31 protein-coding genes and 5 pseudogenes (1 of these 36 running past the window's edge) are annotated in these 57671 nt (G+C 69.9%); 10 read left to right on the forward strand and 26 right to left on the reverse strand.

Going from position 1 to position 57671, the window contains the following annotated elements; all coding sequences use genetic code 11:
* Nucleotides 1-1250 (forward strand): IS701 family transposase (locus tag ACZ7IB_RS21290; RefSeq protein ID WP_470914521.1); only part of this gene is annotated, 1250 nt, incomplete at its 5' end.
* A gap of 178 nt (nt 1251-1428) precedes the next feature.
* Here the strand turns inward: ACZ7IB_RS21290 and ACZ7IB_RS21295 are convergent.
* Nucleotides 1429-2825, reverse strand: a pseudogene (locus tag ACZ7IB_RS21295) (IS1380 family transposase).
* 109 nt (nt 2826-2934) lie between these two features.
* Here ACZ7IB_RS21295 and ACZ7IB_RS21300 point away from each other — a divergent pair.
* Nucleotides 2935-3351: pseudogene (locus tag ACZ7IB_RS21300) on the forward strand (hypothetical protein); the annotation flags it as partial.
* A gap of 150 nt (nt 3352-3501) precedes the next feature.
* On the opposite strand, the gene ACZ7IB_RS21305 reads toward ACZ7IB_RS21300, so the two are convergent.
* The 4 genes from ACZ7IB_RS21305 to ACZ7IB_RS21320 form a co-directional block, all read right to left on the reverse strand.
* On the reverse strand, nt 3502-3867 hold the full coding sequence (locus ACZ7IB_RS21305) for a hypothetical protein (RefSeq protein ID WP_470914523.1): 366 nt from the start codon (nt 3865-3867) through the stop codon (nt 3502-3504).
* A 113-nt stretch (nt 3868-3980) separates the two neighbouring features.
* Nucleotides 3981-5438: a helix-turn-helix domain-containing protein gene (locus ACZ7IB_RS21310; RefSeq protein ID WP_470914525.1), complete on the reverse strand. Its 1458-nt coding sequence runs from the start codon at nt 5436-5438 to the stop codon at nt 3981-3983.
* Between the two features lie 252 nt (nt 5439-5690).
* Nucleotides 5691-5900, reverse strand: a complete 210-nt coding sequence (locus tag ACZ7IB_RS21315; RefSeq protein WP_470914527.1) for a hypothetical protein — start codon at nt 5898-5900, stop codon at nt 5691-5693.
* 32 nt (nt 5901-5932) lie between these two features.
* On the reverse strand, nt 5933-7195 hold the full coding sequence (locus ACZ7IB_RS21320; protein ID WP_470914529.1) for a serine hydrolase domain-containing protein: 1263 nt from the start codon (nt 7193-7195) through the stop codon (nt 5933-5935).
* A 158-nt stretch (nt 7196-7353) separates the two neighbouring features.
* Here ACZ7IB_RS21320 and ACZ7IB_RS21325 point away from each other — a divergent pair, with 158 nt between their 5' ends.
* From ACZ7IB_RS21325 to ACZ7IB_RS21335, 3 genes and pseudogenes are all read left to right on the forward strand, one after another.
* Nucleotides 7354-8505, forward strand: coding sequence for a sensor histidine kinase (locus tag ACZ7IB_RS21325; RefSeq protein ID WP_470914531.1), 1152 nt, complete (start codon nt 7354-7356; stop codon nt 8503-8505).
* A complete protein-coding gene (locus tag ACZ7IB_RS21330; protein ID WP_470914533.1) occupies nt 8496-9179 on the forward strand; it encodes a response regulator in 684 nt (227 codons plus the stop codon). The genes ACZ7IB_RS21325 and ACZ7IB_RS21330 overlap by 10 nt, the downstream gene beginning before the upstream one ends.
* A 61-nt stretch (nt 9180-9240) precedes the next feature.
* Nucleotides 9241-10449, forward strand: a pseudogene (locus ACZ7IB_RS21335) (IS3 family transposase).
* A gap of 248 nt (nt 10450-10697) precedes the next feature.
* On the opposite strand, the gene ACZ7IB_RS21340 reads toward ACZ7IB_RS21335, so the two are convergent.
* Both ACZ7IB_RS21340 and ACZ7IB_RS21345 read right to left on the reverse strand, forming a co-directional pair.
* On the reverse strand, nt 10698-11336 hold the full coding sequence (locus ACZ7IB_RS21340; protein ID WP_470914536.1) for a hypothetical protein: 639 nt from the start codon (nt 11334-11336) through the stop codon (nt 10698-10700).
* A 1197-nt stretch (nt 11337-12533) separates the two neighbouring features.
* Nucleotides 12534-12893, reverse strand: coding sequence for a transposase (locus tag ACZ7IB_RS21345; RefSeq protein WP_470914538.1), 360 nt, complete (start codon nt 12891-12893; stop codon nt 12534-12536).
* 168 nt (nt 12894-13061) lie between these two features.
* Here ACZ7IB_RS21345 and ACZ7IB_RS21350 point away from each other — a divergent pair.
* Nucleotides 13062-14334, forward strand: a pseudogene (locus ACZ7IB_RS21350) (IS1380 family transposase); the annotation flags it as partial.
* 298 nt (nt 14335-14632) lie between these two features.
* Here ACZ7IB_RS21350 and ACZ7IB_RS21355 read toward each other — a convergent pair.
* The 8 genes and pseudogenes from ACZ7IB_RS21355 to ACZ7IB_RS21390 form a co-directional block, all read right to left on the reverse strand.
* Nucleotides 14633-15298, reverse strand: coding sequence for a nitroreductase (locus ACZ7IB_RS21355; RefSeq protein WP_470914540.1), 666 nt, complete (start codon nt 15296-15298; stop codon nt 14633-14635).
* A 63-nt stretch (nt 15299-15361) separates the two neighbouring features.
* Complete coding sequence (locus ACZ7IB_RS21360; protein WP_470914542.1) at nt 15362-15859, reverse strand: hypothetical protein; 498 nt, start codon at nt 15857-15859, stop codon at nt 15362-15364.
* Between the two features lie 260 nt (nt 15860-16119).
* Nucleotides 16120-16536: pseudogene (locus ACZ7IB_RS21365) on the reverse strand (DUF5655 domain-containing protein); the annotation flags it as partial.
* A gap of 43 nt (nt 16537-16579) precedes the next feature.
* Nucleotides 16580-17944, reverse strand: coding sequence for a hypothetical protein (locus ACZ7IB_RS21370; protein ID WP_470914544.1), 1365 nt, complete (start codon nt 17942-17944; stop codon nt 16580-16582).
* Nucleotides 17945-17946: 2 nt separating this feature from the next.
* Nucleotides 17947-18180: a hypothetical protein gene (locus ACZ7IB_RS21375; protein WP_470914546.1), complete on the reverse strand. Its 234-nt coding sequence runs from the start codon at nt 18178-18180 to the stop codon at nt 17947-17949.
* Nucleotides 18181-18194: 14 nt separating this feature from the next.
* Complete coding sequence (locus ACZ7IB_RS21380) at nt 18195-18368, reverse strand: hypothetical protein (protein WP_470914549.1); 174 nt, start codon at nt 18366-18368, stop codon at nt 18195-18197.
* A gap of 245 nt (nt 18369-18613) precedes the next feature.
* Nucleotides 18614-20314 carry a hypothetical protein gene (locus ACZ7IB_RS21385; RefSeq protein WP_470914551.1) on the reverse strand — a complete coding sequence of 567 codons (1701 nt, stop codon included), beginning with the start codon at nt 20312-20314 and terminating at the stop codon, nt 18614-18616.
* 98 nt (nt 20315-20412) lie between these two features.
* Nucleotides 20413-20631 (reverse strand): hypothetical protein, encoded by a 219-nt coding sequence (locus ACZ7IB_RS21390; protein WP_470914553.1) that lies wholly within the window; start codon nt 20629-20631, stop codon nt 20413-20415.
* Between the two features lie 170 nt (nt 20632-20801).
* Between ACZ7IB_RS21390 and ACZ7IB_RS21395 the strand changes: the two genes are divergently transcribed.
* The gene (locus tag ACZ7IB_RS21395) at nt 20802-20993 is read left to right on the forward strand and encodes a hypothetical protein (protein ID WP_266364634.1); all 192 of its coding nucleotides are present in this window, start codon (nt 20802-20804) and stop codon (nt 20991-20993) included.
* A gap of 28 nt (nt 20994-21021) precedes the next feature.
* Here ACZ7IB_RS21395 and ACZ7IB_RS21400 read toward each other — a convergent pair whose 3' ends face one another.
* The 10 genes from ACZ7IB_RS21400 to eccD all read right to left on the reverse strand — a co-directional run bounded on the left by ACZ7IB_RS21400 (nt 21022) and on the right by eccD (nt 47691).
* Nucleotides 21022-39750 (reverse strand): glycosyltransferase, encoded by an 18729-nt coding sequence (locus tag ACZ7IB_RS21400; protein ID WP_470914555.1) that lies wholly within the window; start codon nt 39748-39750, stop codon nt 21022-21024.
* Nucleotides 39751-39783: 33 nt separating this feature from the next.
* Nucleotides 39784-40095, reverse strand: coding sequence for a hypothetical protein (locus tag ACZ7IB_RS21405; RefSeq protein ID WP_266364630.1), 312 nt, complete (start codon nt 40093-40095; stop codon nt 39784-39786).
* Nucleotides 40088-40546: a YbaB/EbfC family nucleoid-associated protein gene (locus ACZ7IB_RS21410; protein ID WP_402004950.1), complete on the reverse strand. Its 459-nt coding sequence runs from the start codon at nt 40544-40546 to the stop codon at nt 40088-40090. The genes ACZ7IB_RS21405 and ACZ7IB_RS21410 overlap by 8 nt, the downstream gene beginning before the upstream one ends.
* Nucleotides 40546-41127 (reverse strand): type VII secretion system-associated protein, encoded by a 582-nt coding sequence (locus tag ACZ7IB_RS21415; protein ID WP_470914560.1) that lies wholly within the window; start codon nt 41125-41127, stop codon nt 40546-40548. Before ACZ7IB_RS21415 ends, ACZ7IB_RS21410 begins: the two co-directional genes overlap by 1 nt.
* Nucleotides 41128-41180: 53 nt before the next feature.
* The gene (locus tag ACZ7IB_RS21420) at nt 41181-43349 is read right to left on the reverse strand and encodes a hypothetical protein (RefSeq protein ID WP_470914562.1); all 2169 of its coding nucleotides are present in this window, start codon (nt 43347-43349) and stop codon (nt 41181-41183) included.
* A gap of 4 nt (nt 43350-43353) precedes the next feature.
* Entirely contained in the window at nt 43354-43731 is a 378-nt protein-coding gene (locus ACZ7IB_RS21425) for a hypothetical protein (protein ID WP_470914564.1), read from the reverse strand.
* A 39-nt stretch (nt 43732-43770) separates the two neighbouring features.
* Nucleotides 43771-44070 carry a hypothetical protein gene (locus ACZ7IB_RS21430; RefSeq protein ID WP_405682882.1) on the reverse strand — a complete coding sequence of 100 codons (300 nt, stop codon included), beginning with the start codon at nt 44068-44070 and terminating at the stop codon, nt 43771-43773.
* 66 nt (nt 44071-44136) lie between these two features.
* Nucleotides 44137-44484 carry a hypothetical protein gene (locus ACZ7IB_RS21435; protein ID WP_405682883.1) on the reverse strand — a complete coding sequence of 116 codons (348 nt, stop codon included), beginning with the start codon at nt 44482-44484 and terminating at the stop codon, nt 44137-44139.
* A gap of 261 nt (nt 44485-44745) precedes the next feature.
* Complete coding sequence (gene eccB, locus ACZ7IB_RS21440) at nt 44746-46191, reverse strand: type VII secretion protein EccB (RefSeq protein ID WP_470914566.1); 1446 nt, start codon at nt 46189-46191, stop codon at nt 44746-44748.
* A 117-nt stretch (nt 46192-46308) separates the two neighbouring features.
* Nucleotides 46309-47691 carry a type VII secretion integral membrane protein EccD gene (gene eccD / locus ACZ7IB_RS21445; RefSeq protein ID WP_470914568.1) on the reverse strand — a complete coding sequence of 461 codons (1383 nt, stop codon included), beginning with the start codon at nt 47689-47691 and terminating at the stop codon, nt 46309-46311.
* A 276-nt stretch (nt 47692-47967) separates the two neighbouring features.
* Between eccD and eccCa the strand changes: the two genes are divergently transcribed.
* Both eccCa and ACZ7IB_RS21455 read left to right on the forward strand, forming a co-directional pair.
* Nucleotides 47968-51894 (forward strand): type VII secretion protein EccCa, encoded by a 3927-nt coding sequence (gene eccCa, locus ACZ7IB_RS21450; protein WP_470914570.1) that lies wholly within the window; start codon nt 47968-47970, stop codon nt 51892-51894.
* Between the two features lie 180 nt (nt 51895-52074).
* A complete protein-coding gene (locus ACZ7IB_RS21455) occupies nt 52075-53094 on the forward strand; it encodes an alpha/beta hydrolase (protein WP_470914573.1) in 1020 nt (339 codons plus the stop codon).
* A 90-nt stretch (nt 53095-53184) separates the two neighbouring features.
* Here ACZ7IB_RS21455 and ACZ7IB_RS21460 read toward each other — a convergent pair whose 3' ends face one another.
* On the reverse strand, nt 53185-54471 hold the full coding sequence (locus ACZ7IB_RS21460; protein WP_470914575.1) for a S8 family serine peptidase: 1287 nt from the start codon (nt 54469-54471) through the stop codon (nt 53185-53187).
* A gap of 185 nt (nt 54472-54656) precedes the next feature.
* Between ACZ7IB_RS21460 and ACZ7IB_RS21465 the strand changes: the two genes are divergently transcribed.
* Nucleotides 54657-57671, forward strand: partial view of a right-handed parallel beta-helix repeat-containing protein gene (locus ACZ7IB_RS21465; RefSeq protein WP_470914981.1) — the 5' portion only. 285 nt of this gene lie beyond the right edge of the window; only the first 3015 of its 3300 coding nucleotides appear in the window; it begins with the start codon at nt 54657-54659; the stop codon falls past the right edge of the window.

Consider the following 57671-nt stretch of genomic DNA (forward strand, 5'->3'; position numbering starts at 1 on the left):
GCTGGCGGCGTCCCGACGGACAGCAGCACCTGCTCGACCGGGCGAGGTGGGACGTTGACGAGCTGCGCGAGCGGGTCTGCCGTTACACGCTGGAGGGGCTGGCCGACGGGGCGGGCGGGGTGCTGGTCATCGATGAGACCGGGTTCGCGAAGAAGGGCGAGACGTCCGTCGGTGTCGCCCGGCAGTTCTCCGGCAGCCTCGGCGGTGTCTTCCCCTGCCAGATCGGTGTGTTCGCGGCCTGGGCCACCAGCCGTGGGGCGGCGCTGGTCGACCGGGAGATCTACCTGCCCCGCACGTGGGCCGACGACCGTGAGCGGCGTGTGACCGCGCAGGTGCCTGAGACCGTCGGGTTCGCCACCAAGCCCCGCCTCGCCGAGAAGATGATCGACCGGATCCGTCCCCTGCTCCCTGAGGGCACCTGGCTGGCCGCTGACGAGGTCTACGGCCGTGACGGTGGATTCCGCTCCTTCGCCGAGCGCCGTCACCTGCCCTACGTGGTCAACGTCTCCAGCGCCCAGACAGTGCTGCCCCGACCCGGCTGGCGGCGGATCGACAAGCTGGCCGCCGCGGCGGACGAGAGCGAGTGGCAGCTGATCGAGGCAGGCCCCAGCCGGACCGGCTCCCGCTGGTGGCAGTGGTGGATCCGCCCGGTCATCGACCCGGAGGAACCCATAGGCGCCGCGGCACCAGGGCAGCCCTGGTCCAGCCGCTGGATGATCGCCCGTCGCCGTCCGGAGCATCCCGACAAACGCGACTACTACCTGGCCTGGGGGCCCGCCGGTACCCCGCCACAGCACCTGGCCCAGGTCGCCGGCGCGCGCTGGAGGGTGGAGGACGCGATCAAACTCGCCAAGCACGAGTGCGGACTGGCCGACTACGAAGTACGCCACTGGCACGGCTGGTACCGCCACATCACACTCTCCATGCTGGCCGCCGCCTTCCTGGCAGTCCAGGCCGCCCACGCCTCAGACGACTCCCACACCCCCGTACCCCCGCGGCAGACCGCCGCCAACGAAGACGAAACAGCACCCGGAACGAAAAAGGGGAACGTCAGGACACCACCCGTCCCGCGCGACTCAGCCCCTACACCGCGGCCGAGATCCGCAAGCTCCTCACCCTCGTCCACCCACCAGCCCCACCGCGCAACGGCAGAGTTGCGCACGGCCTGCACTGGTCACACTGGAGACGGCAGCACCAGGCCATCGCCAACGAACACCACCGCAGACGCCGCAACCTCGAACTCGCCCTGAACTACAACTGAAGGGTTAGCCTGAATCCACCGCCTTGGATTGAAAAGGATCTTCTAACGGTTTTCTGAGCTGGTGCCGGGTCGGTGCTCGGTTTGGGGCAGGTGGTATCTGCTGGTCTGCCCAGCTTTTCCACGGTTTCGGTTCCGGTCGGGCCTTGAGGGCGGGGTGGACAGGGGTGTCAGATCAGTCCCGGTGGGCCGTGCGTGATGGCGAACATATGCGTCCAGGCTTGCTGCCAGGGCCAGTTGTGGGGCAGGTGCAGGGTGATGCGCCGTGCGGAGCGGGCGATCCGGGCCGGGACGTGGACCAGGTGGGCCCGGAGTGTGGCGGTGGTTGCCTTCGCGTGGAAGGCCGAGGTGTGTGCTCCGACGGCCCGCAGCAGGTTGTAGGCCATCGCCCACAGCGTGAGCCAGGCCGAGTTGGCGTGGAAGTGCCCGGAGGGCAGGTGGGCCAGAGCGCCGGCTTTGCTGTCCGCGATGACCTGTTCCACCACCGCGTGGTGGCGGTGTTCCCGTTCGGCCTGGAGTGTCCCGGCGGGGTTGTCGGTGAAGAAGAGGTGGTAGCGCCAGACGGGAAACAGCTTGCCTTGTTCTCCCACGACGGCGGGTTTGGCCAGGTCACGGACCCGGCGCACGATCAGCCGGGCCGCGACGCGCTCACTCTTCTGCGGCTGGCGAACGCGGTGTATGCGGGGGTCTCGGCGACCTCGGCGTCCGAGATGAGATCACCGGTGTCTGGATCTTCCACCGCGTTCGGGTAACTGATCTTCTGCCAGGCATCGTCGGGGATGCTGAGGACGGCCCGTTTGATGGACGGGTTCATGCCAGTGGTGATGGAGAAGCGGGCTCCGGCCCGGCGGCAGGCTGCGATCACACCGGCGTTGTAGAACTGGGAGTCCGCCCGCAGGATCCGTATGCCGGTGCAGCCCGCCTCGACGGCGGTGGCCAGGGCCTCGCTCACGAGTTTCGGGGCGCCGCGGGCGTCGGCTGCCTTGCCGCGGCGCATCCGGACCGCGGCGATCACCGGCCGGGAGTGCGGGGTGCAGATCGTGGCGAGCAGCGGGTGCAGGGTGCGTATCCCTTTGAACCGGCCGTACTCCGCGCCCTGCTTGGTGCGGCCGTAGACGCGTTTGTGGGTGGAGTCGACATCGATGAACGCCGTCACACCGGCGCCCGGCAGCAGCGGCGTGTGTGCGGCCAGCGCGCCGAGGAACCTGCGGTGCACGGCGTGGAGTTGGAGCGCATGGCCGTGGGTGAACGCGCGCAGGAACGTGCCCAGCGTGGACGGGGCACGGATACCGTCGAACACGGCGGGCATCGCACCGTGCCGCAGCAGGTGAAGGTCGTCGATGCTGTCCGCGCCTGCGGCCATACCGCCCACGATGCTGGTGACCTTGGCGTCCGCCGCCGCACCCGCGCCGTTGCCCGCCCCGGTCAGCTTCACCTTCTGCGCCGTCAGGCGCGAAAGACCGCACCGCTCGGCCAGCCGCATCACCGGGACCAGCCCCGCATACGCGATCAGATTCCGGTCATCGAACGCAGCAGAGACCGCCGCCGGGGTGTGGGAAACTTTCATCTACGAGGTGCCTTGCTGATAGTGCGTGATGGTGGTGTGGTAACTCCCATCTTCGCAGGTCAGCAGGCACCTCTCTTCATTTCTCCATCTACAGGACCCGGGACAGCCGGTGGATTCAGGCTTAGCGACGCGGCGCCGCAAGGCGGGCCCCCCGGCCCGGAGGCTCGGCGAGGCCGTGGCCGCCGCCGACCCGCTCGGGTCCGGCATCGGCGGCAGGTCGGCGGAGCTGGACATCGACGGCAAGCGGGTGTTCGTCAAGCGGATTCCCCTGACGGGCACCGAGATGCGGCTGGAGAACGCGCAGTCGACGGCAAACCTCTTCGGATTGCCGATGTTCTACCAGTATGGGGTGGGCTCGGCCTGGTTCGGGGCCTGGCGAGAGCTGGCCGTGCACGTCATGACCACCAACTGGGTCCTCGGGAACGACTACGAGGGCTTTCCGTTGATGTACCACTGGCGCATCCTGCTCGACTCCCCTCCCCAGGGGTTCGCCGACGAGTTCGGGAGCATTGACGGGGCGGGCGCGGGGCCGGGGCGCCGTTTCCGTCCTGTCGGACTCAGGACCGGCCCGGGTCCTACCGAAGGGCATGTGGCCATGCCGTTACGGATGGCAGCACGAAGGCCCGTACCGAGGAGACTTCTGCCACCCGATACAGGCCCTCGTGGTTATGCGGGATCAGTCGTTCCAGACGTCGCCCTTGAAGTCGCCGCCGGTACCACGCTCGTAGTAGCGCTGCCCGTACAGGCCGCCAACGCAGGTCTGCTGGTAGCGATAGGGGTTGGTGGCGATGGAGCCGACCATCACGCCCGTGTCGGCGTCCCACAGCTCGGCCCGGCCCCAGTAGCCGAGGGCCTTGTGCGTGCCGCCGAAGCAGACCTGGTGGTTGCCGTTGGCCGGGATGCTGCCGCTGGTGCACACGTTGCCGCCCCAGCTCTCGCAGGTCGCACTCGCCGCGCTCGCAGGCGAGGCAACGACCCCGATGGTCACGACGGCCATCGTGGAGGCCATCAGACCGAGTCGGGCGAATCGATTCTTCTTCACGTTCATTCCTCCGTTCGGCGAGCCGGCTGGAGCCGGCCTCGACGAGCTCAGCCTATGAACGAACGCCTACCCGCCGGTATCTCATCGGTGCACGGTTGCCGGGCAGGCGGCAGTCACGCATGCACGGTCGGGCTCTCCAGCGCGAGGAAGGCCAGCACGGCCTCGTACACGTCCGGGCCGCCCGCCGTCAGCTCCCTCCCCAGCAATGCCTCGGCGCTCCGCAGGTGCTCGCGGACCGTCTGGGGGTGGAGGCCGAGCCTTCCCGCAGTCGCCTCGACCCCGCAGTCGGCGCAGATCCAGGCTCTGAGCGTCCGGTGCAAGTCGCGGGCGTCGGTGTCGAGCGGGCCCAGGAAGTCCCGGGCCCACGCCCGCCCGGTATCCGTCCCTATCAGCGCCGGCAGGTCCGGGACCGGGCCGCAGCATCCCGGTGCGGTGGGCCGGCCCCCCAGTTGCAGGGCAACGTACAGAGCGGTGCGTACGTGTACGTCGTGCGGGTTCACGCCCAGGAGTTCACCTGCCCGCTTCATTCGCGACCGGACGGTGTTGCGGCTGACCCCCATGATCTTCGCTGTCCGCACGGCGGTGAATCTCAGCGCCAGGCCCATCGTCGACAGCATCTGGGCCCTGGCCCGCGCCGGCAGTGCGTCCAGCGGCCGCAGCAGGTGCGATGCCCAGCGTGCTGCCTCGGCAGTGGGCAGCAGATCCATCGGCTCCGTACGGGCAGTGTGGCCCGCGCGGCGGGCGGGCAGGTGCCGGGCGGCAACCAGGTTGCGGTAGGCGTCGCCGTAGGCCGTCGCCACGTGCGCCAGCGCGTGGTGGTGGCTGCGTCCCAGGATCACCCGCGGATGGCGGGCGACGTAGTCGGACAAGTCGCGTCCAACGCAGTCGGGAGCCCTCATGTCAGCGACGGGCACCACCACGATCACATGGTTGTCGAAGGCGGGACACGGGACTACGAGGGCCCGGCCGGCGGTCAACTCCGCACAGTCGCGGGCAACCTGGGCCCGTTCGGCCACCGGCATCTCCAGCAGGGCCATCCAGGCCCAGTCCGCGTCCAGCAGTCCCGGATTCATCCCGGCCGCAGTGCGCTGGGCCAGGACCACGTCCCCGCCCATCAGCAACTGCACCACAGCGGAGCGCAACTGGAGCGAACGCACCTCCCATTCCCGTCGCTCCGCTTCGGCCTCCGCCACCCGCAGCACCAAGTCGAGGACTACTGCGGCATGGCCCGCCAGCGCAGCATCCTCCCCGTCCAACGGGCAGGACCGGGTGATGACGAGGACGCGGAATGGTGGCTCACCGCCCAAGGCAACCACCCGGGTGTGGCCTCCCGGTCCGGAAACCACGGCCGACCCCAATTCCCCCCTGACCACAGCCCGCACCTCAGGTCTGCGGTCCGCCTCGCCGGCTCGGACGACCTCGGCGGTGCCCCCGAGTGTCCGGGCCAGCCAGATCGTGGTGCGGCGCGCCGCCGCCTCCGCTCCGTCGGGCCCCACACGCGCGTGCCGCAGGAGTTCCGTCAACCGTACGGTCGGCAGTATCGCGCCGCCTGCCGCCTTCGCTAAACCCATTCTGTGTCCATCTCCCCCGAAGAATTGCGCCGCACCGCACAGAGCCCCCGCCAACTTGAAGTCACAGGTCAAAGGGCTGGTGTGACGGTCGTCCGGAGTACTCGCGCTGGTCGTGTGCGGCAGGCGTCGGCCGGCAGCGCGGTACATGCAGACGTACTTGCAGTGCGGCAAGTGCGGATGCTCGGCACCTTCCTCACCGAGGATCCGACGGCGGCTCCTGGCTGATCCGCAACTGGGTGCTGCTGCCGGGGATCACGACGCCGGCTGGCTGGTCTCCAGCGTGCGGCAGGAGGAGAACGAGCGGTTGTACGTCACGCTGCACCAAGCCGTCCCGGACGGGATGCGCGGGGCACTGACGGGGTTGCTACTGGTGCCCGACGGTAAGGGGGTCTCGGAGCTGGAGCCGCTGCGGACCTCGCCGGCGACCTTCGCCTCGTTCAACTCGCCGACGACACCGTCCACCGTCGGCCATGCCCGGATGCCGGGAAAGACCGTTACGTGTCCTGCCCGCTGCCGGGGGTGTCGCACAGCGCGTGGTCGAGGAGGTTACTGGCGGCTTGCTCCTGTCGGAGTGCGTTGTCGGGCGAGTCGCCCAGAGCGGTGGACATGGAGACGGTGACGGCGCGGCTGCCGTCGTCGGTGGCGCCGTTCAGGGTGATGTAGCCGCCATCGCCTCCTTCGTGGCTCCAGTAGCTGCCGCCGCAGGACAGGGGCCGGTTGACCAGGCCGAGGCCGTAGCGTCCGTGTGGCCAGAACACCTGGATTTTCTCGTTGACCGGGACGGTGTCCTGCATCTCGGCCAGCCGTGCCTGGGGCAGCAGCTCGCCGCCGAGCAGGGCCTGGAAGAAGCGGTTGACATCCGCAGTGGTGGAGACGTAGCCGCCGGGGTCGGGGAGGATCACCTTGGTGACGTCGACCCGTTCGTCGGAGGGGAAGACCTGGTAGCCGTTGGCGTGTGGTCGGCGGAGTGTGGGCGTGCTGCCCGGCAGGTAGGTGTGGTCCATGCCGAGCGGTTTCAGGACCCGGTCCTCGACCTCCTGGTGCCAAGGGCGATCGGTGACCTTCTCGATGATCATGTCGAGCAGGGCGTAGCCGGTGTTGGAGTAGCTCCACCCGGTGCCGGGTGGGTCCGGGCGGTGCCTCATCGCCAGCGCGACGATCTGTTGGGGTGTGTAGGTGTCGTATCGGCGCTCGTAGTACTCCTGCCGGGTGGTGTAGCCGGGGAGATCGTCGTCGTGGATGCCGCTGGTGTGCTGGAGGAGTTGGCGGATGGTGATCCGGCGTCCGTCGTTGCCGTTGCCGTCCACCAAGCCGGGCAGCCAGCGGTCCACCGTGTCGTCGAGCGCCAGCTTGCGCTCGTCGACCAGTTGCAGGACCACGGTGGCCACAAGCGCCTTGCCGGTGCTGGCCATCCGGAAGTAGCCGTTGCGGGGCACCGGACGGTCCGTGCCCGCCTCGGCGACGCCGCTGGTGGCGACCAGATCCCGGCCAGGGCGGGTGGTCACCCGTGTCTGGACGCCGGTAACCCCCAGCGCCTGGATGGCGTCGGTGTCCCGGCGCAGATCGTCCTGCCGGTATCCGGGCGCGGTCGCTTCGTGCGCGTCGCCCAGCAGTGGGATGGCGACGGCCGCGCCGGCAATGACGAGGGTGGCCGCAGCGGCGGCCAGCCACCGTTTGCCGGTGCGGCGTTGCTGCCGATCGGGCTGGTCGGTTAGGTGCGGGTGGTGCGGCGCGGCGGTCGGGCTTGTGGATCTCATGCCCCCAAGCTAGGTAGGCATCGGGTTGCGGGTCGCTACCACAGACCGCCGGGTGAAAGGTACAGCTACCTGTAGTGCTGCAGGGTCGCCTGGTAACTAGGGTGAATCACGTGGGGCCTCCCACAATCCTCCGGTACGACAGAGGGAAAGCGAAACAAGTGCTCGGCGTACTCGGCGCGGCCCGCGCATGGTGGACCAAGACGTGGCACAACGGGCGTTACCTGCTGGGCACTTTGGTGGCCGCGGCGGTGGCGCTCGCCGCGGCACCCCTGCTCTGCATTCCGTCGCTGGCACAGCCCTGGGCGGAGCAGCATCGCCAGCGCGCCGGGGCGCTGCTGGGACAGCCGGTCGAGCCGCGTCCGCGCGCCACCCGCCACAACCTTGCATGGCTCGTGACGCACGTGGTCACCGGTCTACCGGCGGGCGCCTTTGCCCTGCTCTGCCTGGGCAGCCTGTTTCTCACTCCCGTCATCACAGTGTTGTGGTGGGCCTTTCCCGCGGCGCCGTGGCTGCCCGTGGTCAGCGTTCCGATCACCGGCTGGGGCGCCGCGTTGTCGCTCGGCCTGGTGAATCTCGTGTTCCTGGCGGCACTGGCCGCCACCTCCCTTCCGCTGCTCGCCCGAGCGCACGCCCGGTGCTGCCTCGCGGTCCTGGCACCTTCGCCCGCGGAGCAACTGGTCGAACGCGTCACCGAACTCACCCGGACACGTACAGACGTCCTGCAGGCGCACAGTGCGGAACTCCGCCGGATTGAACGAGACCTGCACGACGGCACCCAGGCCCGGCTCGTGGCCATCGCGATGCGGCTCGCCGTGGCCGGCGAAAGCTTCTCCGACGACCCCGACGCGGCCGCCGTTCTGGTACGGCAGGCCCACGCCGAGACCGAGGACACGATGACCGAGCTGCGCTCCGTCATTCGCACCATCTATCCCCCGGTGCTGGCTGACCAGGGCCTCTCCGGCGCGCTCGGCACCCTGGCCACCAGGGCCGGGGTGCCGACCCGCATCGACATCGGCCCGCTCGGTGAAATCCCCGCAGCGGTCGAAGCGGTCGCCTACTTCGCCGTCACCGAGGCACTGGCGAACATCGCCCGACACAGCCGGGCCACCAATGCCTCGGTTCGCGTCACCCGCAACGGCGCGCTGCTCTGCGCGAAGATCGCCGACGACGGGACCGGCGGAGCGGACGCCGCCCGAGGGTCCGGCCTGGACGGAATGCGCCGCCGCGCCGCCGCTCTGGACGGCACCATGAAGATCAGCAGCCCGTCGGGCGGGCCGACCGTCATCACCGTGGAGCTGCCGTGCGCGTAGTGATCACCGAGGACAACGTCCTGCTGTCATCCGGGCTCGAGCTCCTGCTCAACTCCCGGGGCTTCGAGGTCGTCGCGATCGCGGCCGACGCCCCCGGCTTCCTCAGCGCCGTCGAGACCCACCGACCGGACGTCACCATCGTGGACGTGCGGCTGCCCCCGACCTTCCGCGACGAGGGCATCCGGGCCGCAGTCCAGGCCCGCCGCGACCATCCCGGACTTCCCGTCTTGGTCCTGTCGCAGTACGTGGAGCAGGAATATGCGGGCCGCCTCCTCGCCGACGCCCGGGGCGGCATCGGATATTTGCTCAAAGACCGGGTGAGCCGCGTCGCAGAATTCACCGACGCACTGCGCCGTGTGGCTGGCGGCGGCACCGCCATGGACCCCGAGGTCATCGCCCAGCTCCTCGCCGCACGCGGCGATCCCGTCGATTCCCTGACCGCACGCGAGCGCGAGGTCCTCGCACTGATGGCCGAGGGCCACGACAACGCGACCATCGCCCAACGGCTCGTCATCACCGACAACGCCGTCCACAAACACATCGGCAACGTCTTCCTCAAACTCGGCCTGTCGGCCGGCGACAGCGGCCACCGCCGCGTCCGTGCCGTCCTGGCCCACCTCCGCCGCCATGGCGGTACCGCGTTCGACCCGACGACATCGCTCCCACTGAGGTGACCCCTGTGGTGTGGACACACCTGACAATGGATCTTGCTGATCCTGGAAGGTGTAGATCTACGTGGCACGGCCCTCGAAGTACAGTGCGGAGTTCCGGTCCGACGCGATCGCGTTGTGGCGGGCTTCGGCCGGCATGCGGACGTTCAAGGACGTCGCGGCTGATCTGAACGTCAACCCCGAGACGCTGCGGACCTGGGTGCGTGGTGCCGACGGTCGTCCAGTCGCCGCAGGCGCGTCGCAGGACACCGAGGCCGAGTTGGCCCGGCTGCGGGCGGAGAACGCGCGGCTGGCCAAGGCGGAGAAGGAATGGCAGCTGGAGCGGGAGATCCTGCGTCGGGCAGCGGCCTATTTCGCCCGGGAGATGAAGTGAAGACCGCCGCTTGGGACTTCGTCTCCACCCACGCCGAGATGTTCGGCATCAAGCGGATATGCCGGGTGCTGGAGGTCTCCCGCTCGGGCTACTACTCGGTGGATCACCGGCGCTGAGGCGCGGACGGGGCGGCAGTTCGAGGAGGACGCCCTGGTCGAGGAGATCCGCGAAATCCATGCCGAACACCGCGGGAACTACGGCGCGCTTCGAGTCCATGCCGAACTGCGCGGCTTCGGCCACACGGTCAACCACAAGCGCGTGGCCAGGCTGATGCGCAAGCACGGCATCGTCGGCCGTCACCTGTGGAAGAAGAAGCACACCACGATCCCGGACCGCCTCGCACCGCCAGTGGCGGACCTGGTCCAGCGGGACTTCACCGCCAGTACGCTGGACGAGAAGTAGTGCGGCGACATCACATATGTGCAGGTCGGAGCCGCGTGGCTCTACCTCGCTTGCGTCATCGATATCCGGTCGCGCCGCGTGCTCGGCTGGTCGATGGCCCCGCACATGCGGGCCGAGCTCGTCATCGACGCACTCCAGGCCGCGGTCGCGACCCGCGGCTGCAACGTGACCGGGGTGATCTTCCACGCGGACCGCGGATCGCCCAATACACCTCGGCCGCGTTCGCCCAGGTCTGCGACCTGCACGGCATCCGCAGAAGCATGGGCAGGGTCGGCTCCAGCTACGACAACGCCCTGGCCGAAAGTTTCTGGCAGGGACTGAAGCGAGAAACGATGTACAGGAGAGTGTTCGTGACGATGTCTCAGGCGAGGCTCGAGATATTCCGGTGGCTCACCTACTACAACGCCCGACGCCGACACAGCGCGCTCTCCTACCTCTCCCCGATTGGAATTCGAACAGCACCACCACAAGACAGCTAAACTCTCACTCGCAGCATGAACCCCTGTGTCCACACTCCGGGGGTCACCTCAGTACGGCTGTACACCGCCCTCGTCGACGCCTCCACGCACCTCCGCGGTCCCGAGCTGGATGTTCCGAGAAGGGATATCCTTGGGCCCGGGGCCGGACGAGAATCCCGGCCCGATTACGGCGGGCCGGGATTCTGTGTTGTGCGCCTGGCCAGAGGGCCCCGGCCCGATTACGGCGGGCCGGAGTTCTCCAGCATGCGCATCAGGCGGTCGCTGGTTTTAGTAATCGCCGAATTCGCCGCCCTCGCCCTTCTCGCCGTGGTGGCGCTTGATGACGCGGAAGCTGGCAATGACTCCGTTCTTGACCTTCACGCCGCCATTCATCTCCTCGTGGTGCTTCTTCTCGTGGTGCTCGCCGTTCTCGCAGTTCTCGTCCTCGCCCTCGCCCTTGCCCTCGCCCTTGCCCGGGCAGACGCCGTCGGCAGAGCTGTGCGGGCCGACGGTGGCGATGGGGGCGCCGTTGTCGCACACGGCTCCGCGGAATACCTCGACCTCGTTGCGGCTGTCATTGCGGATGTTGAAGCTCTTGGCGCCCAGGCCGCTGACGACGGTGATGCAGCCGTCGGGGCGGCCGGAGTATTCGCGCTCGTTGATGTGGATCCTGCCCTCCTCGTGATGGCGCTTGCCCTCGCGCTCGTTGCCCTCGCGCTCGTTGCCCCGGCGCTCGTTGCCTTCGTTGCCCTTGCCCGTGTTGCCGCCCTCCCCGCCCATGAGGGCCTGGGCGGGGACGGCGACCGGGGCCACCTGGGCCTGGGCCTGGGGGGCGGCGACAGCGGAGGCGTAGGTGATGCCGGTCGCGGTCAGTGCCGCGACGGCCGCGACGGCCGCGGCGATCGCGTGGGAACGGGTCATGATCATGTCGCTTGTTCTCCTTCTCAGACTCAGAGACAGTCCCGCTGTGACAGCCGGTGCGTGATTGAACGTACTAACACCCCCTATTCCTGTCATATCGAGCAACTCGGAACCTCGGCTCCGTGGGGCTGATCGGGTATGCAGAGCCCCTTTGCGGCGCCCCGAAGAAGAGCTGACTGACCGTCAAAATTACGTTGTGCTTGGGAGATTGAAAGACCATTAGCCCTTGCAGGTGATCTTCTGACGTCCACTCACCCACTGTGGCGATGGGTCGCCGGAAAGTGTCGGCAAGTCGCTGCTTGACATGTGACCTGTCGTAGGTTCTAAGGAGGCCACATGAACGGTGGCTGTCCGACGAACGTGACCGCGCATAGCAGGGTTCTTCCAAGCCGGACGGTGACCAATGCCGGCGGGCACGGCCTACCAGCCGCGGCCTGGGCCGACCGCCCCGAGGACCCGAGCGGGCAAGCGCTTCGACAAGTACGCCCGGTTCTTCAAGAAGAAGGAGAAGGACACCGACGGCATCGACAAGCCGCTGTGGCGCACCCGCTGGTCCGCGCCCGCCTCGGAGAGGTACGAGCGCGTGCACCCTCCGGTCCTGCTCGTCTTCCACCAGGTCGGCAAGCGCTCCGCCAGAAGCTGGTCAAGGGCGCATCGTCCCCGGACGATCCGGCCCTGGCCGACTACTGGGCCGAGCGGCGACGCAAGAGCACACCCCCGCCGCTGGACCGGGCCACCCTGCGTCTGTTGCAGACACAGAAGGGCCACTGCCAGCTCTGCGGGCAATTGCTGCTGCACGCCGACCGATCTCCGCAGTCCCCGACCAGGTGGGAGCAATGGCTCCGTAGCACCCGGAAGGCGATCAAGGCGCGACACATCGCCTATCAGGGAGAGAAGACACCGGAGGGGATCCAACTCCGCCTCGCTCACGCCTCGTGTCTGCGACGCGCGACCGTGTCGGGAAACGAGGTCGCCCTGCAGTCCCAAGAGCCTTCAGGGCTTGCTTGAGCCGTATGCACGGATGACGCGCACGTACGGTTCTGAGCGGGGCCCTGGTGCAGCAAACCCCCGTCGGCACAAGCCGACGGGGGTTCGTGACCTCTCACACTGCCCCTATGACAGGGGGGTGTGAGAATGTGGGCCGGATCAGGTGAAAGACCTCTCGGGCGACGTAGCGTTTGAGACACCCCATGCCGTTTGAGGTCAAGCGGCATGGAGGTGTGCGTGGTGCGACCATGTGGTCGCTTCGTCGTAGAGGGTGCGGGCCTTGAGGCAGCCGTGGAGGATGCCGACGAGGCGATTGCCGAGCTGTCGAAGGGCGGGGTTGTAGCCGACATCGCGTGCACGCTGCTTGTCGTAGTAGCGGCGGGCGCCTGGTGAGTTGCGTAGGGCGGAGAATGCCTGGGCCTGGAGGGCGTCGGCGAGGCGGTTGTTGCGGACGTAGCGGGCCTGGACGGTGTGGCTCTTGCCCGAGGCGCGGGTGACTGGGCTGGTACCGGCGTAGTTCTTGCGTGCCTTCGCACTGGCATATCGGTGGGGGTCGTCACCGAATTCCGCGGGCACCCGGGATCTCTGCGATGCCCGGCATCGAGAGGTAGATCTCAGCGTCCGGGTGTGCCAGAAAATGCGCCTTCACCTGCTCTTCCATCGCAGCGATCTGCTCGTTGAGCGCAGTGATCAAACGTGCGTGGGCGGTGGCGGTGGCTGCATGGGCGGTGGTGACCTGTTCAGGCAGGCGTTAGGCCGCGCGGGACCGGCCACGAACCGGGCCGGATCATGACGGACCTCGCGGTGATGCTTGCCGACGGTGGCGAGGCCATTACGGATCTGGCCGTACTGCGGGGCCAGGCCGAGGTGTTCGGCCCGGTCGCCTCCACACCCACGGCCTGGCGGTTGCTCGCCGACACCGACAACGCCGCACTCGCTTCGCTGCGAGCGGCCCGCGCCTCAGCCCGGGAAGTCGCCTGGATGCAGGTCGTCGAGACCGGCGAGGGCACACCCGCTGTCCGGGCCGGCGGACGAGAGCTTCCCGGCCAGGTCCTGGACCTCGACGCCACGCTGATCACCTGCCACTCGGAGAAGGAACAGGCCGCACCCACCTATAAGGGCGGCTTCGGCTTCCATCCACTGCTGTGTTTCCTCGCCAACACCGGCGAGGCCGCGTCCGGCCGGCTGCGGCCCGGCAACTCCGGAGCCAACACCGCCGCCGATCACATCGCGGTGTTGGACGGCGCCCTCGTGCAGATCCCCGACGCTCACCGGCACGGCACCGCGATCCTGGTCCGCGCCGACAGCGCCGGATCCGCGAAAGCCTTCCTCGCCCATATCCAGACCTTGCGCGAGCACGGCCTGGGCCTGCGATTCTCGGTCGGATACGCGGTCACTGAGCCGGTCCGCCGTGCGATCCGCTCGCTGCCTGAGCAGGTCTGGCATCCCGCCCTGGACCAGAACGGGACACTGCGCGACGGCGCCGAGGTCGCCGAGCTGACCGGCATGGTCGACCTTGCCGGCTACCCGCGCCGGCACCCGCATCATCATGCGCCGAGAGCATCCGCACCCCGGAGCACAGCTGTCCCTTTTCGACCAGGACGAGGGCCTGCGACACCAGATATTCTTTACCGTTACCCCTTACCTCGGCAGCGGCTCCGCGCAGTTCCTGGAGGTCCGCCACCGCGGACACGCCACCGTCGAAGACCACATCCGCTGCGGGAAGACCACCGGCTTCGGCTGCTTCCCCTCCCGCCACTTCACCATCAACGCCGCCTGGCTCGAACTCAGCCTCGCAGCCATCGACCTCCTCGCCTGGACCCGCGTGCTGCTGCTGGACGGCGACCTGGCCGCTGCCGAACCCAAGAAGCTCCGCTACCGGCTGCTGCACGCAGCCGCCCGCCTCACCCGCGGCGGACGCCGACTCCATCTACGAATATCAGCGACCTGGCCCTGGAGACACGAACTGGCCACGGCCTTCCACCGCCTCGCCGCACTACCCCGCCCCGTCGGCTGACCGGCGAATCCCCAACCCTCCATGACCCGAAGGACCTTGGAGAACCCGACCACCGCGCCGGGCCTTCGCGATGCCCACCCTCGCCCAGCACTCGACAATCAACGCCGACGACACCAACCCAATTCAGCCGACCTCAACTGAAACGCGAAGGCTAGAGACCGTGATCAATCTCAACGCCAACGGCTGTACCGATGTCCCAAGGCCGTAATCTCAGCTCGTATGAGTGGCCGGGCCGGACGGCCCCTATGAGGGACCGGGGCTCATAGGGTCTGGCCCGTAGATCTTGACCGCCTGACGGTCACGCTCCGATGAAGCTCACTGTTTCCGTCATGCCCGCGCGCTCGGTACGCAGCCGTGGCACGTCTTCCTTCTCGAACCCCACCGAGACACCGCAGAACAGTGCGAGCCTGTCATCGGCTCCGACTGTGCGGCTGACGGTCTTGCGATACATCGTCCACATCACCTGGGGACAGCTGTGCAGCCCTTCCGCCCTCAGCAACAGCATGACCGTCTGTAGGTACATCCCCGCGTCCCCCCACTGCCCGGGCCCCATCGTCCGGTCGAGGTAGCAGAACAGTACGACCGGCGCCCCGAACGCCTCCGAGTTCAAGGCGGCGATCTTCATGGGCCTGTCGGGGTCGTCGCGCTCGATTCCCAGCGCTTTGTACCGCTGGGCAGCAGCGGCGGAAAAGCGGTCCAGATACGGCGAGGTCAGTTCTGCCGGGTACATCGGATACTCCCGCTCATCACCCGGGTCTCCTGCCAGTGCCCTGGCCGTCGCGTGCTTCTTCAGTTCGGCCAAGGGCTCACCGGCCACAACGTACAGATGCCACGGTTGGAGGTTCCCGCTCGATGGAGCCCGCGTCGCCGCGGTCAGCACTCGTTCGAGTACTTCTTTGGGCACGGGCTCATCGCTGAACGCCCGCACGGCCCGGCGACTGTCCACGGCTTCATACACATCCACGTCTTCTCGGCCTCTCACTCAACGACGACCACCTCTCTACCGTCCAGCACGCGCAAGAGGAGTTTATCGGCGGGGCAGAGGGACGACGCCTGCAGCGCCGATGGGGTTGATCGTGCTCAACTGGCGTCGAAGCCGGTGAAGTTCGTCGTCTTTGGCGACCAGGGCCGGCAGGAACACTTGATGGCGTTCCTTGAGTTGGGTGAGTTCGGTGTGGGTGCGAGCGAGTTTGCCGGTGAGTCGCTGGTTGTGTGCTCGCAGGCGGACGATTCGGGCCTCGCGCGGGTCAGGCTGCTGGCCGGCGGGCCGTCGTTGTTCGAACTCGTCCTTGAGGCGCCCCCAGGTCCGGTAGAGGGTTGCACGGGAGACACCGGCTTCGCGGGCGAGGGCCTTGACGTCGCAGGCTTTGTTTGCCGGGATCTGCCCGCCCAGCATGCGGTCGATAGCCGCGCGGATCCGCCGCTCGGTCTGCTCGCGCTGTTCGGGGGTGAGGGCCCCGTCATTCGACCTTTCCGCTGGCCTTGTCGATTTCTTCCAGGACGCGCTGGGACCGCTCGTGCTCACTTCGCAGGCGCGCCTTCTCTCCGGCGGGAATGCGGGGGCTGGTCAGTAGTGCGGTGCCGTTGTCGGTTGCCGTCTGCCGTCTGCCGTCTGCCAGACGGATCGGTGGACGAGGTGGTGTGTTGCTTGCGGACAGCGGGCGCTGTCGCACAGCCCGGTCAGCGGTGCGTTCGCGGACTTGGCGCCGCCGAGCTTGAGACACAGCGCCTTCCCCGGGGCTTCGAACCAGCAGTGGTTCGCGGCGGACAGGTGCAGGGACGCAGCGCACGCTCCACGTCCCTCGACGTGCGGAGCTGCACCTCCAAGTCGCCCGTCCCGTGATGGCCGAGCCCGGACACGTCCCGGGTGACCCCGGGAACGAGGTCGACGTCCTTCGGGTCGGCCTTCAGGTAGACCGGGAGCTTGCTCCGCTGGGGCGGGCAGACGCAGGCGAAGTTCCGCAGACGCTGATACGCCCGGTACTGCTTGCGCTCAACGCGGTTCACGCCGTCCCCGAGGCCGAGCAACACCTCATCCACCGCGTTCGCCAGCTCGACCATCGACGCGCCCTGGACGTCGGCTGCCGCCCCTGCGACCGTCTGTCGGCGCGTACGCCGGGCTACCTGCGTCCCTCCGCTCACAGATGCCACGGTCTCAAGGCCGAGCAGGTCGTTGTCGAAGAGTCGGTAGCGGACCAGGTCGCCGGCGGCCAGGGCAAGAGTGGGGTGCCGTCGCAGGAGCGGGTCAAGATGCCGGGTGGCCCCGGTGGGGCCAACGGTGGGCCGCCTCGATCACGACGGACAGGGCCTGGCGGGTGTACGCGGCCGGCGCGCTGTCCTGGTCGCCGGGTGCCAACAGGTGGGCAGGCGCGGTGATCGTCCAGGGGTCGGTGGCGTGGCGTCCGAACTCCACTTCGCGGCCGGGCAGTGTCAGAGCGAGATAGTCCTCCCCGAGGCGGTCGGGGTAGAGCGGGTCGAGTACCAGGCCGGGTTCCGTGGGCGGGTAACAACGGCTGTGGTCCTCGATCAACGGCCCGCTGGCCGCCGCGCTGCCGGCGACACCGGCGCGGGCCAGGGCCGTTGCGGCGTCGGCGAGGGACAGGGAACCGGTGAGGGTGGCCACGTACACCACCCGGCCCATGCTCTGCTCGGTCGTGCTCACGGGTCCGTGGCCCTGGTCGTGTGCGGAACGCCAGTAGTCGTGTTCACGGTCCAACAGGTACGAGGAGAGGCTCGCCTGGCCGCTGCCGGTCGGGGGCGCCTGCCCGCGGGAGGCGGCGTCCACGAAGACGAGGGCGCGCATGTGCACAGTCAAGGTCAGGGCGAACAGCGGGGCATCGAGGCGGTCGGGCACGCCGATCCGGGCAGGGGAGCCGAGGCCGAAGATCTCGGCGAACCGGTCGCGGGCGGCGATGTACATGCCGGCACGTACGCCGGGGGCGTCCGGCAGCGCCTTGAGCCCGAGGGCCTGGACGTCGAGGATGTCGAGCTTCGCGAACTGGTGCACCAAGCCTTGCCACCAGGTGCCGACGTGGCGGGACACCAGCAGGATGCGCAGCCGGTCACGGGCGGCGTCACGGTGCTGGCGCACCAAGGTGATCAGGTCCTCCATCGGCCAGCGCTCGGCATGGTCCACGACCATCACCAGGCCGGGAGGCCGCACGGTCAGGGTCTCGTCTCCACCTCCGGCCGAGGCGACCTCGCTGCGGTGGCGCGCCAGCGCCACGGCCCACCCGGCCCGGGAGGAGCGCGCGGCCAGCTCTGCGGCCAGGCGGGGCTTGCCCGACCCGCCCTCGGCATGGACCAGGCGTACGGACAGGCCTGGCGACGCGTCGTCGCGCCAGGACTCCAGAAGTGCCGGCTCAGGGCGGGGGAAGAAGGGAACCACGCGGTGCCGGGCGGCCAGCAACCGGCTGGGCACCCGGGCCAACCAGGCGGGCACGGCGGCCGGGGCGGTGAAGGGGAAGGGCTCCACCTGGTAGGGCGGGGTGCCACGGTAGATGTAGTTGTACTGGTCCCCGTGCTGCACTGCGTTTACCCGGCCGTCGCCCGTGTCCGTGATGATCTGGGTGTACACGATGCTGTCCTGCGGATCGTCCGGTAAGTCCACGGTCAGCCCGTCTCTTCGGGCGCCAGGCCCGCCACGCGCCGCGCACGCGGGGAGTCCATGTAGTGGACGGGCTGGGTGCCGTGCTGCACGGCGTTGACCACGCCGTGGTCACGGGCGGTGTTGTGCTGGACCCACTCGTCCAGCGCCGATGGCAGTTCGGACCGGATCTCGGCCGTCTCCGCCCTCAGGTCCGCAGCCGCGTCGGGGTGCGCGGTCAGGAGCCTTCGCAGCTCCAAATGCCACAGTCCGATCAGGGCCCTGCGGGAGCGCTCGGCATCCTGGTCCTGGGTGACAGGGCCGAGGTGGCGTCCAGTTGTGCCTCGATCTGGGCCTGCAGGTCGGGGCTGCGGCGGTGGAAGAGTGCCGCGACGTCAAGGTGCTTGCAGCTTGCCTCCCGGCCCGCGACGCTGCTGGTCAGCTGCATGACGGGTAGCTCCCCGGAGGCCGGATGCTTCTATTTTTTTACCGACAAGCGGAAGGTCTGGAAGGGCGGCCGGGCGAGCCCGTGGCGCCACAGCGGCACGGGTGCGGCAGGTGCCCTGATTCCCGGAGGTGAAGGCCTCCTGGGGATCGGGGCGCCTGCCGCGTTCGTACGTTGCGCGGGGCGCGGGCGGACCGGTCCGCCGGCCGGTTACGCAGCCGGTTTCTCAGTGGTGTCGAGCCGGTTTCTCAGCCGGTGCAGGTCACCTTCAGCGCGGATATCGCGTGGTGCTCGTAGTTGTTGTCCTCGCCCCGGTCGTGCAGTTGCACGGAGAGCTTCTTGGCGTCGACGGAGAAGGTGCCCGGCACGTTGTACCAGGTGCCGCGACGCTCCTTCTGGCGGACGTAGTAGGAGCCGACCAGGTTACTGGTCCTGGGCAGGAACCGGTCGTACACGGTGTAGTAGCTCGGGTTGCCACCGACCCGTACGATGTCGGAACTCCCGGGCACGTGGACGGAGATGCTGCACTTCCTGGCGGTGGCGGGCAGGTCGAACAGCCAGGTCGCCGATCCGCCCGAGTCCTTGGAGGAACTGCCGGACATGGGCATGGAAAGGTACTTCCCCGCGCAGCCGTAGCCGCCGAAGCCGCCGCTGTGGGTGGCCCAGCCCTCCTTGCCGTCGCTGTAGTAACCCGACTTCTGGAAGCGCTGGGTGGGGCACTCCGGTCCGGACACGCCGCTGTACACCACGGCGGGCGCCGACTTGGGCGCCGAACCGGCCGAGGGGGCCTTGGTGGGAGTGTCCGAGCCCGTGCCGGCGGGGGCCTTGTCGCCGGAACCGCTCTTCGCCGTCTTGTCGGCCGCACCCGTGGTGCTGCCCTTGCTGCCCTTGGCGCCCTTGGTCTCCGCCTCGGCCGACCCGTCCGCGGGCTTCCGCCCGTCCCCCGTGTCCGCGCGTACGTCACCGACGGGGCCCCTGTCACCCCGGGCCGGGGTAACACCCTGCTTGTCGCCACCGGCGGCCCGCTTGCCCTCGGGGCTGTCGGGGTCGGTGCCCGGTACGTAACCACCGGCCCGGCCGTCCTCCTTCCATGCCGCCGCCGCTTCGCGGCTCTCGGGCTTGGCCTCGTCCTTCTGGGCGCCCGCCACGACGAACGGGGTCGCCAGAAGCAGCGCACCGGCGAAGGCTGCCGCGACCACCATCGGGCGCGACACCCGGCCGGGGCGCTCCGGGGCGCCGCCCTCCCCTGCCGCGGCACCGCCGGGAGGGCTGGACGAAGACGCGGCGGAGACGGCGGCCGTGGTGGTGGCCCGACCGGCCGCGACGGCCGCCGTGGTGGAGCCGGCCGTCGCGGCAGCGGCAGCCGGCTCCGTGGCGGTCCTCTCGGAAGCGGTCTCCTCGGAAATTGCCTCCTCCGATGCGGAGCGCCCCCCTGCGGGCGTCGGTTCCGCGGCGGCCGTGGCGGACGACGACGTGCTCGCCTCGGCCGTCTTCCCGGCGGTGCTCTCCGCGACACCCGACGAGGCCGCGGAGGCAGTGCCCGCAGCAGTGGTGGTGGCGGTGGTGGCCACCACCGCGGTCTTTCCGGCCGTCGGTGCCGCCTCTTCCTGGGCAACCGCCGAGTCCTCACCGCCCGGTTGTTCCTCGGGCTCGGACGTGGTCCTGCCGATGGAGACCCCGGCCGCGTGCACCACCGCCGGGGCCTGGGCCGCGGGTTCCTCGGCCTCCTCCGGGCCGGACTTCGACGAGGTCGGTGTCCGCGCGCCGCCGTCCTTGCCGCCGGTGACCGAAGTGCCCCCGCCCTCTGTCACCGTGCGGGACGAGGGCGCGGACGGGGCGCCTATGCTCCCGGGAACCGCGCCCTGCGAACTGTCCGGAACCGTTCCGCCCGAGGCCCCGCCCCGGCCGTTGCCGGACTCGCTCTCCTCGCTGGACCGCTCTCGCTTCACAGGTCGCCCCTCTTTCCCTGTCATTGATTCTCTTCATTCTCTTCGTTTGCTGATGAGAGCACTCGATACCCGCCCGCACCAGGCGATGTGACGGCATGTCACATCTGCTCGTAACCCTGGTTCTCGTTTTCGGCCGTCAGCCAGTCCATGGCGTCGTGCAAGTGCCTTCCCTGGCGCTGGAACCGCGGGAACTCGCCGCGTATGTGGTTCATCACCCCGAACTCATCACGCAGGTGGACATTGAGCACCTGGAGCAGGGGGATCGGCCCCGAGGACGCCGGGCCCGACAACTTCATGGCCTCCAGGGTATCGAGCATTTCGATGTTGTCGGTGACCTTCGAGTGGCTCCCCCGCCACGATCCACGCACCGCGGCGCTGTGCGACGGGGTCCGCGAGCAGACCCAGCACACCTCTGACGCCGTCGGAGGTGTTCGACAGTCCGGCGTGGCCGACCTCGGTGTCGGGCGCGTACCGGAGACGTCCGGGTATGGCACGTGCCGCGTCCGTCACCACGCTCCCGCCGTCGCCACTGCGGATCTTCGCCGTCTCGCACGCGACCAGTACGACCGGAGCCGGGGGCTGCGCCGGGTCCCTGAGCGTCTCCATGGAACGCGCGAAGCCGACGACATCGGGCGAGGCATCCCGGGGCGCCCAGTGCTGCGGGGTGTGTGACGCGTAGCCCAGCGTCCGGCCGTCGGTGTCACGCATCACCCGGAGGCCTCCGCAGACCTGGCCGAAGGAGACCTGACGTCCGTCCGTGGAGTTGGGTCGGGGCCCCCGAGCCCGTGGTACATCCGCATGACCTCGGGCGAGAACGGCTTCCCGTACACCAGCCCGGTGAAGACCTCCGCCACGAACTCGCGGGGGTTGCCGGCGGCGTAGGCGCTCACCCCAAGGGCGTGAGCCTGATGGGGTACGGCGTCGCCGTCCTGCCCGCTGCGGCCGGCGAACTGTGTGAAGGCCAGATCGTGGTACTGGGCACGGGCGTTGGCGTAGTGCAGGAAGTGGCCCAGTTCATGCACCATCGTGCCGACGCCGGAGGGGTCGAGCTCGGTCGAGAGGTAGCGGTACCGATTGCCGGCGAGCTTGTTGGTCAACGGATTGCCGACGACATCGGGCGAGGCGATCACCGCGTTGGGTGCGAGGTACTCGGCGCGCTGTAGCCGGCCCCCGCTCCGCTCGACGACAAGGTCGTTGTGGACTTCCAGGAACCGGCCGTACTTGGGCAGGTGCAGTTCGACATCGGGAACGTGGAAGCCGGCCTCCTGCACTGTGATTACGGCCTTGCGGAAGTTGTCGATCCGAGCGTCGCGGAGGCTGTCCGTGGGGTCCCCGTGGACGGTGACCTGCGTGCCGTGGATGTCCTCGACCACAGGCGTCAGGTTCCCGAGGTGGGAGCCGGTGTCGAGTGCCTCGGCCTGGTTGGCCCGGTCGAGATAGGAGTTGAGTTCCGGGTAGAGCGTGGAGCGGGTCAGGTCGTTGCGGGCGCTTTCCATCAACTCCCGTACACGATCGGCGGACACACCCGCGTCGACGGCCACCCCACCAGCCGCCGCCTGATCCCGCTTGGCCGCCAACTGCTGGCGCGAGAGCTCATCGGCAGCATCGAGCGCACCGTCCGACAAAGCGCCGTGGTGGGTGCGGTCGCCAGTGAAGATGTGGTGCGTGGTGTTGTTCGCCGGATCGACCTGATCCGGCAACCGTCGGCCCGCGAAGTCGCTCACATCAGGATGGATACGGGCGTACCGGTCGAGAAGTTGTGCCTGGTGCGCCCGCTCGGCGATGCGCTGGTGCAGATCGTCCCGCTCGGACCGGACGTGTGCGGTGAGGCGGTCGACCGCCCCGGTACGGTCGCTGGGGCCGTTCTTGCCTGACTTCCACGCTTCCACGGCATCGAGGATGGCCTCCAACTGACGCTGGTTGGTGTCATGGGCACCAGGCAGCTGCCGGCCGCCGTTCGCCCACTCGTGGACAGCCGTATCGATGCGCCGCAGAGCGTTGGAGCGCCGCGCCCGCGGCAGCGTCGACAGAGCCCGCCAACTGTCGATGATCTCGCTGTCCCCGACCCCGCGGCCATCGGTCGGGAGCGCGCCCGGCGTTGCCGTCGTCGGAGCGTCAGCGGGGGTACCGGGTGAGCGTGACGTGGGCCAGCGGTCAAGGGTCGGGTCGGTGGTGGGGCGGTGGTCGCGCTGGACTGCGGGGTTCTCGCCTGGGGCGGTGAGGGGGTGGTCGTGGAAGACGGTGCTGAGGTCGACGGTGTCCTCGATGGCTGCCAGATAGCGCTCTGGCAGCGGCGCCAGGCGCGCGGTGTCGGCCATCAAGCCATCGGTGTGGACGGCCACGCTGTCCACGTTCCGGCGGAAGAGAAAGTCCCGGTCCCGGTACTCGTCGGGCAGGCCCAGGTAGTGCAAGACCTCGTGGATCACCACCGGCAGGTACCTGTGGTCCTCGGTGGGCTGCCCGAGGTTCCAGTGCCGCTGGTCGGAGCGGCCAGGGTTGTCGGACCGGCTCACGATCACATGCTCGGGGTGATCGTCGTCATGGACCAGTCGCAGCTCGACATTGAACTGATCACCGGAGCGCGGAAGCGCGTAGCCGACTGCGTTGAAGTGCTCGTCCAGCGCGCCCTGGACGCCTGCCCGAAGGCCGGCCAGATCCTGCTCGGACAAGCCACTGCCGGCCAGGCGGACGGGGAGCGTCACGACATGGTCGCGCACCCATGTGCCGTTGTGGGCCTCGATGCGGGAGACCTCGGCGCGCATCAGGGTCTGCGAGCCGGCCAGCGTGCCGGGAACACTGTGGCGGCTCATGGCGTCGATGGCCGGGTCGAACCTTTCGACATGCAGACGCCCGACATGCCCGTTCGGCACCTCCTTCCGACGCTCCACCCAGGTTGAGGGGTCGGCGGGGAAGGGCACCTGGCGAGCTCGACGACTCAGCACCTGCGCATCTGACGGGCTATCGGGAACATGAAGCGGCGCCATGCTGACCGAAGGTCCTGCCGCCGGCTGCTCGACAACCGGTCCGAGCCGCGGGGCGGAGTTGAGGGTTTCGAAGATCATGTCCGAGAACGTGGTGGTGGGCGGTACCGGTTCCCCCTGCGTGCCGGGGACGAAGGCCGGGCCGGTTTCGAGTGACTCTCCCGCCACGATCCACGCACCGCGGCGCTGTGCGACGGGGTCCGCGAGCAGACCCAGCACACCCCTGACGCCGTCGGAGCCGTTCGACAGTCCGGCGTGGCCGACCTCGGTGTCGGGCGCGTACCAGAGACGTCCGGGTATGGCACGTGCCGCGTCCGTCGCCACGCTCCCGCCGTCGCCACTGCGGATCTTCGCCGTCTCGCACGCGACCAGTACGACCGGAGCCGGGGGCTGCGCCGGGTCCCTGAGCGTCTCCATGAAACGCGCGAACCGGGCACCGTCGACGACCAGGGGCTTTTCGCCCACCACATGGAGTTCGATGCCGTTCTCGGTGCCGTGCGCGTCGAAGAACAGCGGCCTGACCGGCTCCTTCGCATCCCGTGCCGGTGCGTCGGCCTGCCAGGGGACCTCGTTGGCCGGGGAGTCCGTGTCGCTGTCGGTGTCGAGTACGGCACCCCCTTCGTCCGTGGCCCGGTAGTGCGCGAACAGGACTTCGTCGGCGCGGTACTTCGTGTAGAAGTCGTTGCGTGGGGCCCAGTCCCGGTCGCTGTGCGAGGCGTATCCGATGACCTCGCCCGTGGCGTCCCGGATCGTGCGAAGGTTCTGGCGTGCCTGCTCGAAGGAGATCTTCCGGCCGTCGTTGCCGACGAGTTCGTCCTTCGGTGTCCCGTTGCCTTGTTCCAGCCGTTGCGGTGCGGGGTCGAGGCCGCTCAGCAGTGTCCCGTTGTTCGGTAGCAGTGCTGTGTCCGAACCGGACCTGCCGCTGCCCCACCGTATTGAGCCCTTGATTGTCCTGACGGTGTCGCCGAGGCGCTTGGCCAGCGTTTCGCGCCGGGCGGGCGCGGACGTGCTCTGGGGGGCTTCCTGGTTCTCGCTCTCGTCGGTCAGCCAGTCCAGACGCGTCCAGTCCGCCCACTCGGCTGCCCGGACACGGAACTCGGCGGGCGGCCCGAACCGGATGTTCGGCCCCTGCGTGGTGTCGAGGGACTTGATGTGCTCGTTGAACTGCCGCAGGAGGAATATCGGACCGGTACTGGCGCCCACGTTCTTCGACTTTATGGCCAGCTCAAGGACACCCCTGGCATAGGCGTCCTTGTTGTTGATGTCCGGCAGATTGTCCAGAACCTGCTTCATGAAGCGGCTTCGGGGATGCGTGACGATGAACTGGTTCCCGAAGCGCCCCTCCCGGTAAGCGACTTCGGCGGCCTGGTGGATATGGTCCGCGGTCACGAGTGCGTTCTCTTCGAGTCCGAGCAGTCTCCGTACGCTCTTGGGGTCGCGAAGCATGGGACCGAACATCGGCAGGGTGTCATCGCCCTTGGGCATCGTCACACCCTCGGGACGCAGCACCACCTCTCCCGGGCCCAGGTCCACATCCAGATACACCCCGCCGTGCTTGTGGAGGAGGGCGTACCTGGCGATGTCGGAGGCCATCGCGAAGCTGTTCTCCTTACGCGCGGCCTGATACAGCTTGGACACCTTGGAGGGCAGCTTCTCCCCGCCGGAGGTCTTGTCCTTTTTGAACAGGTCCTCGACCCGGCCTTGATGAACGGTGCCGGAATCCACCAGGTGCTTGAGGAACGCCTTGTTGTTGCGCTGGCCGCCCTCGTCCGTCCAGATCGTCAGCTTCCACTGTGCTTCTTCTGCCTTGGCCGCCCATGTCCGGAGGTTGGCGCGGGCACCGTCCGTCAGTTCGCCACCCAGCCAGACGAAATTCAGTTCCTTGGGGACCAGGGCCGACGGACCGAGACCGGCGCCCACGTAGTGGACCGGACCGGCAGGAGACGCATCGCCGGCCGACGCGGTCGCGGTGCTCCGGGACACAACCGTGTCGGCCGGCTGCTGCGTGATCTCCGAGTCGGCGTTGAGCAGCAGGTCCGGACCGTCGGTGTCCTGGTGGGTCTGTCCTTTCTCCCGCGTGAGAAGGGTTTCGAGTTCGGTGGGCTCGCTCGCGGTCACCCACCGGCCCTGGCGTCCGGTCGTCCGGTCCTGGAGAAGGGCCAGCACTCCGGTTGCCCCGCCCGCGGCGGCTCCGGCCGACGGTCCCACGTGGCCGACCGCGACATCGGGGGCGTACCAACGGCGTCCGGGCACCGCCCGTGCCGCGTCCCGCACGACGCTTCCACCATCCGTGGAGCGGACGCTCGCCGTGTCACAGGCCACGAGCACCACCGGAGCCGGAGGCTGGTCGGGATCCCTCAGGGACTCCATGAAGCGCGCGAACTGCGCACCGTCCACCTCAAGCGGAAGGTCGCCGGCGATGTGGAGCTTGACGCCGTCCTGGGAGCCGTGCGCGTCGAAGAAGACCGGTTCGGGTGTCCGCTGCCCGGCCGGGGTGTTCGTACCGGTGTGCCAGGGAACGGTGCGGGGCGACGCTTCGTCCTCGGCCACGGGGACGAACTTGCCGTCGTCCGTCGTCCGGTAGGCCTTGAAGGACGTCTCGTCGGCGCGGTACTTCGTGTAGAAGTCGTTGCGTGGGGCCCAGTCCCGGTCGCTGTGCGAGGCGTATCCGATGACCTCGCCCGTGGCGTCCCGGATCGTGCGAAGGTTCTGGCGTGCCTGCTCGAAGGAGATCTTCCGGCCGTCGTTGCCGACGAGTTCGTCCTTCGGTGTCCCGTTGCCTTGTTCCAGCCGTTGCGGTGCGGGGTCGAGGCCGCTCAGCAGTGTCCCGTTGTTCGGTAGCAGTGCTGTGTCCGAACCGGACCTGCCGCTGCCCCACCGTATTGAGCCCTTGATTGTCCTGACGGTGTCGCCGAGGCGCTTGGCCAGCGTTTCGCGCCGGGCGGGCGCGGACGTGCTCTGGGGGGCTTCCTGGTTCTCGCTCTCGTCGGTCAGCCAGTCCAGACGCGTCCAGTCCGCCCACTCGGCTGCCCGGACACGGAACTCGGCGGGCGGCCCGAACCGGATGTTCGGCCCCTGCGTGGTGTCGAGGGACTTGATGTGCTCGTTGAACTGCCGCAGGAGGAATATCGGACCGGTACTGGCGCCCACGTTCTTCGACTTTATGGCCAGCTCAAGGACACCCCTGGCATAGGCGTCCTTGTTGTTGATGTCCGGCAGATTGTCCAGAACCTGCTTCATGAAGCGGCTTCGGGGATGCGTGACGATGAACTGGTTCCCGAAGCGCCCCTCCCGGTAAGCGACTTCGGCGGCCTGGTGGATATGGTCCGCGGTCACGAGTGCGTTCTCTTCGAGTCCGAGCAGTCTCCGTACGCTCTTGGGGTCGCGAAGCATGGGACCGAACATCGGCAGGGTGTCATCGCCCTTGGGCATCGTCACACCCTCGGGACGCAGCACCACCTCTCCCGGGCCCAGGTCCACATCCAGATACACCCCGCCGTGCTTGTGGAGGAGGGCGTACCTGGCGATGTCGGAGGCCATCGCGAAGCTGTTCTCCTTACGCGCGGCCTGATACAGCTTGGACACCTTGGAGGGCAGCTTCTCCCCGCCGGAGGTCTTGTCCTTTTTGAACAGGTCCTCGACCCGGCCTTGATGAACGGTGCCGGAATCCACCAGGTGCTTGAGGAACGCCTTGTTGTTGCGCTGGCCGCCCTCGTCCGTCCAGATCGTCAGCTTCCACTGTGCTTCTTCTGCCTTGGCCGCCCATGTCCGGAGGTTGGCGCGGGCACCGTCCGTCAGTTCGCCACCCAGCCAGACGAAATTCAGTTCCTTGGGGACCAGGGCCGACGGACCGAGACCGGCGCCCACGTAGTGGACCGGACCGGCAGGAGACGCATCGCCGGCCGACGCGGTCGCGGTGCTCCGGGACACAACCGTGTCGGCCGGCTGCTGCGTGATCTCCGAGTCGGCGTTGAGCAGCAGGTCGTCCGTCGCGACCGGCACCGCGGGCCGGTACCGCTCGTCCGCGAGGTGCAGCACCACGCCCGACCGCGTGTTCCCTGCCGTGTCCGTTCCAGGAGCGGCGAACGTCAGATGGTTCAGGTCCGACTGGACCACAGTGACCGGAACCCCGAGCACACGGGCCGCGAGCAGTGCCGCCAGGTCTCCCGCGGAGTGGTTCCAGCCCGCGTCCTTGCGGTCGCCGATCTGCCCGTCGCCGGACCGCAGCAGTGTCGTACGGGCCAGGTCCAGGCGCTGGTCGGGGGTCAGCCGGGCGGCCACGGTATCCGGGAGGCGGCTGCGCGAGGCGGCGTGTTCGGCGGCTTGTGCCTCGCTGAGCACGATTCCCGCGTCGGCCAGTTCCTGTGCGGTGAACCGCTCCTGGGGGTCGATCGCGAGGAACTCCCCGAGTTCGTCGCGGTCCGCCAACAGCCGGTCGGCGAGGCGTTGCCTCAAGTGCTCGACATCGGCGGCGGAAAGACTTCTGCCGGACGCGTGGAGCCCCAGTTTGGCGAGGAGCCCCGGATGGGCGCGCTCGACCGCGTCGAGGAGGGACCGGTGGAAGCTCGTACCGATGTCGAGGTGCGCGGGTCCGGTGGAGGGCGGCTCCACGAGGTGGAGGACGCGGCCGTCCGGCGACTTCAGACTGACCGGGCGCCCTTGTGAGTCCTCGCCCTCGGCGGTGTAGGGCTCGGGGGCGGACTTCGCGTCGGCCGGGCGGACGTAGCCCTCGGGTTCGGGCGCGGGGTGCCAGGGGGTGACGACGCGGGGGGCGCTGCCTTCGGCCTGCGGCTCCAGGACTCCTCGGGTGGATACGTCCACTGCTTCGAAGTGCGTCTGCACCAGGGCGAGTTCGCGGTAGTCGGCCGTCAGCTGTGCGACTGCCCGGTCATACACCGACCGTGCGTTCTTCAGCTCGGCATCGACCGCGTCGAGCCCTCCCTCGGTCTCCGCCCGCTCCGTTGCCTTTCGGGCTCGGGCCTCCTGGAGCTCGGCAGCCCTCAGGGGTGACCGCGCGGCCAGTACGGCCTCCAGCGACGACCGGTAGGCGGCGTCCGCCGTCCGCAGGCGCTGCGCCCAGCCCGCCGCCTTGATCTGTTCCCGGCGTACGGCGTCCGTGTCCGACAGCGGCCCCGCGTTGTCGAGCCACACCTCCGTACGGGCGAGGACGTCCTCCCGTGTGACGAGGTGCGGCGGTCCGGTGAGGTCGGCGGCCGGGCCCTCGTGGGACACCGTGCTTTCCAGGGACACCGGCCCTTCGACGGCTTCGGCGAGCGGGGGGTAGCCGGCGACCGTGACGGGAGCCTGTTCGTCGGCTGCGGCCTTGGCCGGCTCGCTCCAGGTGACCGGCGGCGTATCGGAGGGGCGGGGACCGGTGATCGTGTAGTGGTCGACCGCGTTCCAGGCGGCCTCGGATGCAGCGGCGAGGTGCTGCTCGGCGGTCGCGAGGCCGCGGCGATGGTTGGCCAGGTCCTGCTGGGCTTCGGCGTACCGGGAGTGGGCCGTGGCGAGCCTCTCCCGCGCCGCGGCCACGTCCGTGCCGGTGGGAGCCGGCGTCTCCAGGAGGCGCCGGAGCTCCGTGTGGAGGGAGGTGACCTCGCTGTCGAGTGCGCGCAGGCGCCGCTCGGCCGTCTCCGCCTTCGTGGCGGCCTTGGTGTACTTCTTGGTCTGCTCCTTGACGGTGTCCGCAGCGGCCTCGACCTCGGGTGGCAGCAGTCCGTGCTCCCGGGCGACGTCGAACGACACCCACATCGTCACCCCGTCCTGCACCGTGTGCTCGACGGTGACCGGCGGCCGGGTCCCGGGCCTGAGCATCGACGGGACGACCGGCAGGTCCGCGATGCGGTGCGATGCCTTCGCCGTCTGGAGTACGTGCAGGGGTGCCTGGATGAGCACGGCGCCGCCGGCGAAGGGCTTGAGCGTGGTCAGCGCGGAGGTACGGCGGTCGGCGGCACCGCCCGCCACGTCGGAGTCCGTCCAGCCCGGCGCGGTGGCCGTGGCCTGCACCAGGGGCTGCGTCTGGAAGGCCGGTCCCGCGGTCATCGACGGCATGTGCGATTCGGTGGTGTCACCCGTGTAGGTGTCGTTGTCCATGGTCCGCCGGCTGCCGCCGAGTCCCGCGCCCGGGTCCACGGCCAGCAGCCGGGCCCGCGACAGATCGACGTCGGCGGAGATCTTCAGGGTCGCGTCCGTCCCGCCGATCGTCGACGTGGTGTCGTGCAGCGTCACGGTCAGGCTGTCGCGGATCATCTGCGGAAGGTAGGCGCTCAGCACGTCGGTGCTGATGCCCCCCTTGAGGACTTCACCGGCGGCGGTGCCGGGCCGCGTCAGTACCGTCTTCCGCACATAACGGCCATTGCTGTTCGTGGGCATCTCCGTCGCGGCGTCGGTCGTGGCGCCGCGTCCCTTGACAGCGAGGTCGACGGCGTACGCCGCGGCGTCCCGGAGCGCAGTGATGCCGCCGACGGTGGTGACGACGACACTCTCCGGGCCGGTGGCGAACAGCTTCCTGCCCGCCGTGCTGCGCTCCCGGAGCGCAACGGCCTGCTGCTGATCAGGGGGAAGCAGCATCGGGCGTGCGGCATCCCGGGGTGTGCGGGCCGCCAGCGGTTCGGTCTTCTTCGGTTCGGTCTTCTGCGTTTCCGTCTTCTGCGGTTCGGTCGTCCGGGCTTCGGTTGTCTGCTGTTCGGTCTTCTGCGGCCGGGCGAGGCTCAGCGGCAGCACCACCTCGGTTTCGCCGACGCGATACGTGCGAGGGACCACTGTCCCGTCGGGCAGCTCCAGGGCGAAGGTGACGCTGAACGTCGTCCGACCGGTCACCACCGGTCCCTCGAAGGCCACTTGGGCGCTGACGGCGTCGGTGACCGCGTGTGCCAGGGACGACGAGCGGGTGGACCCGACCCGGTCGTCGAGGGTGAAGCCGCCGCTCCGGAGACCCGGACGGTCCCAGATGGTGGGCACCTCGCCGAGCCGGTAGCCGGCCTCGTACCCGCGCGCCAGCTTCTCCGTGACAGTCTCCGCCGTGGACGTGGGCCGGGTGATCGTGGGCTTCACGTCGTGGCGCAGCGCACCGGGGGTGAATCCGGACCGTTCCAGGGTCACCGTGAGACTGGCGTCCCTGGCCGGCCCGATCTTGTTCCGGGCCAGACGCAGGGAGGTGCCGCCGTTCTCCATGCCCGTCTGGAGAGCGCGCATACCGGACGGCGACAGGGTGGTCATCTGCCGCGCCAGGCCGCCGAGCTGATCGGCCAGCAGGCTCTTGGGCCCGAGCCAGCTCTTGTGCTGCGGCAGGTCTTCCATCAGGGTGCCCATGAACCGGCTGACCGCCTCGGACATGTCGATGCGGCCGACCGTGAGCGTGGCATGAGCAGCCGCATCGACGGCAGTGTAGAGCTGCTGGGGCGGCGGAGCGGTGAGACCGTCGTCGAAGAGACCGGCCTTCCTCGCCTCGGCGAGCGGCATCCACACGAGCAGGCCGTCGGGGATCTCCACGACCCGGCCCTGGGGCGGCCGTCCGCGCATCAGTTCCATGGGCGCCTGGAGCAGACCGGACGGCTGGGAGCGGGCCGCGAGGTGCCAGGCCACATCGGCGCCGACCAGGACCATCGGTCCGGTGTACTGGACCGTGTGGGCCGGGTTCGCCGAGAAGGTCTCGGCCGAGGTCGCGGTGCTGGTGCGCTGGTACGGCGACGCGGTGAAACCGTAGGTGCCGGAGGTCTGGAACGCGTCGGTGTGCTTGGCCCGGAAGGCCAGCAGGGACGAGATGGCGTGACTGCGGACATGGGCGACCGAGTGTCCCGCCCCGCTGGTGCCCGAGCCGATGTTGGAGAGGGCGAGGTCGCTGGAGTCGACGACGGCGAGCACGCGCGTCCCGCGCACCTGGGGCCAGGCGCTGACCGACGCGGTGATGTCGGTGACGGCCGTCCTCCCGAACAGGTCGCTGACATGCTTGCCCGTCTGCGCCGCGTCGCTGAAGTCCGCCTCGTTGCGACCGGTGGTGAACGCCTCGGCCAGCGCGCCGGAGGCGGGGGTCCCGTCGGTCCCGTAGATCCAGGAGTTGCCGGAGACGGAGCCGAGCAGTTCCTTGAGGTGGTGCACCACGACCTCGGGCGAGGTGACGCTCTGCACGGAGTGCAGGCCGCCGAAAAGGGCGTGGGGCGTCCAGTCATCCGTGGAGACGGGTTTCCCGGAGGAGAGCAGTTCGGCCAGAGCCGGGTCCATCGGCACGGACACGGGGGCCGTAACCGTCTCCGGCCGGTTGAGGGGCAGGGTGGAGGGGACGGACAGCGACGCGGGTACGGCAAGGGTGACGCGGCCGGTGACGGGGGCCGGGGCGGTCTGTCCGTCGCCCTGCCCGGTGGCCAGGACGTCGACGCTCCCGGCGGCCTGCTTCACGAACCACCGGGTGCTGAGCAGCTCGCCGGTCATGGTCCGCGCGATCTGGCGCGGCCTGGTGAAACTGGTGGCTTCGGCGGTGAAGGCCAGGTCGTACGACCACAGGTGCTGCGACCCGGAGCTGGTGATGCCGCCGTCCGGGGTCAGCGTCGGGCCGTACGTCATGCCGTAGGCGGTCTGCCTGCCGTACCGGTAGCCGATGCTCCCGGTGCCGCCGAAGCGCTCGATCCCGGTCAGTCCCACGTCGACGCCGACCGACCAGCCGTGGGTACGGGTGGTCGCGCTGTCCGCGCGGCGGGTCGACAGGACGTTGTTCGCCAGACCCAGATCGTGGTGGGCACCCACGAACTGACGGTTCGTCGCCTCCGCGCGCACGGTGAGAACGACGTACCGCTTGCTGACGGAGTCGAGCTGCTCCAGCTGGATCCGCAGTCCGGTGCTCGTCAGGCGGTCGAGGGAGCCTTCGAGCACCGTACGGGAGAGTGCCTGGCGCAGCAGATGGGTGTTGCGCACCGCGGTGTTGTACTTCCGGTCGCCGTCGACCGCGGTGTCCGGCCGGGGCGGAAGCACCAGGTCGGGGTAGGCGCGGTGCAGCCCGGCCTGGATGCGGTCGACCAGTTCGTCCGTCAGGGAGACCTGGGGCGGAACCGTTTCCGAGTCACGGGTCGCGGCGAGGTCCAGGACCGCGTGCAGGCCGAACGTCGCCGGATTCGACGGCGACAGATACGCGGGGGCGGGGGGCGCCTCGGCATCCAGGAGGGGTGCGGTGCCGTCGTCCCAGCCGGCCAGTCTGCGTGCGTCAGCCCGTGGCAACTGCACGGTGGCGGTGAGGAAGGCGCCTTCCTCGTTCGGGCCGTTCGGGTTGGCCTGGGCGGTCGCCCCGGTGGGCTCGGGCGACTCCCATGCGCCGCCCTGCCTGCGCACCTCGATCCGGAAGCGGACGTCGTAGAGCCCCGAGTGGCCGCGGCTGTTGAGCGTCCGCACGGACTCCGCCGTGTTGCCGCTGTAGCTGCTCTCCGCACGCTGGGTCGTCAGGGCTGCCGATCCCCCGATCTGGAGGCTCAGGGTGCCCGCCGGCTGGAGCAGCGCGAACTGAGGACCGGCGGAGATCCCGACCCCGGCGCCCTGGGTGTTCTTCTTCTCCGTGGTGGCGGTGGAGCGCTGTGCGTCGGCCTTCTTGACCTCGGTCTTGTCGGACGCCTGGAGCAGTGTGGCGTCGACCGGGACCAGCCGGAGCTCGACGGAGCCCAGTGACCGGTTGCCGAGACCGGCGAAGAGCGGGGCGCTGACCACCGTCTCGCCGGAGCTCTGCGCGATCATCGTGCGCAGGCTCTCCTCGCCGAACAGATCGGCCAGTTGGTGGCGGAGGAAGCTGCCGGGGGTCGCCTCGGGAAAGTTCGCGAGCGCCCAGTCCAGCAGCCGGGTCTCCGTGGTGACGCTCAGCGGTGCGAGCAGGTGCGGCCGGGCGCCCGGCGCGAACGCGAAGGCGATGGGCAGCCGGTCCGGGATCGCCGGGTCGGTGACGCTGTCCGGGACCCGCCAGGTGACCCCGTCCTGGATGCGGTAGCGCCGCTGCGCGGCGGTGCCGGGCTGCTGCTGGTCCGGGGACAGCTCACGACCCTTCTTGTCCCAGACGCGCGAGGACTCGACGACGATGTGCAGGTCGCTCACATGCAGATGACTGCCGTCCTTGCCGACCGCGGTCACACTGCTCTGTGCGCGGCTCTCCTGGGTGTACGTGTAGGAGGCCTCCATACGCCGTGCGCTGAGGGACACCGACCCGAACGCACCGACGGTCCCCGCGGAGGGCCCGAGCGGGACCGCCACTCCGAAGGCGCGGGAGGTGCCGAGGGTCTTGGTCTCCGTCGCACCGGGGCGGGTGCGGAGTTCGGTCTCGATCTTGACGGGGGCGTCGGTGGCCTTGGCCCCGGCGGTCTTCGACGCGTCCTTCTTCGACTCGTCGGTCTCGGACTTGTCCGTCTTGGAAGCGTCCGTCTTGGAGGCGTCCGTCTTGGAGGCGTCCGTCTTGGAGGCGTCCATCTTGGAGGCGTCCGTCTTCGACTCGTCGGTCGTGGACGCGGCGGACTCGGACCCCTCCGCCTTCGGCTCCTCCGTCTTCGACTCGCCGGTCTTGGACCCTTCAGCCTTCGGCCCCTCCGTCTTCGAGGTGGTCGAACTGCCCTCGTTCCCGTTTCCGTCCTTGTGCAGTACGGACTCGGCCACGTCGTCCACGGCGGCCAACGCCGACGGCTCGGCGTGGCGGCGCCAGTTTCCGTAGCTCTCCATCGAGAGGGAGATCTCCCGGTGGCCGCCGTCCATGGTCGGCAGGATGAAGGTCCGGGGGCTGAGCAGCGTATGCGGACTCTGGACGAGCACGCGCTTCAACTCGTCGAGCCCGCCCGGGCGCAGACTCCATCGACTCGCGACGGATTCGGCCAGCACGTCGGCACCTCTGATGGTGATCCGTCCGTGCCCGTGGCCCTTCATCGACTTCGGCAGCATCGCGTTGTCGTCGAACGTGACGAATTCACTGGACCGCTCCTGCGGGAGCGGATCCACGTTGTCGCTCAGCAGCGGAGGGGCGAAGGCCGCCTTCTCCACCTTCACGCCCGGGTTCTCGATCCGGCGGAACACCTCGTCGCGGCGTGCCTCCTCTGTCGTCAGGTCCGGACGGTCGCGGCGTACCCGGTACATCCGCTGCTCGTACTCGTCCGCCGAGAGCGCGTTCAGGGCCTGGTCGCGGGCCGTGGGCTGCTGCGCGCCCGACGAGCCTGCCGGTGAGGAGCCGTCACCGCCAGGGCCTCCCGGCGGCTCCTCGTTCTCCTTCACGGGGATGTCGGAGTCCTTGGGCGCGGAAGCCACGGAGTCGGCGTCGTCGTCGGACTTGAACTCGGACGCGTCATCGGACTTGAACTCGGACGCGTCGTCGGACTTGAGATCGACGTCGTTGTTCGGTTCGGATTCCGACATGGTCCGCGTGTCGGTGAGGGACTGCGTGTCGTCCTCGGTCTGTGTACGTACACGACGGGCGTTCGGCGACGGCAGGTCGTCCCGCTCCCGCGAGTGAAGGCTGTCCCCGTCCTTCCCCCCGGACTCCGGCGCATCGTCCAGATGCCGCGGAGCCTCCATCAGCTGCTCGCCCAGCTGCACCGGAGCACGCCTGTCCCGTTCGGAGTCGGCCGGCCGCGGGGTCTTCGCCGAGTTGCCGGCACCCTCGTCGACGTTCGTCCGGGAGACCGGATTGCGCACGGTTGCCGACGGTCCGGCATTCGACGGGCCGGACGTGTCCGTCAGATCCGTGTCTGGGACGTCCGTGCGCTTCTGCGACACGGCGTCGTCCACCTTGGGGGTACCGGGCTCATTGCCGGTCGTGACCAGGTTCCGCAGGCGTTCCACCAGCGTGCGGGCGTCGTGGGCAGCCTGTTCGCGTACCTCCTCGGGCAGCTTGTCGAGCGAGCGGTCGATACGGCGGTCGAGGTCCCGCAAGCGGTCCGGAGCACGCAGTTCCTGTTCCAGGCGCTCCTGCCCCTCACGCCTCAGCTCCGCCGTCTCGGCGTCGTAGCTGTCGAGGACCCGGTCGATGGCCTGAGGGTCGCCCGCCGCCTCGTCCAGCCTGTTCTGCCATGCGGCGCGGCGTTCGGTGCCGCGCTCCGCCCCCTCGGGGTCGCCGTCCGAGATGGCCTTCAGCCGCCGGTCGCGCTCCAGCTGTGCCATCCGGTCGAGCTGTTCCCGCTCGATGGCCTGCCTCGCCGTGTCGTCCTCGGCGTTCGCGCGCCGGTCTTCCCACTGCTGCCGCTCCTCGCGCGACATCCCAGTGTCGTCCGTACCCTCGCGCAGCCGGTCGAGCCGCTCCTCCAGGATCCGGTCATTCTCCGCCCGGGAGTCCTCGGTCCGGTCCCGGCCGGGGGTGCCGTCACCGCCGGGACCGCCGTCACCGTCCTGCGGCGGGGGCAGCGGCTCCGAGGACTCCTGCTGGTGGCCGCCCTCGCGCATGGCGTCCAGCCTCGCCCGGAAGGACGCCAGTTCGGCCTCCCTGCCGAGGGTGACCGTACGACGTTCGTACTGCGCGTCGAGGTCGCTTCCCCGCCCCGGTCCTGCGAACCGGTTCTTCCAGGTGGCCAGCTCCGTCTCGGATGCACCGAGATCCCGCAAGGTCGCGAGCCGTCGCGACGTCTCCAGCTCGGCGTCGTAGTCAGCCTGCACTCTGCGGAGATCCTCGGGGGTCGCCGCCTGCTCCCGGCGGTCCTCCCATTCGCGGAACCGCTCGCGGTCCATGCCCGCTTCTTCCGCATCGGCCCGCCGGTTGTCGGCCAACTGCTTCCGGAGCGCCTCGGGGCTGCTGTCGGCGCGGGCGCTCAGCTCGGACCCGAGGGTGCCGAGACGGTTCTCGAAGTCGTCCAGCAACTGGGTCGTCCGACGGGGATCGTTGGCGAGAGCCGACTGCTCGATGTCGAGGGCATGGCGCAGCCACTCCGTGCGGCGCATTCCCAGCTGCGCGGCCCGCGCCTCGTATCCGCCGTCCATATGACTGCGGAACTGCTGGAGGCGTTCACCGAGGCCGTGCACGGCGACGAGGTCGCCGAGTTCCCGCAGGCCGTCGGCGGCGTCGGCGTGCCTGCCCGACCGGGCGTCGTCGCGGATGCGCTCGCTCAGCTGCTGCCGTGTCTCCCTGTCGACGCCCACCCGCCGGGCATCCGCCAGCAGGGCGTCCGTCTCCCGCTCCACTTCCTTGGTCAGCCTGCGCTGCTCCGTGGGGGTCAGGCCCTCGGGCACGTCGGGCAGCTGATCCAGCCGGCTCACCGGGTCGTCGGTGAGGCTGCCCAGCTCGTCGAGGCGCGCGATCAGCGAATCGACATCGCCGTCGTTGTGCCCGTCGAAGCCGTCGCGGAAGGGCAGTTCGTCCTGCGACTCCGTACGGAGGGGATTCGGCGGGTCCTCGGTGGCCGGTCCCTTCCTGTCGCTCTCGGTCCGCTCCGTGTCCGGCCGGTTCCCGGCCGGGGGCTCGGTGCCGGGCGGGGCCTTGGGAACGTCCGGGAACACGAGGTCCGGCTCGTCCCCCGTGAAGGGCTGGGCACCGGGCTCGTTCTGCGGGACATCGGGGAACAGCACATCGAGCCCGTCCGGGGACGGCCCTGTGGGTGTCTGCTGCCGTATCCCGCCGGGGGCGGTGCCGGCACCCTGGCCCGTGGACACGGTCGGTACGGGGCGCGGCGGCGGTGCGATGCCGCCCGCGCCGTTGTACGGGAGGACTCCGTCGCCTTCGATACCCGTCGTTGTGCCGTCGGGCTCCAGCCCGTCGGCGCCCTCCTCCTCCAGGGCCGCGCGGTACTGCTCACGGAGCTCGTCGACCCGTGCGGGGCGGCCGAGGCCGTCGGGGTCACCCTCCCGCAGCTTTGCCATCCGTGCCGCCAGGTCGGCACCGGAGTCCGATTCGTCGGAATTCTGCCGGTCCTTCAGCCGGTCCAGGCGCTCCTGGAAACGATCGAGGTCGTTCGCGGTCCGGTTTACCGGCCCGGAGTCGTCGGACCGACTGGACGACCCCACGCCCGCGCCGTCGTCGGACGTCTGCGGAAGGTCGTTCCGCGGTACGTCGGGCAGGTCCGCCAGGAGCCGCTCCGCCTCCGGCGACAGCACCGTGCCCAGCGGGGTATCGGGTACGTCCGGGAGGCCGTCCAGAAGCGTGTTCACGTCCGTGAGCTCCTGCGTCACGTTCTCGTGTACCTGGTCCGGGGAGGGCAGTGTCTCGGGTGCGTCAGGGAGGCTGTTCAGCAGGAGGTCCAGCTCCGACACCGAGTCCGGCGGGACGGGGGGCTCGGGTGTGAGGTAGTTGGTGGTCGAGTCGCCGGAGTTGTTCGTCGTGTCGCTGTTGTTCGAGTTGTTGGTCTCGTTCGTGTTGTTCGTGAAGTTGCTGTCGTTCCTGAGGTTGCCGTCGTGCGTGAAGTTCGTGTCGTTCGTGAAGTTCGTGTCGTTCGAACTGGTGGCGAAGGAAGGGGCGGACGCCCGGGACACGTCGTACGGTGCGGCGTTCCCGTCGTCGTCGCTCGAGTGCAGCGTCCGGCTGTCCGAGAAGTCGTCTACGCCCAGGTAGTACAGGCTGTCGCCGTCCGAGGCGTTGTCGTCGCCGCTCCGCAGCGAGACGTTGTCGGAACCGGAGTCCGAGGCCGAATCCGTGAGCGTGCGATTGTCGGCGTCGTTCCTCGGGTCGGAGCCGTCGCGCACCGTCGCGTTCGACTCCGTGCTCGGCCGCGACGCGCCGGACGGCGGCGTGGGCGAGTCGGACGAGAAGACCGGGGGGCGCGGCGGCGGCGCGGCCGGGGGGCCCGAGACCGCGTGGTGCAGGGCCTGGAAGCCGTGGGCCACTCCCCGGCCCATGACGCCGCCGGCCGCGCCCGCGGCCGCGGTCCAGCCGCTGACCGTGAACTTGTGCTCGGGCCCGAAGATCAGGTTGTACATGCCCTCGGTGACCACGGCGTGGCCCGATTCACCGGCGATCTCGCCGACGAAGTTACCGATCCGGAAGCCGATGTTCCCTTCGATGTTCTTGCTGATGGTCTGCACGAAGGAGCCGGGCAGGTCGTGCGAGAGCGCACGCACTCCGTTCTCCCCCAGGTCCTTCACGTACGGCTTGAGCGCGTCGTCCAGCGAATGGGTCAGACCCTGCCAGTCGGCCTTGCCGCCCCAGTTCTTGACCAGCGCCTCGCCGTAGTCGCGGCCCAGGTTCCGGGCGGTCTCATTGCCGAGGGAGTCCCCGAGGTTCTTCTCGAAGGCGTTCGCGAAGTCCTTGACGACCTCCCGGCCGACCGCTCCGGCGGCCGCTCCCCTCGCACCGTCCGCCCCCACGTGGTTCAGGGATTCGTTGGTCCGGCCCATGATGTTGCCCAGGCGCTCGCCGAGCTTGCGGGCGGACTCCTCCGAGATCGTCTGACCCGCGGCGCCCGCACCGGCCCTGCCGCTCGCTCCGGCCGCGCCGTCACCCGCGGCACCCGCGCCCTTGCCCACGCCCGCACCTGCGGCACCAGCACCCTTGCCCGCACCCGCTCCCGCGGCACCCGCACCCTTGCCCGCACCCGCTCCCGCGGCGCCCGCACCCTTTCCGGCACCCGCACCCGCGGCCCCCGCACCCTTGCCCGCGGCACCGGCTCCCGCACCACCGGCGCCCTTGCCGAGACCGCCCGCACCCGCGCCGCCCGCGCCCTTGCCGAGACCGCCCGCACCCGCGCCACCCGCACCCTTACCGAGCCCGCCCGCGGCCTTGCCCGCACCGCCTGCGGCACCGCCCGCTCCCTTGCCGCCCCCGGCCAGCCCCTTGCCCAGCACGTTCCCCGCGTCATTGCCGAGGATCTTGCCCAGTCCCTTGCCGGTCATATTGCCGAGCAGCTTGCCGAGTCCGCCGCCCAGCAGTGCGAACGGCCCGCCGAGCGCACCGCCGATGGCGGCGAACTTCGCGGCGTCCGCGGTGAAGTTCTTGTTCCACTCCGTACGGTCGCCGCGGCCCATCTGGGTGAGCTGGAGAATCGAGTCGAGCAGCAGGCCGCCGACGAGGCCGGTGATGGTCTGCATGATGATCTGGGCCAGCAGGAACTTGAGGATCAGCACCGCCATGGAACGGAACGCGGCGATCGCGGCGGCCGCCCAGATCTCGGACAGCCCGGCCGTCACCGGCATCAGGGCCTGGGCCAGGGCTATCTGTACGACGAGCAGGGCCAGTTGGCCGAAGATCATCCACTTGGTGTACTCGATGTCGGCGGCGGTCGTGTGGGCGTTCTTCGACAGTTTGATGGCGTCCTCGTAGGCCCGCTCGAGGATGCTCTCATTGCCGTTCGTCCTCTCGACGAACTGCCGGGCGTACGTCACGAACCGCGTCGCGGTCTCGCCCTCGAAGTCCTCGTCGACGCGGCCGACGACCTGCCGCAGAAGCTCCTCCACCTCACGGAACTTCTCGGCCATCTGGCGATATTCGTCACTGACCAGCCGCAGGGTGTCCTCGTTCGCCTGCGGGAAGGGCATGCCGGTCAGAGTCTTGAGGAGGGTCGCCCATCCCTCGGAAACCTCAATCGCCATGGTGTGGTGCCGCGTCTTCGGAGTTCGGCCGGCTCAGCCGGCGGCGATGTGGTTGGCGTCGTCCTCGGCGTCGTTCAGGATGACCGAGGCGTTGTTGCCGCTGATGCCGACCATTTCGAGCAGATCGGAGAGGCCCTCGAGGCCGTACGTGAGCCCTTTGCCCGTCGAGTCGACGAACTTGTGGTACTCCTTCGCGTACACATCGTCCTTGCCGCCCGCCGTCCTGTTCTCCAGGTTGATGTGGTCGTTGAGGACGCCCAGTTCACCGACGATTCTGGAAATGGCGCCGAACTGGGTGAACCGGCGCGGGAGATCCCCCGGAACGCTCAGGGTTCCGTCAGCCATAGAACTCGTCCTCCTCGCCGCGGTTGCCGGACGGCTTGCGCCCGCCGCCCAGCACCGTCTCCGTCAGCCCCTCGGGCTGCATCGCGCGCAGCGGAGCGAGCAGATCGTCGAGCTCACCACCGCCGAAGAGTCCGCTCGCCAGCTCCTCCTGACTGCCCATCAACGGCCGGACCGTGCCGCTGACCTTGGAGTTCATCTCCGTACGTGCCGCGTTCACGGTGGTCTTCAGTACCTCGGCGAGCTGGGCCCCCGGCATGGTGCGGTAGGCCTCGGTGTGGAACTTGAAGGAGAGGACCTCGCCGTGGGCGTTGACCGAGGCGGTCACCATCCGGTCCTTGGAGGTTGCCGAGGCGGACGCCCTGGCCAGTTCCTCCTGGACCTGCTGGATCTTCTTCGTCTGCTCCGCGAGGCCGGCCATGGCCTCCGCGAGCTGTTCCTGGAACGACACCATCAGTACTGCTCCTCCTTGCCTTCCGCCGCCGCTTCCAGCACGTCCACCGCGCGGGACAGATCGTCCGCGGACAGCCGCAGAGCGACGGGGCCCGTCGGGTTGAGGTACAGGTCCTGGCCTTCGGGTACGAGTGCGAACGCCTCCGAGACGGGCAGCACCCGGTGGGCGAGCGCGCCCGCCCGCTCCAGATGGGCGGGCGCGGTGAACACCGGCACCACCGGGTCGCCGTCCGGGGTGCAGGCGCTGACCGCGCCACCGCCGGGAGCGGTCAGGACGGCCAGTTCGGCCGTGACCACGGCCAGGGCAACGCTCTCGACCGGGCCGTAGCCGGTGGCCGCGAGCTGCATGGCGGCATCCACGTCATCGGTCGGTTCGGGCCAGCCGAGCATGCCCGGAGACGGCCGGTACTTGTCGTTCCGCTGCCATTCGACGATCTCGCCGTCGGCGTCGGAGCGCCACTGCCCGATCACCGCCCACAGCGGCGGCTCACCGTCTCCGCTCCACGCGGGGTCCACTGTGCCGAACCAGTGCTCGGGTGCGGTGCGCGCCGCCGCGCGGATGTCGTCGGGTACCGGCGGCATGACGGAATCCTCGCCCCCGGGAGGTGTCCCGGCCGCCTCAGCACCTGCGGAACTCATCGTCCGATCACGCCCGTTCCGGCGTCGGGCTCGGTGCCCCACACCTCTTCGTCCTCCGAGAGCCATACGTTGCGCTGCCGGTCACCGCCATTGGCTCCGCCGCCCGGGGCACCACCGCCACCACCCATGCCCATCGGCGGCATGAACGGCATGCCGCTCCCCGTCCCGCCCCCCGCGCCGCCGCGCCCGAGGGCGCCGAGCGACTGGGTGGACACCTTGCCCTGCGTCGGCGGGACGTTAGGGGTCGCGGGCAGCCCCATGGCCGCACGGGCCCGGTTGCTGAGCCCGGACACCACGGAGGCCGGCTCGCGGATCGCGTTGCCGTTGCTGTCGACCATCCTGCGGAGGTTCTCGGAGCCCCCCTTCGAACCGCCGAAGAGATCGCCGCTCGACGTGGACGGACGACGCTGGCCGTTCAGCAGCTCGTCGAGCGTCTTGGGATTGCGGATCTTCAGGTTGTTGCTGCTTTCGGTGATGTGCTTGCCCTGCGGGTCGCTGATGGTTCCGTCGGCGTTGATCCGGGAGCCGGGCGGGACGGTGAGCTTCCCGCCGTACATGTTGGTCAGCGGCTTGCCGTCCGCGCCGATCAGGTTTCCCTGAGCATCCACCCTGGTGCCCTTGGGGACGATGACGTTGCCTTCGGCGTCGACTCGGAAGCCCCGCGTCAGGTCCCCGGAGGTGGAGCCGCCAGGAAGCGTCGGCAGTTTCGGGCCGCTGGTGCCGGGCGAAATGATCTTACCGCCGGGGCCGATGGTGGAGCCGGGCGGCACGATCAGGGGCTTGCCGTCCGCGCCGAGGACCGGTTTGCCCTTGGAGTCGGTGACGGCACCGGTCTTGGGGTCGATGCGCGATCCGGCCGGAACCGTCAGGGACCCGCCGCCGCCCGTGCCGGAGGTGCTGCCCTTGGGGCCGGTGACCGGATTCGGGCCGAGGCCGAGGTTGTTGGTCTTCGGTAGATTGGTGCCGGAAGTGCTGCCGCTCGGCCCGGTGACCGGAGGCGGGGCACCGAGGTCGAGATCGCCGCCGCCCGCACCGCCGGAACCGCCACCGGTGCCGCCCGCGCCGTCACCGCCGGCGCCGTTGCCGAACATCTCCTTGAACTTGTTGAGTATGTCGTCGGCGCCGCCCGTGCCACCGTCACCGCCCGCACCCGTGCCGCCGTAAAAGTTGTTCTGCTCCTCGGGCGTCAGCGAGATGGTGAACGTCGGCTTCACGACGGAGTTCGCGTCCGAGAGCTTTGCGCTTGCCTTGTCGTAGGCTGTCGCCAGAGCAAGCATCGTGGGCGCGGACGCGTCATCCAGACCGGACTTGACGTTGGCGAGCCAACTCGTCTTGGCGTCTCTCTCGACGCCGTCCCAGTCGAGACCGTTGACCGTGGCGTCATGGTTCGAATCGACGGTTTTGGTGCCCATCACCCTCAGGAACTCCGCATAGAGGTGGGTGAACGGCATGGAGAGGGGGCCTGCTTCCCGGGGCTTCTGCCCCTCGGGGGCCGTCACCGTCTCCCGCTTCTCGAACCACGTCCAAGCGTTCTGCTTCAGGGTGTTGATGGTGCCGGACAACTGGGTGCTCACCGCTTTGAGGTCGTCCTTGATGGCGCCACCCATGTAGAAGGACTGCGTTTCCTGGAGGGAACGCTTGACCGCCAGAAGAACGGCCTCGAAGAGTTCCGCGGACTCCCCCTGGAGCTCCTCCGAGCCGTTCCCCACCTTCTCGGCCCATTCGTTGAACTTGGCCACCCATCCGCCCGTCCATAGATCCATGTTGTACAGGACGTCGGCCGCCAAGCTCGACTTGAGCGGATTGGCGTCCTTGTTCGTCCCGGACGACACGGAATCCAGAATAGGTCCGGCGGCTCCTGTGAAATCACTCAACGGGCCCGGGCCGTTGCCGAATTCATCCCAGTTGTACCTGAACCCGAAAACAAGGAACTGCTTGCCCTCCCGAGAGGGAAACCAGTACGCCTTGTAGCCGTCAAGCTTCCAGTCGCTGCCGCCGTCTCTGGTGGCGGTATCGGACCAGGCGCCGTTCAACTCCTTGGTGATCCATTTCTTCGATCCCGGGCCGGCCACAAGATTCCGGTCCGGAATCTTGGTGGTGCCGTCGTGAAACATGGCGAGGATGTCCTCCCACTTGGCCGGCATCCCGGGGGGCACCTCAGCCATGGTTTCACTTTCCCTTCGGGGTCAGGATCTCGGAGAACTCGTCAGCGAGCGCGCCACCCATGCCTGTGGAGTCGTCCTCGGCGTCCTGGTGCTTGGTCTCCACGTCACGCAGGCTGGCGGAAAAGTTGTTCAGGAGCGTGATGGCCGTTTCGTACCGCGTACGCATACTGGCGCGGTACGTCTCCATCTGGCCCTCGAGTGCCTTCGCCTGCGTGCACTTCTCGGGGATTCCGACAGCGAGAGGGATCTTCGATCCCAGGCTCACGTAGTCCGGCTTGACCGTGAGGTCACGGCGGAACGTGGGAAGCTCCTGATTCGCATACCTGAGATAGACGCCGTCGGTCGACTGGTAGATGTCGCTCGGATTCACTTCATCAGCCATGCCCACACCTCACAGAAGTCGATTCGGTCGGTATCGGAGTCAGCTGCCCTGGAGGTTGTTCAGGCCGCGGCCGCCGTCGAGGTCCCCGTCGATCTGTCGTGCGTGCATCCGCTGGAGAGTCGTCCGGGCGACCCCGTACTGCTCGTCGAGCTGCAGCTTGATCCGCCCCAGCTCCGCCTGGAATTCCTCCCAGGAGGTACGGGTCTGACCGCTCAGGGTGTCGCGCAGCGCGCCGAAGTTCTTCTCCATCCAGGCGAGCGCCTCCTTCATCTCCTGCTGGGCCGAGTCCATGTTCTTGACGGCGTCCAGGACCCCTTGGTGGCTGATCTTGACGGTCATGGCGGAACTCCTCGTAAGACGGTTAAGAGAGCGGGGAAGAAAAGGCGGGGAGAAAGGCGGAGAAGGTCACCCGGGGTTGATCGTGCCGGCGATACCGGCGGCGTAGCCCTGCGCCTCGTGCTCGGCGTCCGTGAGGAGCCGGTTGGCCATCGCGGTGCCTTCGCGGAAGAACTGGGTGCGCTCCATGACCCGGCCGTGCGCCCTGAGCCACTCGTCGATGCCCGCCGCGTGGGTCTCCGAGGAACCCGCCTGGTAGGCGGCCCGGACCTGGCCCTGGATGGTCCTGACCTTGCGGCCCGCCTCATCCATGTCGCGAAGATGCTGGTCCAGCGTCTTCAGCGTCTCGAGCATCGCTGTTTCATCGTTGGACAGGCCGTCGGCCGAGTTGACGTTGAAGCCGGAGACATCAGACATGGGGGTCCTCCTGGACACTGCGGGAACACGGCGGCACCACGGGCGCACGACAGGCCGACCACACCGGAATCACGCCCTCCGGGAGTCGACGGATCATCAGGTTAATACGCCGTACGGGATCTTGGTACGAATGTTCCCCGAGAATCTGAGTGTTCATCTGCGATACGTGCGTGAGCTGCGGAAATGCCGGGGAAAGCGCATGCCCCCCGGCCCTCCTATCCTCAAAGGAACCTCAATTCCCTTAACGCAAACGGGAATCGGCTATCGAGGCATCGTGTTCTTCGATGCTTCCACGAGTCCCTGCGTCAGCAGGGCCGTGTCGTCCAGCGCGGGCCCCGACGCAAGCATCCCGAGGACACCGGACGGGATGGGCACGGACTGATCGGCTCTGTACCCGAGCCGCTGGAGTCCCTTCTCGCCCCCGGGGACCGGGTACTTGGCGCCCGACTCGGTGACCAGGTAGTAGGCCGTGCCAGTGCCCGCCGAGGAGAGTGCCGTGACAAGGGCGCCGCCTTCCGGACGTACCGCGAACAGGTCGGCGGCTCCGGAACCCGCCGTGATTCCGGGCTGGTTGGACACCGCCCGGCCGCCCACCGCGTCCGCGCGGGGCAGGACGACCGAGACCGTCGGCCTGCCGTCCGCGGTGCCGACGACGGCACAGACGCCCTCCCCCGCGCCGACCGGGCCGGGCCTGGGCAGACCGGTCGGGACCCTACCTCCCCCGGCTCCCACGAGCCGGGTCGCCTTCGGGTCCTGGTGGCGCGCCAGGTCGTCCGGACCGATCTTCTGGAGTACGACTGCTCCTCCGGCGTAGGCGGTCCGCTGGGTACGCGGATCGCCCTTCAGCAGTGCCTCCTCCAGCGCGGTGACCTCGGTCAGCCCGCGCTCCGTCAGCAGATAGTGGCCGCCGGAGCCGTCGAAGAGCTGCCCGATCCGTGTCGGGCGGCCGGCCAGCGAGGGGCCCGCCTTGCCGCGTCCGGACACTTCCGGCACCGCCAGGTCCGGGCCCGCCGGCAGGGCGTTGAGGAACGCGTCCGGGACCGGGTACGCCCCGTCGGGGTCGTAACCCAGTGCCTGGACCGCGTAGTTCGCGGTGTTCAGCCGCAGCCGGGTGCCGTGCCAGAGGAGGTACGTGGTGCCGCCCGGGACGGTACGGACCAGGGTGGCCCCGTCCGAGGTCACGGGCCTGCCCTTGGCGGTCAGGCCGACGGCCAGGGTGAGGAGCGGCTCCGAGGCGGCTTCGGGCCGGGTGGCGCACACCGACCAGGCCTCGCGGCTGAGCGCGCCCGCCTGCGGCAGCGGGTCCGGCGCGCCGACGATGCCCAGGGTCGCGCCGCGCGGGGCGTCCTCGATGGAGGCGGGCTTGACGCTCACCACCTTCATCCGGTCACCCGCCAGCAGTCTGGCCGAGGTCTCGTTGAGGACCGGGTGGAGGACTCCGTCGAGCGTGAGGTAGCGGGCGCCCGAACGTTCGTCGAGCACCAGCGTTCCGGTGGCCTTCCACGCGTTCGAGCCGCCGGGCACCACCAACCCGTACACCGCGACGATGAGCGCGGCCAGGGCCGCGACCACGAGACCGATGACGAAGCCCTTCGTGGTCCGCCGGTGTGCGGACTCGGGGGCGTCCGGGTCGTCCCGGAGCATTCCCAGTGACAGCCGGCTCATGACGAACATGTGCGCGTGGACCTGGTCCCGCCTGGACTGCATTCCTTGCCTTTCCGACCGGGCATCGGCCCGGCGCGCGAGGGCCCGGGGTACCGGGGCTTTCGGCCGCCGGACCCCGGGATCCGCCGGCTGTCCGGCGGCGGACGCCGGACAGCGGGCTCAGCTGTTGAGGCCCCGCAGGTACTGGTAGAGACCGGCGACGAGCAGGGCCAGCGGGACGAGGACGATGGCGAAGAGCAGGTGCAGCAGGTCGACCGCGCGCCCCCAGTAGGGCACCAGGCGACGGCCGGGGAGCGTCCAGCCCGTGATGGCGAGCACGGCCGCGACGGCCAGCAGCCCGGCGAGCAGCAGCGGCCGGGACCCGTCGTCGGTCCGCAGGACCAGCTGCACCGTCAGCAGTACGGAACCGTAGGCGGCCGGCAGGACGACGGCGAGCCGCTGCCAGGCGCCGCCGATCGCCCGTGCGTGCGTGAACATCAGCGCGCACAGGACCGCGGCCAGGGTGAGCGGTGCCCAGGACGTCTCGAACGCCAGCGCCGTGAGGCAGCCCGCGGCCACCAGCCCGGTGGCGCCGTAGAGGCCCGTGAGGTAGCTGTCGGCGACGGCGCCGCGGGCGGCTATCCGCTCGTCCGGGGTGGGCTCGATGCCCTCCTGGAGCTGGCCCGCGTTGGTGGGCAGCAGCGGCACCTTCAGTCCGGACAGGCGGAACGCCAGGGACGGCAGGAAGTGTCCCAGCAGGACGACCGCCAGGATCAGCGGGGCGGCCGTGCCGGTGGCCGGGACGCCGAAGAGCATCACGGCTCCGCCGACCGCCCCGAGGACCGCGGCCAGTGCGGCCGCCAGGAACAGCGGGGCGCACGCGCCCACGGCGGCCAGTGCGAGCACGGCGGCGCCGGCCGCCGCGGAGCAGCCCGCGAGCAGCCGGGCGCCCAGTTCCGCGTCGGACTCGGCCCCTTGGGGCACCAGGGCTCCGGCCAGGGTGAGGAAGGGGACGGCCGCCGCGCCGAGCGCGCCGCCCGCGCCGACGTCGCCGACCGCCCGTGAGGCGGCCGCCGCACCGGCCAGCAGGAGGATCGCGGTCCCCGCCGCGCAGACCGCCCTGAGCCCCGTGGAGCCGGGCAGCAGCAGGAGCAGCAGGCCGGTGGCGAGGGCGCTCAGGGCGAGCGCGGTCATGAGGTGGTGCGACCACACCGGCCGCCAGGAGTCGGGGCGTTCGCGCAGCCGGCTGGAGAGCCCGTCGACGAGGTCGTCGTAATGGATCTCGGGGAGGGCGTCCCCGCGCAGGCGCAGATGGACCGTTTCGCCGTCGTGCAGGCCCAGGTCGCCGAGGGTGTTCTCGTCGTCGAGGGGTTCCTGGCCGAGGCGCTGGAGCACCCAGCCGCCCGCCTGCGCACCACGTTCGTAGAGGTCGGTTCCCCCGTGGTCGACGATGGTCGGCATCAGATCGGCGAGCACGATGTCGGACGGTACGGCGAGTTCGACGGAGCGGTCGGGCGTCAGCACCGTGAGGCGGCACAGGGGTGCCGCGGATGTGTCGGTCAAGCGCGTTTCATCGCCTTCCAGGACAGTGGTCGACGCGGTCAGATTGATCACATTAACTTGTGCGTGCAGTCTGTACGTTGTGGGGTGCCGCCAAGATCGGCGGCCCCGCCCCGCCCATCCCCCGGCCTGCACTCCCGCACCGTCGGCCGTACCGCAGGCGTTTGACGTTCCGTCATCCCGAAGACGCGTCACGGCAACCGCCGGCACCCCTCAGGAAGGCGATTCCCTTTGAGCGTGGTCCTCTTCAAGAGGCCTCCCCGGCGTCTTGGCCCCGAGATGCCCCATGGCGAACTGAGCCTCCAGGAGCCGCCCACGGTGCCGGAGACGCAGAGCGCGATGGGCAACATGATCACGTATATGCCGATGGCGCTCAGCTCACTCGGCATGGTGCTCATCTTCCTGCGTCCCGGCAGTGGCGGCGGCCCCATGATGTACGTCGCCATCGGCCTGATGGCGCTGTCGGCCGTCGGCATGCTGGTCTCGCAGATCGTCCGGGCCTCCGGGGACCGCAAGCGGGCGCTGCTCGGTGAGCGGCGGGACTACATGCGGTACCTGTCGATCAGCCGCAGGCGCATACGCAAGGTGATCACCCAGCAGCGGGAGGCGCAGGCGTGGTCGCATCCGGACCCGGCATCCCTGTGGAGCCTGGTGCCGACGGCCAGGCTGTGGGAGCGGCGGGCGGCGCACGCGGACTTCGCCGAGGTGCGGATCGCGGTGGGCGAACAGCAGTTGGCGACGAAGCTGACACCGCTGAGCACCAAGCCGGTCGAGGATCTGGAGCCGCTGTCCGCGCACGCCCTGCGGCGCTTCATCAAGGCGTACGGCACAGTGCCCGACCAGCCGGTCGCCGTCTATCTGCGTACCTACGCACGCGTCCTGCTCCAGTCCGAGGAGGAGGCCGCGCAGGCGATGGTGCGGGCCCTGCTGGCCCAGCTGAGTGTGTTCCACGCGCCGCAGGACCTGCGGATCGTGGTGCTGGCGGACCATGACCGCCGGGACGCCTGGGAGTGGGTGAAGTGGCTGCCGCACGCCCAGCATCCGACGGACGTCGACGGCGGGGGCCCCGTGCGGCTGGTCACCGATTCCGTCCTGGGTCTCGAATCACTGCTCGGCGAGGAACTGACCGGCCGGCCCGCATTCGAGACGGACGCCGTCCCGAGCACCGAGGAGCCCTACTGCGTCGTGGTGCTGGACAGCGCCCGGACGCCCGCCGACTCCCGGCTGGCCACCGACGGTTACCGCAACACGGTGACGCTGGACGTGTCCGGCTCCCTGCCCTGGCGTCAGTCCCGCCACACCCTGCGGCTGCGGATCGCCGGGCAGCGGCTCGACCTGGTCAGCACCGACCGGTCGGGGAAGGAGACCATCTCGGCGCTCGGCAGGCCCGATGCGCTGGGTCCCCGGCGGGCCAGGGCACTGGCCACGCTGCTGTCCCCCTATCGGATGGGCATCACCACGGACAACGGTGAGGCACTCACCTCGGACGTGCAGCTGACGACCCTGCTCGGCCTCCCCGACCTGCACACCGTCGATCTGGACGCCGTGCGCAACGACCGCAGCGAACGGGCCAGGCTGCGGGTGCCGCTGGGGCTCGCCGGTGACGGCACCCCGGTGGAACTGGACATCAAGGAGGCGGCGCAGGGCGGTATGGGCCCGCACGGCGTGCTGATCGGCGCGACGGGTTCCGGCAAGTCGGAGCTGCTGCGGACCCTGGTGCTGGCGCTGGCGCTCACCCACTCCTCGGAGAAGCTGAACTTCGTCCTGGTCGACTTCAAGGGCGGCGCCACCTTCCTGGGCCTGGACGGTCTGCCGCACACCTCGGCCGTCATCACCAACCTCGCCGACGAGTCCTCCCTGGTGGACCGCATGCAGGATGCCTTGCACGGTGAGCTGATGCGCCGCCAGGAGCTGCTGCGCAGCGCCGGGAACTACACGTCGGCGTTCGAGTACGAGACGGCGCGGGCGGCGGGCACCGATCTGGAGCCGCTGCCGACCCTCTTCGTGGTGGTCGACGAGTTCAGCGAACTTCTCTCCGCACACCGTGACTTCATGGACCTGTTCGTGATGGTGGGCCGGCTGGGCCGCAGTCTGGGTGTGCATCTGCTGCTCGCCTCGCAGCGGCTGGACGAGGGCCGGATGACCCAGCTGGAGTCGCATCTGTCGTACCGGATCGCGCTGCGGACGTTCTCCTCGATGGAGAGCCGTGGCGTCCTGGGTGTGCCGGACGCCTACCAGCTGCCCTCCGTACCCGGCAGCGCCATCCTGAAGAAGGACACCGGGACCCTGGTCCGGTTCAAGGCCGCGTACGTCTCCGGGCCCTATCAGGGCGTCCGCAGGGTCGGCGCGTCGGCCGTCGCCGGTCAGGTGGTCCCGTACCGCACGGAGTGGACCGCGCCCCGGCTCCCCGCGCCCGACCCGGACCCGCAGCCGGTGGCGGAGGAGGAGAGCGAGGAGTCCCTGCTCGCGCTGGCCGTGTCCCGGATGCGGGAGGGCGGCAGGCCCGCGCACCGGGTCTGGCTGCCGCCGCTGGACAGCCCGCTGTCGCTGGACGTCCTGCTGATGGGGGTGGAGCCGCACGCCGAGCGGGGTCTCACCACCATCGATCCCGAGCTGCACGGCCGGCTGACGGTGCCGGTGGGCATCATCGACCGGCCCTTCGACCAGAGCCGCGAGCCCCTGGTGGCCGAGCTGTCCGGCGCGGGCGGGCACGTCGGTATCGCGGGCGGTCCGCAGAGCGGCAAGTCCACCCTCGTACGCGACCTGATCATGTCGCTCGCCCTCACCCACACTCCGCGCGAAGTCCAGTTCTACTGCCTGGACTTCGGCGGGGGTTCGCTCGGTTCGCTCCGCGACCTGCCCCATGTGGGCGGCGTGACGGGCCGGCTGGACCTGGAGCGGGTGCAGCGCACACTGGCCGAGGTGCACGGGCTGGTGGCCCGGCGCGAGAAGCAGTTCGCCGAGCTGGGCATCGACTCCATGGCGATGCTGCGCGCCCGCCGGGCCGCCGGTGAGATGCCCGACGAGCCGTACGGCGATGTGTTCCTCGTCGTCGACGGCTGGGGCACGATCCGCCAGGACTTCATGGACATCATGGACACCTTCACGGCGCTGGCTGCGCGGGGCCTCAACTACGGCGTGCACCTCATCGTGGCGGCGGGCCGCTGGTCGGAGATCCCCACCGCGCTGCGGGACCAGCTCGGCACCCGCTTCGAGCTGCGGCTCGGCGACAGCATGGACTCCATGATCAACATGCGGGCCGCCGCGACCATCCCCAAGTCGCCCGGCCGCGGCATGACCGATTCCAAGCACCACTTCCTCACCGCGCTGCCCCGGCTGGACGGCGGCGACAGCGCCTCGGACCTCGGGGCGGGCGTCGCCGACGCGGTGGCCCAGGTGGCCGAGCACTGGCAGGGCCCGCCCGCACCCGCGGTCCGCACCCTGCCGTCGGTCCTGGAACCCTCCGAGCTGCCCGACGCCGAGGTCGGCGCGGACGGCGATCTGCGCCTGCCGCTGGGCCTGGAGGGCAACCAGCTCGACGTCATGTGGCACGACTTCGCACAGACCGCGCACCTGGTGGTGGTGGGCGACGCGGAGACCGGCAAGACCAACCTGCTGCGCTCGGTCTGCCGGGCGGTCACCGACCGCTACACCCCCGCTGAGGCGCGGGTGTTGCTGATCGACTACCGGCGCGGGCTGCTGGAGAGCGTCCCCGAGTCCCACCGGCTGGGCTACGCCGTCTCCGTCGACGTACTCAAGCAGGCGGTGGACGGCGTCGCACGGGCCATGAAGGAGCGCCTGCCCGGCGCGGACATCTCGCCCGCCCAGCTGAAGCGGCGGGACTGGTGGAGCGGCCCGCGGGTCTTCCTGGTCGTGGACGACTTCGACATGGTGTCCGGCGGCAACATGAGCAACCACTTCGGGCCGCTGCTCGACTACCTCGCCCAGGGCGCGGAGCTCGGTCTGCACCTGATCGTGGCACGCAGCGCCAACGGCGCGGCGCGGGCGATGAACGACCCGCTGCTGCGCCGTCTGCTGGAGGTCAACACACCTGCCGCGCTGCTCTCCTGCCCGCCCTCGGAGGGATATCTGTTCAACGACACCAAGCCGAGGCAGCTGCCGCCCGGCCGGGCACAGCTGATCACGCGCAGGGGTGTGGTGCAGGTGCAGACCCCGCTGCTGCCGGACCCGGAGGGCGAGGCCTAGGCATGTACGCGAAGTCCCGTCCCGCCCACCTCATCTACCGGGCGTACGACGGGACTTCGCGTGCACGGCCGGACGGGATTCGTCCGGCGCACTGCCCCGGGTGCTGCCGGCGCGGTCGTGCTGGCAGGCTGTCCCGGTCGGGATGCCGCCGGGCATCCTCCGGTCCGGGGAGGTCCTGTCGTGGATGCCGGTGGAAGGCCGTCGGAGCACCGCCCCGACTCGCCGGCGCGGCACGCGCCTCCGTTCGACCCGGAGTTGCGCGCCGCGCTGGCGGCCATGGGGGCGGAGGCACGTGAGCCGCTGACGCCGGAGGGTCTCGCGGCCAGGCAGGAGCGGGATGCCGCCGCCCGCCCCAGACCGGCCCTCGGCGAACTCCGGGCCGACGGCCGGTTCGAGGTGGAGGAGCTGCGGACGCCCGCGGACCGGGACGGGCGGGAGGTCAGGCTCGTCAGCGCACGGCCCGCCGGTGCCACCGGGCCCCTGCCGCTGCTGTACTACATGCACGGCGGCGGCATGATCATGGGCAACGCCTGGTCCGTACTTCCCCGGCTGCTCCGGGAATGGGCTCTGCCGCTAGGGCTCGCCGTCATCTCCGTCGAGTACCGGCTGGCGCCATGGGCGCCGTACCTCGGTCCCGTGGAGGACTGCTACGCCGGACTCGTCCGGGCGGCCGACGACGCGGCCGCACTGGGCCTCGACGCGGACCGCGTCATTCTCGGGGGCAAGAGCGCGGGCGGCGGTCTCGCCGCGGCACTCGCCCTGCTGACCCGCGACCGCGGCGGACCGGTCCCGATCGGTCAGCTGCTCCTGAGCCCGATGCTCGACGACCGCGGCACCACGTTCTCCAGCCACCAGATGGCCGGCCTCGACACCTGGGACCGGACCTCCAACGCGACCGCGTGGCAGGCGGTGCTCGGCGACCGGTACGGCGCTGCCGGCCTGTCGCCCTACGCCGCACCCGCCCGCGCCACGGATCTGTCCGGGCTGCCCCCGGCCTACCTCGAGGCCGGGTCGGCCGAGACCTTCAGGGACGAGGCCGTGGCCTACGCCGACGCGATCTGGCGGGCCGGTGGCGAGGCCGAACTGCATGTGTGGCCCGGCGCCTTCCACGGGTTCGACACCCTCGCGCCGCGGGCGGTCCTCAGCCAGGATGCCCGCGATGCCCGTTCCCGGTGGCTGCGGCGGATCGTCGGACGTTGAGGCCGGCCGCGCGGGTCACCGGATGTCGAGACCGGCCGAAAGGATCGCCGGACGCTGACGCCGCTGCCGCCCAGCGGTGATGGCCGGGGCTCAGTCCGCTTCCGCGGCAGGACGACCTGCCGCCCGGCCGGCCCGCCATCCCCGGCGTCGCCCTCTGGGCAGCACGAACGCCAGGAAGGCGACCAGCAGCGTCACCCCTGTCGCCCCGCCGGCCACGGCCAGCGCCCGGTTGCGCGCCTCCGGCGGGTCGAGCGGCGGGACGGCCGGTACGGAGGCGTTCTCCGTTACGGCCGGGGACTGTGTGTGTTCCTCGGGGAGTACGGCGGAGAGCGCCCGCACCGGATCGACGATCCCCAGCCCGATGCCGGGGTCCGGCGTGTCACCCACGGCCCCGTAGGCGGTGGCCTCCAGCCGGTGCGCGACCTGCTCGGCGGTCAGCCGGGGGTGATAGGAGAGGACCAGGGCCGCCGTACCGGCCACGAAGGCGCCGGCCACCGCGTCGCCGCGGCCGGTGAACTGGCCGCGGCCGCCCGGCCCCGGCCCCGTCACCGAGACGCCGGGGGCGCTCAGCCTGGGCTGCGTACGCCGCCCCTTCTCCGTGCCCGGTGCTTCCGGTTCGCCGCCCGGCCCCACCGAGGAAACGGCAAGCACCCCGGGCAGCGCCGCCGGGTAGGCGGGCCCGTTCACCGTCTGCGATGCCGCCGCGCCGCGCTCCCACTCCCGTGCCGAGGCGGGCGCCACCACCAGCGCACCGGCCTTCTGCGCGGCGAGGACGGCGTCCTTGAGCTGCTTCGGTGCGGAAGGGACGCTCAGCGCCACGTGGACGATCCGCGCCCCGGAGTCGGTGGCCGCCCTGATGCCCTTGGCCAGCGCCTCGGGTGTGGTCGCACCGTATTTGTCGGTGGCCCGCACCGCGATCACCTCGGCCTCCGGGGCGACGCCGGCCGCCTTGACACCCTGCTGCTGCCCGCCCGCCACGATCCCGACGAGGAACGTGCCGTATCCGACGCAGTCGTCCCGCACGGTGCCGCCCGCCACCACATCCGGGCCGCCGGTGACCCGGCCGTCCAGCGCCGGAACCCGCCGCAGGTCCGCTCCGGTGCCGATGACGGCGACCTTGACCCCCGCGCCACGGCTGAGTTCCCAGGCCCTGTCGATCCCCAGGAAGCTCTGCGCCCAGGGGACTTGGGCAGATTTCTTGGCGGATCCCGGAGTGCACGGGCGGCCGTCGGCGACAGTGGCGGGCATTCCCGGCAGCGAGGGGCTGTCCGCGTCCCCCGCCGCACCGGCCGGAGCCGCGGTGCCGGGTATCAGGAGCAGGGCGGCCAGTGCTGCCGGCCCGAGTGCGTGGGACACCGAGGACCTCGAAGATCGCATGCGCCGATGGTAACGAGGCTCCCCGGACCCGTGCCCCGGCGGCCCCGGAACGCCGACCACCATGGCGGGCGACCTGCGGCAACAGGCATGATGGGCACAGCAGTTTCCCACGCCCTACATGCCGCGCGTCTCCGCCCCGTACCTACGGCGCAGGGGTCCGGGAGGTCAGACAAGTGTCACGCCAGATGCTCACCGTCGCCGCCGACGGGACGGGCGACCACCGCACCGTCGGGGAGGCCGTCGCACGGGCCCGTGCCGGAGCGGTCGTCAGGATCGCTCCGGGGCGGTACGAGGAGAGCCTGACGGTCTCGGCCGCGATCACCCTGACCGCCGCCGAGGGCGAGGGGACGGTGGAGCTGGCGCCCCGGCGCGGTACGGCGCTGACACTCACCGGGGACGCGGTGATGGTCAGGGATCTCGTGCTGCGCGGGCACGACGACGAACTGCCCGTGGTCGACGCGCCGCGCGGGCAGCTCGCGATGGACCGGTGCGACATCCACGGTTCGGCCTGGTCGGCGCTCTTCGCGCGGGACGGCGGGTCGCTGGCGCTGCGTCAGTGCCGGATCAGCAACCCGGTGGGCGCCGGTGTGGTGTCCACCTCCTCGGCCGAGAGCTTCCTCGAGAACTGCGTCGTCGAACACCTCGGTACGTCCGCCGTGGTGGCCGGTGAGCAGGGCAGGATCACCGCGCGCTTCAGCCGGCTCAGGGACACCAAGGGCAACGGTGTCCTCACCAACGGGCAGGCGCACGTCCTCCTGGAGGAATGCGCGATATCGGCGACCGGCAAGCCGGGCGTCGCCGTCGAGGAGGAGAGTTCGGTCAGGATGGTGCGCGGCACGGTCCGCAAGGCCGCCGTCGGCGTGTTCGTGAACAGCACCGGGCCGGTCGTCCTGGAGGACGTCGCCGTCAGCGACGTCACCGGGCACGGATTCGTCCTGGGCGGCGGCAGTTCACCGACGCTGGCCCGGTGCAGTACCGAACGGACCGGCGGGCACGGCCTGTTGGTGACCGAGCGCAGCCGTGGCACGTTCGAGGAGTGCGTGTTCGCCACCGCCGAGGAACCCGGCGTACGCGTCACCGGCTTCTCCTCACCGGTACTGACGGACACCGTCGTCCATGACGCCAAGGGCACCGGCGTGCTGCTCGACGAGGACTCGGCCGCCGAGTTCAACCGCCTTGAGGTACGGGACAGCGGCGGGTCCGGAATCGTGATCCGCAGCGGCGCCAACCCGCTGCTGCTGCGGGCCACGGTCACCGGCGCCGGCACGCACGGCGTGGAGGTCGTCAAGGACGGCAGGGGGCGGCTGGAGGAGGGCGTCGTCGAGCGGTCGGGCGACTCGGCGGTCCATGTCTCGGGCCACGGCAATCTGTTCATCGGCAAGGGCCGGCTGCGTACCTCCGCCGGGGCCGGGATCCACATCGGGGCGCTCGGTACGCTCACGCTGCGGGACACCGGGGTCGAGGAGTCCGGCGGCGCGGGCGTCCACATCGCACCCGAGGGCGAACTGGCGGCCGTGCGTGCCGTGGTGACGGGGTCCGCCGAGTACGGCGTACTGGTGTCCGCGGGCGCGCGGGCCTCCCTCAACGGCTGCGAGGTGACCGGTTCGGGCGCCGACGGCATACGGGTGGAGGGCACCGACGCCGTGTCGCTGACCGGCTGCACCGTCCGCGCCAACCGGGGCAGCGGAGTGCGCCAGACGGTGCCCAACGACCGGCTCGCCATCGAAGGGCTGGCCAGTGCGGAGAACGGCGCCCCGGACGCCTGGGGCACCGCGCAGGACGCGGAGGCGGCGGGCGACGGGCGGCTGCCCGGCGGAGCGGCCCCGGCGGCGGCCGAAACCCGGTCCGGTACGGGCCCGGTGGCCGAGCTGGAGTCGCTGATCGGCCTCGACGAGGTCAAACAGCAGGTGCTGACGCTGATCAACCTCAACCGGATGGCGCAGCGCAGGGCGAGCATCGGCATGCCCGCTCCGCCGATGAGCCGCCACCTGGTCTTCGCGGGCCCGCCCGGCACCGGCAAGACCACCGTCGCCCGGCTGTACGGCTCCATCCTCGCCTCGCTCGGCGTGCTGCGCTCCGGGCACCTGGTGGAGGTGTCGCGTGCGGACCTGGTGGCGCAGATCATCGGCGGGACGGCCATCAAGACCACCGAGACCTTCAACAAGGCGCTGGGCGGGGTGCTGTTCGTCGACGAGGCGTACACCCTGCTCTCCGACGGCGGCGGCAGTGGCGCCGACTTCGGGCGCGAGGCGATCGACACTCTGGTGAAGCTGATGGAGGACCACCGCGAGGACGTGGTGGTGGTGGCGGCCGGCTATCCGAAGGAGATGACGGACTTCCTGGCGTCCAACCCGGGTCTCGCCTCGCGTTTCACCCGCAGCGTCGAGTTCAGCGACTACACCTCGGACGAGCTGGTCACGATCGTGGAGCGGATGTGCACCGGCCACCACTACGAGCTGGATCCGGCGGCGCGGACCGCACTGCTCACCCGCTTCGAGCGGATCCCCCGTGACGCGGGCTTCGGCAACGGCCGTACCGCCCGCAAGGTCTTCGAGGAGATGGTGGACCGGCAGGCATCCCGGCTGGCCACCCTGCCGGAGGCCGGCGAGCGGGAGCTGGCCGTGCTGACCGCGGAGGACGTGGGCGTCCCGGCGGGCGGCGCGCCGGAGGACGGGCAGGACGAGGATCCGCTGCTGCGGCTGGACGCCCTGGTGGGCCTCGCGGCCGTCAAGCGCGAGGTGGGCGACCTGGTCAATCTGCTCGCCACCGCGCGCCGGAGGAAGGAGGCCGGGCTGCCCGCCCCCCGGATCAGCAACCATCTGGTCTTCGCCGGCCCGCCCGGCACCGGCAAGACGACGGTGGCGCGGCTCTACGGCGAACTGCTGGCCTCCCTGGGCGTGCTGCCGCGCGGCCAGCTCGTCGAGGTCTCACGTGCGGACCTGGTGGGCCGCTATGTCGGACACACCGCGCAGCTGACCCGGGAGGTGTTCGAACGGGCTTTGGGAGGCGTCCTGTTCATCGACGAGGCGTACACCCTGACGCCCCGGTCGGGCGCCGGTTCCTCAGACTTCGGCCAGGAGGCGGTGGAGACACTGCTGAAGCTGATGGAGGACCACCGCGACGAGGTGGTGGTGATCGCGGCGGGGTACACCGCGGAGATGAACCGGTTCCTGAGCTCCAATCCGGGCCTCGACTCACGC

Source organism: Streptomyces sp. NPDC037301 (assembly GCF_055602785.1).

Coding starts and splice junctions, on each gene's coding strand:
- eccB (WP_470914566.1), bottom strand. CDS start 46,191: ATGCAGTCCAGGCGGGACCAGGTCCACGCGCACATGTTCGTCATGAGC.
- ACZ7IB_RS21420 (WP_470914562.1), bottom strand. CDS start 43,349: ATGGCTGAGGTGCCCCCCGGGATGCCGGCCAAGTGGGAGGACATCCTC.
- ACZ7IB_RS21410 (WP_402004950.1), bottom strand. CDS start 40,546: ATGGTGTCGTTCCAGGAACAGCTCGCGGAGGCCATGGCCGGCCTCGCG.
- ACZ7IB_RS21340 (WP_470914536.1), bottom strand. CDS start 11,336: ATGATCATGACCCGTTCCCACGCGATCGCCGCGGCCGTCGCGGCCGTC.
- ACZ7IB_RS21395 (WP_266364634.1), top strand. CDS start 20,802: ATGGCACGTGCCGCGTCCGTCACCACGCTCCCGCCGTCGCCACTGCGG.
- ACZ7IB_RS21425 (WP_470914564.1), bottom strand. CDS start 43,731: ATGGCTGATGAAGTGAATCCGAGCGACATCTACCAGTCGACCGACGGC.
- ACZ7IB_RS21415 (WP_470914560.1), bottom strand. CDS start 41,127: ATGCCGCCGGTACCCGACGACATCCGCGCGGCGGCGCGCACCGCACCC.
- ACZ7IB_RS21320 (WP_470914529.1), bottom strand. CDS start 7,195: ATGAGATCCACAAGCCCGACCGCCGCGCCGCACCACCCGCACCTAACC.
- ACZ7IB_RS21380 (WP_470914549.1), bottom strand. CDS start 18,368: ATGCAGCTGACCAGCAGCGTCGCGGGCCGGGAGGCAAGCTGCAAGCAC.
- ACZ7IB_RS21430 (WP_405682882.1), bottom strand. CDS start 44,070: ATGACCGTCAAGATCAGCCACCAAGGGGTCCTGGACGCCGTCAAGAAC.
- ACZ7IB_RS21400 (WP_470914555.1), bottom strand. CDS start 39,750: ATGGCGATTGAGGTTTCCGAGGGATGGGCGACCCTCCTCAAGACTCTG.
- ACZ7IB_RS21435 (WP_405682883.1), bottom strand. CDS start 44,484: ATGTCTGATGTCTCCGGCTTCAACGTCAACTCGGCCGACGGCCTGTCC.
- ACZ7IB_RS21460 (WP_470914575.1), bottom strand. CDS start 54,471: ATGCGATCTTCGAGGTCCTCGGTGTCCCACGCACTCGGGCCGGCAGCA.
- ACZ7IB_RS21405 (WP_266364630.1), bottom strand. CDS start 40,095: ATGGCTGACGGAACCCTGAGCGTTCCGGGGGATCTCCCGCGCCGGTTC.
- ACZ7IB_RS21310 (WP_470914525.1), bottom strand. CDS start 5,438: ATGGGTTTAGCGAAGGCGGCAGGCGGCGCGATACTGCCGACCGTACGG.
- eccCa (WP_470914570.1), top strand. CDS start 47,968: ATGCCCCATGGCGAACTGAGCCTCCAGGAGCCGCCCACGGTGCCGGAG.
- ACZ7IB_RS21390 (WP_470914553.1), bottom strand. CDS start 20,631: ATGCTCGATACCCTGGAGGCCATGAAGTTGTCGGGCCCGGCGTCCTCG.